The sequence below is a fragment of the Nocardia sp. SYP-A9097 genome, from assembly GCF_009649815.1.
Lineage (GTDB): Bacteria > Actinomycetota > Actinomycetes > Mycobacteriales > Mycobacteriaceae > Nocardia.
This window is the reverse complement of record NZ_WJIC01000001.1, coordinates 747,906-805,576: the sequence shown is the minus strand read 5'-3', so window position 1 is coordinate 805,576 and position 57,671 is coordinate 747,906. Positions and strand designations below refer to the sequence as shown.

The following is a 57,671-nucleotide window of genomic DNA, read 5'->3' as shown; positions in this document are numbered from 1 at the left end:
GCGGGTTCGACGGCGACCGGATCAGCCCGCGGGTGCCGCGGGCGCCGGGAACAGCGGCGGCAGCGTGGGAACCACGACCGGCGGCAGACCCGGAATAATGGTGATGGTGTTCGGGCCCGGCTCGGGCGGAGCCTCGGTGGTGGTGGTCGTCTCGTGGCGCTGCGGCGCCGGACCCGCCAGGGACTCGTTGGTCGCGTCGGTGGTGCTCGGCGCGACCGTGGTGGTCTCGATCGACGGGCGCGTGGTGGTGACCGGCGCGGAGGTGGTCACCGCATCCGAACTCTGCGAATCGTGTTCCAGCACTTGCGGACCCCAGCCCAGCGAGACGCCGATGGCCGCGACCACAACGAGCGCGCCCACCGCCACCCCGGCCATGCTGATCTCCCGGCGACGGCTGAACTTCTCCACCGCACCGGCGCTCGACAGCAGCGGCGGATTCGAGTCATGTTGCGCCGGAATCGAATTCTCGAAGGCCGTGGTGAACGACGCGGGCGCGGGCCGCTGCCGCACCGGACGCGCCAGAATCGCCGCGCCGCGGGTGGCGATGGTGCCCGGATTCGCGGGCACCAGCACCGGAACACCCAGCCAGCGCCGCAAAACCCGTGCCACCAGCGGAATCTGGGCGCAGCCGCCGATCAGCGCGACCGCCTGCACCGGCTGCTCCGAGCGCAGGATCACATCGCGCGCCATTCGCGCCGACGACTCCACGGCCAGCATGATCAGCGCTTCGAAGTTCTCCTGGGACAACAGCACCAGGCCCTCGGTGGAGGGCAGCGCCACCGCGCTGCTCTCCGAGAGCTCCTCCTTCGCGGTGCGGCACAGCGCATCCAGCGCGGCCAGTCCGGCCGCGTCCGGTGGATGCGCGATCCGGCCGGAGGCGATCTGCTGTTCCCGAATCAGCGAATCCAGGTAGTCGCCACTGATATCGCTGGTGCGCTCGGTGAAACTGATCTGCCGCGAAGCGGTGTCGACCACCGTCACCGAAAGCCCCGAAGCGCCCAGGTCATACAGCGCGACGGTGCCGAAACCCTGCAGCTCACCGGAGAATTCGAGGAACTCCAGCGCCGCGATCACATCCGGGACGAGTTCGTAATTGGTGAACTGGCGGCGCGCCAGCTCGGCGCGAATCGCCCGCGCGTGCTGCTCATCGCGGTAGGCGATGGCGGTCGCGGTGATCTGCGGATCCGCCGACAGCACAGCGCCGATGGCATCGGCGGCCAACTCCTCGACCCGGCGCTCACCGACCGGAACGGCCTGCACATCGAAGGCCCCGGCCGCATGCGGCTGCACCGTGCCACGCTCGGCGGAATTTCCGGCATACGGGCGTGCCACGCGAACCGCGCCCGCCCCCACGGAAACTCCCAGTACCGAACTCATTCGCTGCCCATTCATTGCCACACTGACCGCATTACGATGAGGTCACCGTACCTGTCGCCGCCACCTTACGACGCGGCGAGCCATCCGTACACCCGCAGAGCTCAGTTGTCTTCCGGCGTTTGGAAGTTGAGGTACGCGCGGGACGGGGTCGGGCCGCGCTGACCCTGATACTTCGAACCCGCCGCGGCACTGCCGTACGGGTTCTCGGCCGGACTGCTCAACCGGAACAGGCACAGCTGCCCGATCTTCATGCCCGGCCACAGGGTGATCGGCAGGTTCGCCACATTCGAGAGTTCCAGGGTGATGTGCCCGCTGAAACCCGGATCGATGAAACCCGCGGTGGAGTGCGTGAGCAGGCCCAGGCGGCCCAGGCTCGACTTACCCTCCAGCCGGCCGGCGAGATCGTCCGGCAGGCTGCACACCTCGAGGGTGGAGCCCAGCACGAACTCGCCCGGATGCAGCACGAACGGCTCATTCGCGGTGGGTTCCACCAGCGTGGTCAGCTCGTCCTGCCGTTGCGCGGGATCGATATGGGTGTAGCGGGTGTTGTTGAACACCCGGAACATGCTGTCCAGCCGCACATCGATACTCGACGGCTGCACCAGCTTGTCGTCGAACGGGTCCAGCCCGAGACGCCCTTCGGCGATCTCCTTACGGATGTCGCGATCGGAAAGCAGCACGGCAAGAGACTAGTTGCCGCTGTCCCGGACCTCGTCTGTCGGGGTCGCGGGGGACTCGACCACTTCGTGTTCGGGTGCGGACCAGCCCGCATGCGCCTCGGCCCGCATGCGCTCGACCATATGTGGATAGTGCAGCTCGAACGCGGGACGCTCGGAGCGCACGCGCGGTAGTTCGTAGAAGTTGTGCCGCGGCGGCGGGCAGGTGGTGGCCCACTCCAGGGAATTGCCGTAACCCCATGGGTCGTCGACGGTGACCACCTCGCCGAAGCGGTAGCTCTTGAAGACATTCCAGACGAACGTGATCATCGACAGCCCGAGTACGAAGGAGCCGATGGTCGAGACGGTGTTCAGCGTGGTGAAGCCATCACTCGGCAGGTAATCCGCGTACCGGCGCGGCATACCGTCATTGCCCAGCCAGTGCTGCACCAGGAAGGTGGTGTGGAAGCCGATGAAGGTCGACCAGAAGTGCAGCTTGCCCAGCCGCTCGTCCAGCAGTCGTCCGGTCATCTTCGGGAACCAGAAGTAGATGCCCGCGAAGGTGGCGAAGACGATGGTGCCGAAGAGCACGTAATGGAAGTGCGCCACAACGAAATACGAGTCCGAGACGTGGAAATCCAGTGGCGGACTTGCCAATACGACACCGGACAGACCACCGAACAGGAATGTCACCAGGAAGCCGATCGACCACAGCATGGGCGTCTCGAAGGTCAACTGCCCGCGCCACATGGTGCCGATCCAGTTGAAGAACTTCACGCCCGTCGGCACCGCGATCAAGAACGTCATGAGCGAAAAGAACGGCAGCAGAACCGATCCCGTCGCATACATGTGATGCGCCCACACCGCTACCGACAGCGCTCCGATGGAGAGTGTCGCGTACACCAGCGTCGTGTACCCGAACAGTGGTTTGCGGCTGAATACCGGGAAGATCTCCGTCACGATCCCGAAGAACGGTAGCGCGATGATGTACACCTCGGGATGCCCGAAGAACCAGAACAGATGCTGGAACATGATGGCGCCGCCGTTGGCGGAATCGTATATGTGCGCACCCAGATGCCTGTCTATCGCCAGCGCCAGCAGCGCCGCGGTGAGGATCGGAAACGCAAGCAGCACAAGCACACTCGTCACCAGGATGTTCCAGGTGAAGATGGGCATACGGAACATGGTCATGCCCGGGCAGCGCAGGCACACCACCGTGGTGATCATATTGACCGCGCCGAGGATGGTGCCGACGCCGGCGATCGCCAGACCCATGATCCACAGATCCGCGCCCTCGCCCGGGGAGAAGCGGCCGGTACTCAACGGCACATAGGCGGTCCAGCCGAATTCGGCGGCTCCGCCCGGGGTGACGAAGCCCGCGGTCGCGATGATCGCGCCGAACAGGTACAGCCAGTAGCTCAGCGCGTTGAGGCGGGGGAACGCCACATCCGGCGCACCGATCTGCAACGGCAGCACCACATTGGCGAAGCCGAACACGATCGGCGTCGCATAGAACAGCAGCATGATGGTGCCGTGCATGGTGAACAGCTGGTTGTACTGCTCCGATGACAGGAACTGCAGCCCCGGACGCGCCAGCTCCGCCCGCATCAGCAGCGCCATCACGCCGCCGACCAGGAAGAACGACATGGCCGTGAACATGTACATGATCCCGAGCACCTTGGGATCGGTGGTCGTGATCGCCTTCCACAGAAAGGACCCCTTGGGTTCCCTCCGCTGGACGGAAGGCCGCACGGCCTCGAGTTGCGGGACATCCCGCGCCGGTACCGCGGTCATACGTCACCCCCGAGCAGGAAGACACCGCCCGCCCGCGCACCCGCAGCCGTTCAGCGCATCCCAAAGTTCCTGTGGTGGAAGGTCTTTCAACCCTGCGAGACAGTCTACGACCGCCCCCGGGCAAAACCCCCCGGTTCCCGCAAATGCCTCCCCGATCTACGGCGCGCCGCCCCAAACACGACAAACCACTCCCAGAATTCACCCCCAACCCAACCGGAAAACCGCCTCGAACACGCACGGAGCTGGGCGAACGACGAAAGAGTTGCATCCCGCCGGGCCCGGTCTGATAGAGTCGCGAACGCATCAAGACGCACGCCGATGTAGTTCAATGGCAGAACTCCTGCTTCCCAAGCAGGTAGCGCGGGTTCGATTCCCGTCATCGGCTCAGAATGGAAACCCGCTCCTCGGAGCGGGTTTTTTCATGTCCGGCGGAGAGAGCCGATCGTCACCGAATGCATTCGGAGACTATGCGTTTGGTGGCTTTGCCGGCCTTGCGGAGGTCGTCGGTGGTGAGGCCGATGCCTGCCGGGTTGTTGTAGCCGTGGTCGATGAGCTTTTGGATGCCGCTTTGGGAGAGGCCCTCGTCGACGTAGATTCCTGCGATGCAGTCCGCGGTCTTGGTGTCGAGTCCGCCCTTGTCCTGCAAGGACTTCGAGATTAGGGGGGCGGTCAGGGTGCCGGTGGTGGAGACGGCGCTGGTGGTGGAGATGGCGGCTGAGGTGGGGGCCGTGGTGGTGGTGAGTGCGGGGGCGGTGGTGCTGGTGACGGCGGCCGGGGTGGAGGTCACCGAGACGAGGTTGGCGGGGGCGCCGGTCTTGTCCTCGGTGCTGCACGCGGCGAGCAGGGGCAACGCCAGCAGCGCCACCGCGATTGCGGATTTCCTCATGGCATTCCTAGATCTCTCGGGCGGCGGGGGGTTCGCCGTCACCCGAGAGTGCGCGCCGGTCCTTACGATCGGCTAGGGAAATACCAAAAACGCAGGCGCGGAACTACTTCAGGCACTGACTCACGATCTTATTGGTGGCCGAGCGCGCCTTCTCGATATCCGGTCCGGTCAAACCCATCGACTCCGGATCGACGGCGGTGGCCGCCTTCGCGTCGTTCTTGATCATGAGGCGCAGGCCGTCCTGCGAAATCCCTTCGTCCACAAAGAGCTTCGCGGCGCAGTTCGCCAGCTTCTCGTCCTTGAGGCCACCGTCCTGCAGCGACTTGGCGATCTCGGCCTGCGTGACCGCGGGCTTGTCGTCACCGCCACCACCACAGCCGGCCAGTAGCGGCACGGCGACGAGCGCGGCGGCGATCAGGGAAATCCGCACGGGTTCCTCACTTCTCATGAATGAATGGGTTGGGCCGGTGGAACGATCTCACAGATCCATGGCGGCGCGCAGCGCTGTGTCGATTCGCTCCGCCGTCTCGGTATCGACGACATCGACGCGCTCGGCCAGCCAATCCCGGTAGATACGACCGAGATTGCCCGCATGCACCCACCCGTGCCCCGGAATCGGCACCGCGAGAATGTCACGCGGATCCTCATCCATCACCTCGGCGGCGATCAACCAGGGGCGCGGCGACTCATTGATGCCGTCACTGCTGATCAGCAGGATATTGCGAACGCGAGCGGAGCCGTGCGGGTGATAAACCCAGAGTTCACCCCTGCGCACGCAGCTCCTTCTCGGCGGCGGCCAACTCCGCCTCGTCATCCACGGCCCGCTGCATCGGCTCGAAGCCGGGACCGCATCCGGTGCGCACCGCCTCACGCCGCGCCGCCCGCGATATCCAGGCCGAGGGCGACATACCCGCGCGGGCCGCGGCCTGCTCGGCATAGGCCCAGGACGCCTCATCGAGCGAGAGAGTCACCTTACGGGTTGCCATACCGTTTATCGTACCGCCGACAACCCGGGCGGGATGGCTGCTCGAGGGCCGAAAACCTCAATTGGCCGACGGCCAACAACTGTTAGGGTCGAAACACACCAAGCAGTCTGCCGGGAGTCGAGAGGACCAAGTTGAACCACCACCGCGCGGGCAGCGGCGAACCGCTCGTCCTCGTACACGGCGTCGGCAGCCACTGGCAGGTGTGGGAACCCATTATCGACACCCTCGCCGAATCGTTCGACGTGATCGCGGTGGACCTGCCCGGCTTCGGCGACAGCGAACCGCTCCCGAACACCACCGTCACCACGCTCGCCGATGCCCTGGTCGACTTCCTCGCCGCCGAAGGTATCGAAAACCCGCATCTGGGAGGCAATTCCATGGGCGGCGGCATCATTCTCGACCTCGCCGCGCGCGGCCTGGCCCGCTCGGTCACCGCCTACTCCCCCATCGGATTCTGGGACACCCCCGGCCGCGTCTGGTGCCAGCAGGCGCTCGGCCGCGCCGAACAACTCAGCAGGGTGCTGCATCCGGCCATCCCCGCCTTGCTGGGCAATGCGGCGGGTCGCACCACCTTCCTGAGCCTGGTACTCGGCAAGCCCTGGGACGTGGATCCGCGCATCGCCGTCGACATCGTCGAGGGCGTGCTCGGCGCGGACGGCTTCGATGCCGCGCTCGCCTCGTTCACCGGTTTCCGGCTCCCCGACCGCACCCGGCTGGAGCACATCCCGATCACCATCGCCTGGGGCAGTCGTGACATTCTGCTCACGTACGCGACCCAGGCCCGGCGCGCCCGCGAGGTACTGCCGGGCGCACGGCACGTCACGCTGCACGGCAGCGGGCACACACCGTTCTACGACGACCCGGCCGGCTGCTCCCGGCTCCTGCTGGACCAGCTGGGATGACAACCATCCGCTGTTAGGAGAAGCCTTGAGCAACAACGTCTCCCTGAGTTTCGCGGGCGATCGCGCCTACGTCGCGCTGGACCGGCCGGACAAGCACAACGGCCTCACCATCGACATGCTTCGCGAACTGGCACACACCGCCCGGAAGATAGCGCGGCGCAAGGACATTCGTGCGGTCATCCTCTCCGGCAACGGGCCCAGCTTCAGCTCCGGCCTGGATGTCGCCCAGGCCATGAGCAATCCCCTGGATGTCGCACGCGCCTTCATTCCACTGCCGTGGAGCGGCACCAATGTGTTCCAGGAAGCGTGCTGGGCCTGGCGCCGACTGCCGCAGCCGGTCATCGCCGTGGTGCACGGGCGCTGCTACGGCGGTGGCCTGCAGATCGCATTGGCCGCCGACTTCCGGTTCGTCACACCGGATTCCGAATTCTCGGTGATGGAGGCCAAACACGGTCTCATCCCGGATATGACCGGCGCGGCCACCCTGTCCCGGCTGATCGGCATCGACAAGGCGCTGCTGCTCACCATGACCGCCGATCCGGTGGACGCGGCCTACGCCGCACGCATCGGCCTGGTCACCGAGGTGAGCGCCGACCCGCTGGCCGCCGCCGAGAAACTCGCCGACCGCATCGCCACCCGCTCACCCCATGCGGTGGCGAGCGCCAAACAACTCTTCGACCGCACCTGGCAGGCCTCGATGCGCCGCACCCTCGCCGTGGAGCGCGCCACCCAGCTCCCGCTGATCATTCGACAGGCCCTCGGCAAGGGGGCGAAATCCGAGTAGTGGGGCGCGGCGCGGCGGAAGTTGCCGGAGCCGCTACGGTAGCTATTCAGCGACTCGCCCGGCAAAGGCATTTGCGCTGATCAGCGACTGATCGATGATAGAAATACAGATGATGTAAGCCAATTCACGGCAAACAATGACGACCAGCTGTCCCGCAAGCCCCAGTTCCGCTGTTAGCATTTTCACACTTTGCCAGCGAGTCGAACGCATTGTGCGGCCCGTCACATACCGTGTGGTCGCGCATGATCGGCGAGAACCGGAGGACCACGCATTGAACAAGTCCGCTCCCCTGCTGCTGTCCGTCGTAGCAGGTGCCACGGCCTTGCTCCTTACCGTGACCGGCCCGGCAGCAGCCAACCCCAACGCGATCAATCCGATTCCGGTGCTCAACGGCACCAATGGGCTGCCCCAGCTTCCCGGCCGCACCCAAGCGGTCTTTCAGGTCACCGGTATGCAGAGCCCCAACAACACACAGTCCTACAACGTGCTCGGCACCGACCTCGGCATCATGTGGGACAACGGCAACGGCGAAATGCTCACCACCTTCGGTGACACCGCCGGACTCGGATTCCCCAACCTCCTGGTCGGCAGCACCTGGGCCTGGCGCTCCAATATCCTGGTCCGCTCACATACCCAGAACCCCGCCAACGGCATCTACTTCGACAGTGTCGTGCGCGATATCTTCGGCCAGGCGCGCGACCTCATCCCCAGCCCCAAGATCCCGTTCCTGGAGATCAGCCGCATCCCCACCGCCGCCATCTCGGTCGGCGGCACCCAGTTCATGAGCCTCATGTCGGTCAAGAGCTGGGACGATGTCGGGCAGTGGACCACCAACTACTCCGGGCTCGCCGTCTCCGGTGACAATGGCGAGAACTGGGTCGAACTGCCCGCCACCCGTCGCGCCGACGACGGCGGCAATGGGAACTTCCAGATGAACGCCTTCGTCAAGAACGGCGGCTTCGTCTACGAGTACGGCACCGCGTCGGGTCGCAACAATCCGGCGTATGTGGCGCGCGTACCCGAGGGCGCGATCGGCGACCTCGGAGCCTACGAATACTGGTGCGGCGACAAGTGGAAGCGCGGCGACGTCGACGGGGCCACCCCGGTCATCGGCGGCGGCGTCTCCGAAATGTCGGTGCAGTGGAACGACTACCTCGGGCAATACATCATGCTCACCACGGACCCGTGGAACTCGGTCGTCATGTATCGCTCGCCCAGCCCCGAAGGCCCGTGGAGCGGACCCGAGGTGCTGATCGATACGCGCGAACTCCCCACCGCCTACGCGCCGGCGATCTTCCCGTACCAAACCGGTCGTGACCTCTACTTCCTCACCACCGTGCACAGCCAGTACAACGTGATCCTCATGCACACCACCCTGTAGGGAGGGTCCAGCTCGAAAACTCGGCCGCGAACACGCAAGCGTGTTCGCGGCCGTTGTGTATGGGGAGGTAGCCGCACTCGGCCCGCGCACAGTGATGTTTCGCGGGCATTGTGTGTGGGAGGTAGCCACACTCGGCCTGTGCACAACGGTGGTTCGCGGGCGATTCGGGTATCCGGGCAGCTTCTAGACTCGGACGCATGGACGCGGAGGCTTGGGACGAGCATTACGCCCACACGGAATTGGTGTGGGGCGCACCGCCGAACGACACCGTGGTCGAGCAGGTGTTCGGGCTGGAGCGGCGGCTGCCGCTGACCGGGGCCGGGGTCGGCGAGCCGCGACCGGAGTTGCCGCGGGTGCTCGACCTCGGCTGCGGTGAGGGGCGCAACGCGCTGTGGCTGGCCACGCACGGGTGGCAGGTGGATGCCGTGGACTACTCACAGGTGGGGATCGACAAGGGGCGCACGGTGGCCTCACGACTGTCACGCTCGGTGCGCGGGCGGATCCACTGGCATACGGCCGATGTGACCGCCCTCGACGCCGCCGGGCTCACCGGACCATACGAATTGGTTCTCATGGCCTACGTCCACCTGCCCGCCGCCGCGCGCCGCGCGTTGCTGCTGCGGGCCGCCGAGATGCTCTCCCCCGGCGGCACCCTGCTGGTGCTCGGCCACGACAGCCTCAATCTCACCGAAGGCTATGGCGGGGAACAGGATCCGGAGCTGCTGTTCACCGCGAACGATATCGTCGCGGACCTCGGCCCGGCGGGCGAGGAACTGACCATTCGGGTCGCGGACCGGATCCAGCGGCCGACCGAGGAACGCGACGCCATCGATGCGCTGGTGGTCGCTACCAAGCCGATTCCGTTGGAGGAGGGGCCCGCTCTCGAAGCGGCCGAATCGCTGGACGGTTAGACGCCGCTCGGGTTGTGGATCCCGGCCAAAAGCACGCCGGGATGACGAGGGGGCAAGCTCAGTTCGGGATATTGCCGGGCCAGTTCAGTTCGGGGCACTGTCCGGCCAGGTCAGTTCGGTGCCCAGCGAAGTAACCATGGGGTGATGGTGGCGGCGATTTCCTCGAAGCCCGTACGGTAGGAATGCGCCTGCCCCGCAATCACTTTTACTTCGGTCGCGTCGGCGGGGTCGGGGATGCCGAAGGGATCGCGGGCACCGTTGACGACCACCACGGGGATATCGCCGACCGCGAGCAGTTCGTCGCGGCGGGACTTCTCCGGCTTGCCGGGTGGGTGCAGCGGGAATGACAGTGCGACAACACCTCTGGCCTTCGCTTGCGGCGCGGTGCGGCAGGCGACGCGGGCTCCATTGCTGCGGCCGCCCTGGATCAGGGGGACGCCGCGGAACTTCTTGCGCAGTGCCGCAATGATTTCCAGCCAGGCGGCATCTTGAATCTCGGCCTTGCCCGGCGCCCGGCGGCCCGCCACCCGATAGGGCTGGGTCACCAGCACGACGGCACCACCCAGTTCCAATGCCGAATCGCGTACGGCGAGCAGATCTTTCGCGTCGACGCCCCCACCGGATCCGTGCGTCAGCACCAGCAGGAAGGCGGGCGGCCTCCGTTTCGGCCGCGCGATCTCGACCTCGGCCGGCCCGGCACTCGTTTCGATGCGCACACCACACGCTAACCACCCGGCCGCCCCGGACCCGCGCGGCACACCGGCCCGGATCGCGGCCGTAACCGTCTCAGACCACAGGTCGCGATCGTTCGGAGTTACCCGTCCATCGCACCGTTCCGCGCGCTGTCGGACTCACCGTCCGGGACAGCGAAACCGTGAGGTAGCTGCGGTTACGGGGTCGCCTCCGACCCGGCGGGTAAGCGGACGCCGAGCGGCGCGGGTGCTTCTCATCACATTGGGCTCGCCTACCTTGGCGAGCCCCTTACCGGTGGGTAACATGGCGATTAAGTTACCCGTCAGTAGCGCAGTTTTACGGTGTCTACCCGGTGGACCAACGGGCGGGAACGGCAATCAACCGAACCGCACCCATCTCAATGGAGAGTGAGTACGACCATGGGTCACTACAAGAGCAACGTTCGCGACCTCGAGTTCAACCTCTTCGAGGTGCTCGGCCTCGGTTCGCTGCTGGACGGCGGCGCCTACGGCGACCTCGACACCGAGACCGCCAAGGAAATGCTGAACGAGGTCCGCCGCCTCGCCGAGGGCCCGCTGGCAGACTCCTTCGTCGACGGTGACCGCAACCCGCCGACCTTCGATCCCGAGACCCACACGGTCACTCTCCCCGAATCCTTCAAGAAGTCCTACCGTGCCCTCGAGGACGGCGGCTGGGCCAAGGTCGGCGTGCGCGAGGAGCTGGGTGGCCTCGGCGCCCCCTCCGTCCTGAACTGGGCGCTCAGCGAAATGGTCCTCGGCGCCAACCCGCCGGCCCAGATGTACGCCGCCGGTGCGGGTTTCGCGCAGGTCTTCTACAACAACGGCACCGATGAGCAGAAGAAGTGGGCTCAGATCATCGCCGACCGCAACTGGGGCGCCACCATGGTCCTCACCGAGCCGGACGCCGGTTCGGATGTCGGCGCGGGCCGCACCAAGGCCGTCAAGCAGGAAGACGGCACCTGGCACATCGAGGGCGTCAAGCGCTTCATCACCTCGGGCGACTCCGACGACCTGTTCGAGAACATCATGCACCTGGTGCTGGCTCGCCCCGAGGGCGCCGGACCGGGCACCAAGGGCCTGTCCCTGTTCTACGTACCGAAGTTCCACTTCGACTTCGAGACCGAGACCCTGGGCGACCGCAACGGCGTCTTCGTGACCAACGTCGAGCACAAGATGGGCATCAAGGTTTCGGCCACCTGTGAGGTCACCTTCGGCGGCCACGGCGTTCCCGCCAAGGGCTGGCTCGTCGGCGAGGTCCACAACGGTATCGCGCAGATGTTCGACGTCATCGAGAACGCTCGAATGATGGTGGGCACCAAGGCCATCGCCACCCTGTCGACCGGTTACCTGAACGCACTGGAGTACGCCAAGATCCGCGTGCAGGGTGCCGACCTGACCCAGATGACCGACAAGGCCGCGCCCCGCGTCACCATCACCCACCACCCGGACGTGCGCCGCTCGCTGGCCATGCAGAAGGCGTACGCCGAGGGCCTGCGCGCCATCTACCTGTACACCGCCGCGCACCAGAACGAGGATGTGGCACAGCTGGTTTCGGGTGCGGACAAGGATGTCGCCTTCCGCGTCAACGATCTGCTGCTGCCGATCGTCAAGGGTGTCGGCTCCGAGCGCGCCTACCAGTACCTGACCGATTCGCTGCAGACCTTCGGCGGCTCCGGCTTCCTGCAGGACTACCCGATCGAGCAGTACATCCGCGACGCCAAGATCGACTCGCTGTACGAGGGCACCACCGCCATCCAGGCGCAGGACTTCTTCTTCCGCAAGATCGCCCGCGACCGCGGTGTCGCCCTGGCCCATGTGGCCGGGCAGGTGCAGCAGTTCATCGAGCGCGAGGGTGGCAACGGCCGCCTCAAGGCCGAGCGCAAGCTGCTCGCCACCGCCCTCGAGGATGTGCAGGGTATGGCCGCCACCCTGACCGGGCACCTGATGGCCGCCCAGCAGGACCCGAAGGAGCTGTACAAGGTCGGCCTGGGTTCGGTCCGCTTCCTGATGGCCGTCGGCGACCTGTTCATCGGCTGGCAACTGCTGCACCACGCCGAGATCGCCATCAAGGCCCTGGACAACGGCTCCACCGAGGCGTTCTACACCGGCAAGATCGCGACCGCGCAGTTCTTCGCGCGCAACGTGCTGCCGGAGCTGACCGCCACCCGCGCCATCCTGTCGAACCTGGACAACGACATCATGGAGCTGGACGAGGCCGCGTTCTGAGCTGAGCGCGCCGCTCGATAGTGAAACATAGTGTGCCCCCGGGAAATATCCCGGGGGCACACTGCTGTGTAGGGGATAGGGTGGCGGCCCTCTGTGCGCGGGATGGCGAGGGGCTGACCGCCGGGATAACGAGCGGTGACCGCCAAGGTGACAAGAGAGAGTTATCCACAGCCATCCCAAGGGTTATCCACCGATTGTGGATAACCCTGTCCGCGAACGGATCTCGGTGTGGATAGGCGAACGGGCGGCCGATCACCGATCGGCCGCCCGCTGTTCGAACTCAGTTCACTCGCACTTCACGATCGGGATGGGGTCGTATTTGACCGTGCGGGTGTGGCGGTAGGTTTCCTTGCCGGACTTGGCATCTCGGATGATGCGGGTATCCGAGGTGGTGAAACCCGGTGCGCCGTCGGAGGCGATGCAGTTCTTGCCCTTGGGGAGGGTGACGGTATTCGGCTCCGTCGGTTTGGTGCGCTCACCCGCGATGGATTCGACCTCGACGGTTTTGGTACTCCACAGGCGCACCGTCACCTCGGAATCGCCTGCGGCGGTTTCGATATAGACGCCGTACGGGGTGTTGTTGCGGAACTTCAGGTCGATCGCGCCGTCGAAGACCGTGGCCTCGCGGGCGGCGGGGTAGCGCGAGATGTAGTAGCTGTGCTCGGTATGGTCCACATCCTCCATACCGGCGAAGTAGGCGGCGTTGTAGAGCGTGGTCGCGAACTGGCTGATACCGCCGCCGACCGCGGTGCTGGGACGACCGTGATCGATGATGCCGGACTCGACATAGCCCTGTTCGACCCCGCGGGTACCGGTGAAGTCGTTGAGCGAGAAGGTATCTCCCGGACGGATCACCGCACCGTCCACCTTGCGCGCGACCGTGCGGATATTCACGCCCGAAGGACCACTGAAACCACTGGTGGTGAACGAGCCGATCGACTGCACCACACCGAACTTCTCGGCGTCGGCGGTGGTCAGCTTGGGTTGCACCTGTTCGTACACAACGGCTTTGGATCTGTCCCCGGGTGAAACCAGCAGGGCGGGAAGACCTTCGAACGTCTTGTCCCAGTTGATGGTGTCGCCCACCACCGCGGGCACCACCGTCGCGCGGCCGCCCGACAGGTTGAAGCCGGCATCCTTGGGCTCCACGACCGTGGGCTTCAACTGCGGTTCCAGCGCCGCGATCAGCGCCTCCCGGTTGTACGAGAGTTCCAGTGCGCCTTGTTCGTTCGGATGGAACGAGAGCGCACCGGCGAGCGGTACCGGATCGAGCGTGGCATTGCCGCCCTTACCGGTGAAGGTGACGGGAGCACGCACCGCGGGCTGCGCGATCTCACGCAGCGCCTTGTCCACCGCGGCGGCGCTCACCGTGGCCTGCGTCTCGGCGGCGGGCAGATCCAACACCGAACCGTCGGCCCAGTGTTCGGAGAGCGCGGCCCGCGCGGCGGGTACATCGAGTACGCGGCCCGGCACCGGCCGCACCGGCACGGGTCTGCCCTGGTCGAAGACCACCCCGCCCTCGACGGGCTGCCGGTCGTGCGTGCGCAGGGCATCGAGTTGTCTGGTCATGGCGGCGTCGTCGACGAAGACGGCGGGTTCTACCTCCCGGGTGCCGAAGACCGACCACACCCGGGTGAACGGGTTCACCGGCTGACCGCCGATGCGATCCCAGGTGCCGTCCCAATCCACCGACAGGCCCGCGTCGCGCGGCACCAGATCGGCTCGCACATCACCGATCTCGACCGTGAGGGGTTGTGCGGCACGCTGATTCAATTCGAGCTCGAGCCGGGTCTGGGCCTGGGAACGCTGCAATCCGCTGATATCGATGCCCGCTACCTGCACCCCGCGCGGTACCTGTCCGGCCGACAGCGACCAATCCACCACGAAAGCCAGACCGCTCGCGGCCAGCAGCACACCCGCCGCGATCCCGGCCCGGCGGGCTGCGGCCGAGTTCAGGAACTGTCTTCCTGGGGCCGGTGGTTCCACCGGGTCCTGCCGCGCACGCGCATGCCGCCCGGGACTTCCGCTGGTCACGAACCATCCTCCCAAATGGTTGACTGCCGACCCGCACCTGCGAGTCCATCGCCCACCATAGTGGGCAGCGCCGATACACGGGGTCTTCCAGGCGCACAGCAACTCTTGCGCAATGTGCGGTTCGGACATAAAGACGGCTCCGTGCGGTTGCCGGGTCGGGGGTCTGGCAACAGCACGGAGCCACCCCGTCTATCGATACCCGCTCGACGGCGTTACACGCCACGCCCGCGAGCCCGGAAAAATCTTCCGGGGGGCACAACTGGGACAATTGGGACGATCGCGCGGGAACAGTCACACAGAACCCGGGGCCGCCCGTGGTTCGGGACGACTCGAGGAGATGCCATGCAGCTCGGAATGATCGGTCTAGGCCGGATGGGCGCCAATATCGTGCGCCGCATCGTCAGGAACGGGCATACCGCCGTCGGCTTCGAACGACACAGCCCGCATATCGACGAACTCGGCGCCGAGCTCGGCGACAGCTTCTCCGGCACCACCGATCTGCCCAAGTTCATCACCATGCTGGAGACCCCGCGCGTGGTGTGGGTGATGATTCCGGCGGGCGCGACCGGCGCGGTCATCGACCAGCTGGCCGAACTGCTCGAACCCGGCGATATCGTCATCGACGGCGGTAACAGCCGCTACCACGAGGACATCAAGCGGTCGAAAGCCCTGCAGCCCAAGGGTATCCACTACCTGGATATCGGAACCTCCGGCGGCGTATTCGGTCTGGAGCGCGGCTTCTGCCTGATGATCGGTGGTGAGGCCGCGCAGGTCTCGCATATCGAACCCCTGCTCGAGTCCATCGCACCCGGCGTCGAAGCCGCACCCCGCACGCCCGGCCGCACCGGGACACCCTCCACCGCCGAACAGGGCTACCTGCACTGCGGCCCGGCGGGGGCGGGACATTTCGTGAAGATGGTGCACAACGGCATCGAGTACGGCGCCATGGCAGCGTATTCCGAGGGGATGAACATCCTGCACAAGGCGAATGTCGGCAAGAAGCAGGACACCGAGCATTCGGCCGAGATCACACCGCTGGAGAATCCGGAGTTCTACCGATACGACATCGACATCCCCGAGGTCACCGAGGTGTGGCGGCGCGGTTCGGTGGTGGCGTCCTGGCTGCTCGACCTCACCGCCGCGGCGCTCTACGCCGACCCGAATCTGGATTCCTTCGGCGGCAATGTCTCCGACTCCGGCGAGGGCCGCTGGACCGTCGACGCCGCCATCGACGAGGGCGTCCCGACACCCGTCCTGGCGGCCGCCCTGTTCCAGCGTTTCGCCTCGCGCGGCGAATCCCGCTACGCCGACAAGGCGCTCTCGGCCATGCGCCAGGCCTTCGGCGGCCACCATGAGCTACCGAAGTAGCGGCGCGGCGGCGGGGTGTGTGAGTGGGCTCGGCGGGTGCGGACAGCTACCGTCGGATACATGCGCCTAGTCCCCGGGATCGTCCTGGCAATGTCCGCCGTTGTGCTGACCGCGTGTTCGGGCAGCAGCGGCACGAATGAATCGGCACCGAGCAGCAGCGAACCGGTACCGAGCAGCACCGTTCCGCCGACAACGACTCCGGTGCAACAGGATTGCGCGGCCGGGTACCTGTCGCAGTTCACCCAGCGGCAGAAGCTGGCGCAATTGCTCACCGTCGGTGTGACGGGTGAAGCCGATGCCGAGAATGTGGTGAAGACCGAGCAGATCGGCGGCATCTTCGTCGGCAGCTGGACCGATAAGGCGATGCTGGCCCAGCATCAGATCGACAAGGTGCAGTCGGCCTCGCGCACTCCGCTCATGGTCACCATCGACGAAGAGGGCGGCCGGGTTTCGCGAGCCAAGGACCTCATCGGTCCCGCACCGTCGGCGCGCGCGACCGTGAGCCAGATGAGCGCGGACGAGTTCTACACCTTCAGCCTGGACCGAGCGCAGCAGCTGAAGTCCTACGGCGTCACAGTGGATTTCGCACCGGACGTGGATGTGAGCAGCCAGCCCGATGATTCGGTGATCGGCGACCGTTCCTTCTCCGATGATCCGAATGTGGTGGTGCAGTACGCCGATGCCTACATTCGCGCGGCGCACAATGCCGGTATCGGCACCGTCATGAAGCATTTCCCGGGCCACGGCTCCGGTTCGGGCGATTCGCACACCGGTGCGGTGAGGACTCCGCCGCTGGAACAATTGCAGACCTCGGATCTGGTGCCGTATCGCAGGCTCATCGACTCGGGTTCAGCGGTCATGGTCGGGCATCTGGATGTGCCGGGATTGACCGAACCGGGTAAGCCCGCCAGCATCAGCAAAGAGGCGATGGCCCTGCTGCGCAATGGCACGGGCTATGACGCGGCTCCGTTCGACGGCGTGATCTTCACCGATGATCTGGGCGGTATGGCGGCCATTACCGCGCGCATGAGTATCGAGGACGCGGTGGAAGCCGCCCTGGTCGCGGGGGCCGACAATGCCCTGTGGATCACCACCGACGCGGTGCCGCAGGTGCTGGATCGACTGGAGCAGGCGGTGCGGGCCGACCGCCTACCGGGCAGCCAAGTGGATGCATCGGTACTTAGGATGGCAAAGTACAAGGGCACCGCTCCACACTGCTGACGCCCGATGGCGAATCACCGGCAATTCGCACTAGCGGAACTTACCTTGGAGTAAGATAGGGGCTTCGATATGTCCTAGGAGTATGGATGGCAGGCGGAACGAAACGACTTCCCCGCGCGGTACGCGAGCAACAGATGCTCGACGCGGCGGTGGAAGTGTTCTCACGCAAGGGTTATCACGACACCTCCATGGACGCCATCGCCGCCGAGGCGAAGATCTCCAAACCCATGCTCTACCTGTACTACGGCTCCAAGGACGAATTGTTCCGCGCCTGCATCCACCGCGAGAGCATGCGCTTCATCGAAGCCGTCGCGGTGGCAGGCAACCCCAAGCTCACCCCGCACGAGCAGTTGCGGGCGGGCCTGGAGGCATTCCTCTCCTATGTCGATCAGAACCGGCTGTCCTGGCAGGTGCTGTACCGGCAGGCACTCGGCCAGCAACCCTTCGCCTCGGAGATCTCCAACAGCCGGGACCGGGTCATCGAGCTCACCGCGAAGCTGCTCGAATCCAGCGCCAAGTACGCCGAACCCGGCACCAACTTCGAGGTGGTGTCGGTGGCGGTGATCGGCGCGGGCGAGGCCATCGCCGATCGGGTCGCCAGCGGTACCGTCGATATGGCCGAAGCGGTGAACCTGCTGGACGATCTCGCCTGGCGCGGTCTGTCCGGCAAGAAGAAGGAGACCGAACCGGCCTGACCGCCGGATCGTGTACCCCGCATGCCGAGCGCACTGCCCGGCTTGCCAGTCGCCCCGCGACCTGCCACAGTTCGGTCGAATTGTGTTGTGGGACGGCCGGTTGCGCGGCCGGGGAATGGGGACGCCTTGTTCGGAATGCTGAAACCGTGCGCGCACAGCGCCGCGAAATACGGCATGGCGGCGACCAGCTGGCAAACCCAGCTGTGCGGGCTATGCCTCGGCCTGCGCGACGGCCACGGCCAACTCGCCCGCGCCGCAACCAATACCGATGCTCTCGTGCTCGGCATCCTCACCGAGGCGCAGCAGCCGCACACCGCCGTCCGCACCGAGGCCGGTCCCTGCCCGCTGCGCGGCATGCGCAAGGCGAGCGTCGCGGCCGCCGACTCACCCGGCGTTCGGTTGGCCGCCACCGCCTCACTCCTGTTGGGCGCGGCCAGGATTCGCGATCACATCGACGACGGCGACACCCGCCGTGCCGGCCGGCTCCCGATGACGAGGGTCGCCAACCGCTGGCATACCGGAGCCCGCGCGGCGGCCGCGCCGATCGGCCTGGATATCGAACCACTCATCGCCGCAATCGAATCCCAGCCGCGGCGGGAGCGCGCGGCCGTCTCCGGTTCGCTCGAATCGCTGGACGAACTGACCTGGCCGACACAGCTGTGCGCCTCGGAATTGTTCGCGCACACCGCGGTTCTCGCCGGACGACCGGAAAACACCGACGCGCTACGGGAAGCGGGCTGGCACTTCGGGCGCATCGCCCACCTGGCAGACGCCCTCGAGGACATCGACGAAGACCGCGAAGCAGGCCGCTTCAACCCCCTGACCGCCACCGGCACCGGCACCGCCGACGCGCATGCCCTACTGCGCGAATCGAATTCGCTCTTGAAGGCGGCGCTGACCCGAGTCGGGCTCGAACGCAACGCGTCCATTCGCTGGATGCTGCTCGATCCGCTCAACGCCGTGGTCCGCAAGCTGGGCAAGGCCGCCGGAACAATCCACACCTGCACCACACACGCGTGCGGCACTCGACCCAGCGCCGAATCCGCTGAACCGGCAGCATGGCATGCCTGGCAATCCCCTCGTCATCCCGGCATGTTTTTGGCCGGGATCCACACTGCCGCTGTAGATCCCGGCCAGAAGCGCGCCGGGATGACGGGTGGCGGCCCGCACACAGCGATCGGCCCGCAGGCGGTATTCGGAGTCGAGCCGCCGCAAACTCCCACCCGGCGCCCCGGCTTCTGGGAGGGCATCGGGATCGGCGTGACCCAGTACTGCACCGGGTACGCCTGCTGCTCCGATCACACCCGCCCGTGCAGTGGCGAGCGCAAGGAGTCCTGGCTCAAACGGGATTGCTGCGACTGTGGCGACTGCTGCGACTGCACGAATTGCTGTAGCTGCGACTGTGGCGATTGTGACTGCGGCTGCTGCGATTGCAGCTGCTGAGCTCGGAACCATAAGAGCCGCACACCGATTCGTGTCCGGATGTCGAAACCCCTGCGTGGCGACATACGGTGTCGAATCGGTGCGCGGCTCTCGCCCCGCCCCATGGGGCCGATCGCTGTCGGCGGCCCGACCTTACCTGTGGCAGGTGGGCGCTGTGGTGGTTCGGAAACCACCGGAGCGAGGCGACCCCGGGTCTTCGGTTGAACTGTCTCCAACTTGCCACACCGATTGCGGCGGTATGGCTTCGATGCGCCACCGGCACGGGTGTACCGGTGGCCGTCGAATCAGCGGAGGGTGGCGGTGAGGTGCGGGTAGCCCTGCTTGGGGTTCTTCAGGGCCAGATCCCAGCCGCCCGCGACCTTGTCGGTGTAGACGTTGACCGTCGAAGGCAGGAAGATCGGCTTACCGAATTTCACCGCGTAGGTGGTCTTTTCGGGGATGCGACCCTCGATATTGCCGAGAATATTTGCGGCGGACCACATTCCGTGCGCGATCGGCCTCGGGAACCCGAAAGCCTTGGCGCCCAACGCCGAAGTGTGGATCGGATTGTGGTCACCGGATGCCGCGGCATACCGGTTGATCATCTTCTGATCGACCCGCAGCGTGCGGAACGGCGGCGGTGGCACCTCGTCCGGCTTGGGCTCGGGCTTGGGTCCACCGGACAGCGAGGTGCGCTGCTGGTGCAGGAAGGTGGTGATCTGACGCCACACCAGTTCCCGGCCGACACTCACCTCGGTGATCGCGTCCACGAGCAGGCCCTTGGGATGCTCGCGCAGGTTCTCGATGTGGGTCTCGAAATCGAGCGGTTCGGATACCGAGATCTCGCGGGTGCGCTCGATGACGTTCTCCGCGTGCACCGCACCGACCGCCACGAACGGAAAGTCGCGTGCCACAACGAGTTGCATGGCGAGCGGGAAGCTGAGCACGAACGGGTAGGTCAGCGGCAGTGCGTCACCGAACCGCACTCCGGTGGCGTGGCAGTACGCGGCCAGGTGGTCCGGGTCGACCTTGAAGCCTTCGAGCCGCACGGTGCGGTCCGGCAGCTTCGACGGTCGATTGGAGAGTCCCAGAATCGGCACCGCGCCGAGCGCGGCCTTGACGAACAGGCTGGTGTTCTTCGGCACCTCGCCGAGCGTGATGGTCCGGCTCATCATGCTCCGATCAGGCTCTGGCCGCAGACGCGAACGATATTGCCGCTCACCGCGTTCGACGCCGGCGAGGCGAAGTAGGCGATGGTCTCGGCGACGTCGACGGTCTGACCGCCCTGCAGCAGCGAGCTCATCAGGCGACCGGCCTCGCGGGTGGTGAGCGGAATCGCGGCGGTCATGGCGGTTTCGATGAAGCCCGGCGCGACCGCGTTGATGGTGATGCCCTTTTCGGCCAGCTTCGGGGCCTCGGCGTTCACCATGCCGATGACACCGGCCTTGGACGCGCCGTAGTTGGTCTGGCCACGGTTGCCCGCGATACCGGCGATTGAGGACACGTCGACGACGCGGCCACCGGTCTTGAGCGCACCCGCAGCGACGAGACCCTCGGTAATACGGTGCGGCGCAGCGAGATTCACATTGATGACCGAGTTCCAGCGGCCCTCGTCCATATTCGCGAGCAGCTTGTCGCGGGTGATACCGGCGTTGTGCACGATGATGTCGATGCCGCCGAAACGCTTGGTGGCGAACTCGGCCAGCTTCACCGCGGCATCGGCCGCGGTGACATCCAGGGCGAGTGCGGTCGCGCCGACCTTGTTGGCGGTCTGCGACAGCGCTTCACCGGCGGCCGGGATATCGGCGACGATCACGGTGGCGCCGTCCCGGGCGAACACCTCGGCGATGGTCGCGCCGATGCCGCGGGCCGCACCGGTGACCACGGCGACCTTGCCCGCGAGGGGCTTGTCCCAGCTGGCCGGGGCGGTGGAGTCGTCCTTGCCGACGCGGAACACCTGGCCGTCGACGAAGGCCGACTTGCCCGAAAGGATGAAGCGCAGAGTCGATTCCAGGCCGGTGGCGGTGGCGGCGGCCTCGGGGTGCAGGTACACCAGGTTGCCGGTGGCGCCGCGCAGCAGCTCCTTGGCGACCGAACGACTGAAGCCTTCGAGGGCGCGCTGGGCGATCTGCTCGTCGACGCTCGCGGTCAGCTCCGGGGTGGTGCCGATGACCAGCACGCGGCCGGACGCGGCGAGGCTGCGCATGGCGGGCTGGAAGAAGTCGAACAGCTGCTGCAGTTCCTCGATGGTTCGAATGCCGGTGGCATCGAAGACGAGCGCGCCGAGCTTGGTGCCCGGGGTGACCGCATCGGCGAAGGTATAGTCCGACAGCAGGTTCCGGGCGGCGTCGGCGACGCGGCCCTTGCCGCCCAGCAGTACCGGGCCCGCGAGCGGCGGCTGACCGGCGACGTAGCGGCGCAGGTTCTCCGGCTGCGGCAGGCCGAGCTTGCTCGCCAGGAACGCGCCCGGCGCGGAGTGAATGAAAGATCCGTACAGGTTGGGAGCGCCCTTGCTCTTGCTGGCTGCCACAGTTCCTACCTTCTCTTGTCCAGGCCCCGAGGGCGGTATTGCACGCCTTCGCGGGGTACGGTGTCGACAAATGAACTTACTCCAGAGTAAGTTTAATGTAAACCGACCAGCGCAGGTCCCGCGGGACCGTGCGAGTACGGAAATCCACCCGACGAGACACTGGAGACTCGAGTGACCACCAAAGCCCGTTCGGCGAAGCCCGCGGCCAAGACCGCCAAGCAGGCCAAGCCTGTCGCAATCCTCGGCGGCAACCGGATTCCGTTCGCCCGGTCCGACGGCAAGTACGCGCACGCCTCCAACCAGGACATGTTCACCGCCGCACTGAACGGGCTGGTCAGCCGCTTCGGGCTGCAGGGCGAACGCCTCGGAATGGTCGTCGGCGGCGCCGTCCTCAAGCGCGTCGGCGAGCACGGCATGATCCGCGAGAGCGTGCTCGGCTCCACCCTGTCTCCGTACACCCCGGCGCACGATCTGCAGCTCGCCTGCGGCACCGGTTTGCAGGCCATTCAGACCGTGGCCGACGGAATCGCGTTGGGCCGCTTCGAAGCCGGCATCGGCGGCGGTACGGACACCACCTCGGACGCGCCCATCGGGGTCAGCGAGTCGATGCGCGAGTGGATGCTCGACGCCAACCGCGCCAGGAACAACAAGGACTACGCCAAGCTGGTCGGCCGCCTGCGCCCGTCCATGGTCGGCATCGAGATCCCGCGCAATGCCGAACCGCGCACCGGACTTTCGATGGGCGAGCACGCCGCCGTCACCGCCAAGGAATTCGGTGTCGCGCGTGCGGCGCAGGACGAGCTGGCCTACCTGTCGCACAAGAACATGGCCGCCGCTTACGACCGTGGCTTCTTCGATGACCTGATCACCCCGTTCCTCGGGCTGACCCGCGACGACAACCTGCGTCCCGGCTCGACCATCGAGAAGCTGTCGACGCTGAAGCCGGTCTTCGGTGTGAAGCTGGGCGATGCCACCATGACCGCGGGCAACTCGACTCCGCTCACCGATGGTGCCTCGACCGTGCTGCTGTCCAGCGATGAGTGGGCCGCTTCGCGCAACCTCTCGCCGCTGGCCTACCTGGTCGACTCCGAGGTCGCCGCCGTCGATTACATCCACGGGCCGGACGGTCTGCTGATGGCCCCGACCTACGCCGTGCCGCGCATGCTGGCCCGAAATGGCCTGACACTGCAGGACTTCGACTACTACGAGATCCACGAGGCCTTCGCCTCCGTCGTGCTCGCCACCCTGCAGTGCTGGGAGTCGGACCAGTACTGCAAGGAGCGCCTCGGCCTGGACGGCGCGCTGGGGTCCATCGACCGCAGCAAGCTGAACGTCAACGGCTCCTCGCTGGCCGCGGGCCACCCGTTCGCCGCCACCGGCGGTCGCATCATCGCCTCCACCGCGAAGATGCTGGCGGAGAACGGCGGCGGTCGCGCCCTCGTCTCCATCTGTGCCGCGGGCGGCCAGGGCGTCGTCGCCATCGTGGAGCGCTAGAACGCCTTTCGCGCCGCTATCGCGGCGTGGGAGAGACAAGTAAGGGGCCCGGTTCTGACGAACCGGGCCCCTTCTTCGCGCATCGAGAGAATCCGCAGCGGTTGTCAGGTGAGTAGGCGGTGGGTTCTCGTAGCCAGGTCGGAGATTCGGGTGATGGGGTAGCCGGTTACCGCGCTGTGCAGGGTGTTTTCGAGGGGGTCCGTCCAGCGGGCGGGGATATTCGCGGCTCCGGTGAAGATGCCCGCAATGGATCCGGCGGTGGCCGCGTTGGAGTTCACGTCCCAGCCGGCGCGGGCGGTCAGTTGCACTGTTTCGGTGAAATCGCCTTCGCCCCACAGTAATCCGGCGGCGATCAGGCAGGCATTGCCGATGACGTGCAGGCGGTTGTAGTGCGCGTAGCGGGTGTGGATGCCGGTTACGGCGTACTGCCACGCGAGACCATGGGTGTGGTCGTCGACTAGTTCCGAGAGTGCCACTGCCAGGCGGGAATTCGCCGGAATCACGGTCTCGGCGCGGGCCAGGGCCTCCTGCGGATTCGCGGCGGTGAAGGCCGCCGCCACGAGGGCCGCCGCCCAGCGCGCCGCCCATAATCCATTGCCGGTGTGCGAGATCGACGCGTCGCGAGCGGCCAGTTCGGCGGCGCGGGCCGGATCGCCCGGATTGGTGTAGCCGTAGATATCGGCGCGGACCAGCGCACCCCGCCACTCGCGGTAGGGATTTCGGTAGGTGGCGGTATCCGGCGGCAGGAAACCGTCGATGAGATTGCGATAGGCGACCCGCTCGGCGGTGGAGGTGCGCAGGAAGGGCAGGCGTTCCAGCCAGAGCGCGGAGACATCGTCGGCGATGAAATCCGTGCCGCTCTGTTCCAGTAGGTGCAGGCCGAGCAGGATGTAGTCCAGGTTTTCGTCACGCGGGCAACCGATTACGCCGCTGTCACGCGGTCTGGCGACCACGCAGCCCGCACATCGGCCGAGCCAGCCGCCGTGAACGCGGTCGTACAATTCGGCCCGGGAGTAATCGGAGGGCGTGCGGGCGGCAGGCGAATCACGTTCCACGCCAATGATATTCGGATCGCCACCGGTATCGATCCATTCGAAGTGCGGCCACCCCGGTAATCGGGTGGCCGATTCGATGCGATCCAACAGTCGCCAGCAGTCGGCGTCCATCGGCCGGTCCGCCAGCGACAATTCGTTCACATCTTCGGCGAAATCCGCTACCGCATAGCCGGATTCACCGCGTTGACACCATTCGTAGTAGAGCAGGGCGCGTGGATCGGCCTCGTGATGGCCGAAGACGGCCGCTTCGATCGAGGACACGATTCACAGCACCGCGTTGGTGGCGTCGAGAACTTCGGACAGCAGGGGTAGCGATTCGTCGCGCTGGGGTGCGCGCGCCCACCACCTGCCCTCGAGGGTGTGCCGCCCGAATCCGGTGGGCAGGATGACATTACTTCTGTGCGGGCCGATGTCCACGCTGTTGCGCTCCAAGCGTTCGAGGTATTCGTCGGAGGGATACCCGTCGAACACCGCCAGGAATGTACGCCGCGGCGGGCGCTCGCGCACCAGCACCGGGCCGGGCACACCGCGCACGGTCAGTTCACCGAGTATCAACGCGCCCAACGGTTCCGGGGTGTTCAGGGCCGTGATGGTGTCCACCAGGGGTAGCACCACGAAGCCGGGGGTGGTCACGTGCACGTGCGGCAAACCGAACAGGGAGCGGTACACGCTCGCCCATTCCTGTGGGGTAGTCAGCTCGTCCAACCGCACAATCCACCCCTCGTCCGGGCTCTGCTCCAACGACGGCGATGTCGAAGAGTCGGCGTAGGACTCGATGCCGACACGTCGGTGGAAAACCGACACCTGTCAGTGAAAACCGGAGCCGCGTATCCCACCACTGATTTGGGTGAATCGTTCGCAAACTGTGGACAACCCGCGATGGACAGACATCGTCAAGACGGCTGACACCCGCCCGCGCGGGGTAATCTCGACGCGAAGACATGCGTTCCCACCAGGAGGTTCGTCATGCCGTGCGATTTGATGCTCATCGCGTACGACGGGTCCGAGAATGCGCGCCGCGCCGTCGAATACGCGGGACGGTTCCTGTCCGCGAACAGAGCCGTGGTCCTCACCGCCTGGGAACCCATGGCGCGCCAGGCCGCCCGGCTCTCCGGGCTGTCCGGTGTCATGCAACCGGAGTGGATGCCGGACGACGAGATCGAGGACATCGCGTACGTCGACGCCAGAACCATCAACTCCGAGGGGGTGCGACTGGCCAAACTCGCCGGGCTCAATGCCGAGGCGCGGACCGTCGAATGCACCACCACCATCTGGAACGCGATAGTCGAAATCGCCGACGATCTGAACGTGGACATCATTGTCGCGGGCACCCGCGGCGCCACCGGAATTCGGGCGCTGATGCACTCCAGCGTCGCCGACGCGGTCCTCAAACACTGCCATCGACCGGTGCTGATGGTGCCGCCCGGACGCGAGCCCGAGCCGAAACACTGACGTCGCGGATGTGATCGGTGCGACAGAGATATCGGTCGCTCCACCGATTTCGAAGCCGGAGTCGCGGACTATGGTCGGGAGACCATGGACGGATTTCTCCTCGCGTCACCCAATGGCGTGGTGCGCACCACCGGCACCCGCATCGCCTTCGATGCGGCCGCCGCCGCGGCATCGGCGTTGCGAGCCGGGGACACCGAGTTGATCGTCGGGGCGCTGCCGTTCGATCCGCGCCGACCGGCCGCACTCTGCGCACCCGAACAGGCGCTGCACACCGCCGGACCATGGCGGCCCGCGGCGCTGCCGGAGCTGCCCGAAGTGCGGGTGGTATCCGAAATGCCAAGTGCCGCAGAGCATATGGCGCGCGTCGCGAAACTGGTCGAACAACTCTCCGATCCGGAGCAACCGCTGCGCAAAGTGGTGGCGGCGCGCTCGCTGCTCGCCGAAGCCGCGGCACCCCTGGAACCGGAGGTGGTGGCCGCACACCTGGTCACCCGGCATCCGCGCGCCAATGTGTACGCCGTCGACCTCACGCCCGCCGGGCGGCCCGGGGAGACACTGCTCGGCGCGACACCCGAGGTGCTGGTGACGCGGCACGGGCGCACCGTCACTCTGCGCCCCCTGGCGGGAACGCTGCCGCGGCTCGCCGATCCCGGAGCCGATGCGGCACAGGCGCGAGAACTGTTGTCCAGCAGCAAGAATCTCGAAGAACACGCGTACGTCGTGGAGTGGATTCGCGACCAACTCGCACCCGTCTGCGGCACACTCACCATCCCCGACGGCCCCGAACTGCTGTCCACACCCGAGGTTTGGCACCTGGCCACGCCCATCACCGCCGAACTCCGCGACTCGTCGATCACCGCCCTGGACCTGGCCGTCCTGCTGCACCCGACCCCCGCCATCTGCGGCACGCCCACCGCACTTGCCCTGGACACCATCTGCGATCTGGAAGGCGACCGCGGCTTCTACAGCGGCGCGGTCGGCTGGTGCGACGCCAACGGTGACGGCGAATGGGTGGTCGCCATCCGCTGCGCCGAACTCTCCGCCGACGGCCGCTCACTACGCGCCTTCGGTGGCGGCGGAATCGTCGCGGCGTCGGATCCACACACCGAACTCGTCGAAACCACCGCCAAACTGCGCACTTTCCTCGGCGGACTGCAGTGCGCCGTCCCCGATTGACGGCTGATCCAGGGTGCGCACTGCCCGGAAAGCGGGCGGCAAGCGGGCCGGGCGGTACGGACCTGGCTGCCCAGCCCTACCCAACCTGCTAGGTTTGCTCGAGTTGTACGCATGCGTCGATGTATGGGAGTCCGCGATGAAGTTTGCCGTTCCTGGTGTAGCGAGCGCTGCCGGCGGGGCCCTGATCGGGCTGGCGGCGGTCCTGGTCATCACGATGGCGGCCTCGCAGGACAAGCGCCCCGAGATCGACCGCAGTGGCGACGCCGGATCGTCGCTACTCAACAACGTTGAGTACGGCGCGCGCTGACCGGCTGACCTCCGATACCAATGCCGCGACCGGCTCGATCGGAGACCGGTCGCCGAATACCGCACCGCTGGGCCGCCGCTGGCTGCTCGGCAGTATCCTCACCGCATTCCTGCTGACCTTCTCGCAGGCACCCGGACGCACCGTCGCGGACACCAAATACGATCTGGCACAGAATCCGCTCGGCTTCCTCGAGCGCGCCGGACACCTGTGGAACAGCCGGGCCCCGATGGGGCAGGTGCAGAACCAGGCCTACGGATACTTCTTTCCGCACGGCGCGTTCTTCTCGCTCGGACATATTCTCGGCCTGCCCGCCTGGGTCACCCAGCGCATCTGGTGGGCGCTATTGCTGCTCGCCGGATTCTGGGGAATCATCCGGCTCTGCGAAACCCTCGGTATAGGTAGTCGCGGCTCACGGATCATCGCGGCTGTCGCCTTCGCCCTCTCCCCCCGCGTACTCACCACACTCGGCTCGATCTCGTCCGAGACGCTGCCGATGATGCTCGCGCCCTGGGTACTCCTGGCTCCGGCCGCGCTCGGAGTGGCGCTGCGCCGCAAGCAATCCACCGACGAAGACCCCGATCCCAAACGTGTGGACGAAAGCACCCCTCGTCATCCCGGCGCGCTTTCGGCCAGGATCTCGCCTGGTCGGAACCTGCGCGGGGCAGCCACACCCGCGGGTAGCGCAATGGCGTTGGCGCTCATGGGATCCGTGAACGCGGTCGCCACGGCCGCGGCCTTCCTGCCCGCGGCGCTGTGGTGGATGTCGTATCGGCCGAACCAGGCTTGGTGGCGGTTCACGCGGACCTGGATTCCCATGCTGGTGCTGGCCACGTTCTGGTGGGTGGTGCCACTGCTGTTGCTGGGCAAGGTGAGTCCGCCGTTCCTGGACTTCATCGAGTCGTCCGGTGTGACCACACAGTGGGCCTCGCTGGGTGAGGTGTTGCGCGGTACCGACAGTTGGACGCCGTTCGTCTCGCCCGAGCGGATCGCGGGCGCGGTGCTGGTCACCCAGCCGGCCGCCGTGCTGGCGACCGGACTGCTGGCCGCCGCGGGTATCGCCGGACTCGCCATGCGATCCATGCCGGGCCGGGGACGCCTCGTACTGATCCTGTGCGTCGGATTGGTCGGTATCTGCGCCGGTTACGCGGGTGAACTCGGCGGACCCTTCGCCGAACAGGTGCGGACCTTTCTGGACTCCGGGGGCGCGCCGCTGCGCAATGTGCACAAACTGGAGCCGCTCATCCGGTTGCCGCTCGTCCTCGGGCTCGCGCATCTGCTGAGCCGGGTACCGCTGCCCGCCTCCGTACCGATGCCGGTGTGGCGCAGGGCTTTCGCGCATCCCGAGCGGAACAAGATGGTCGCGGTGGGTGCGCTGATCCTGACCGCGCTGGCACTGTCCACCTCACTGGCGTGGACGGGCAAGCTCGCACCGCGCGGCGACTACGACAGGGTGCCCGGATACTGGCAGCAGACCGCGGATTGGCTGGCGCGCAACGCATCCGACACCCGGGCCCTGGTGGTGCCGGGCGCACCGTTCGGCAGCCAGACCTGGGGCCTCACCCGCGATGAACCGCTCCAGGCATTGGCGAGTACGCCTTGGGCGGTACGGGATTCGGTGCCGCTGAACCCGCCCGGAGCCATTCGCGCCATGGATTCGGTGCAGCGGCTCATTGCCGACGGGCGGCCCTCCGCCGGACTCGCGGCCACCCTCATCGACCAGGGCATCGGAATCCTGGTGCTGCGCAATGACCTCGACCCGGAGACCTCCCGCTCCACCCGGCCCATGCTCGCGCACCGGGCGATCGAAGGCTCACCGGGGCTGACCAAGGTCGCGCAATTCGGCGACCCGATCGAGACCGGACACATGGAAGGGCTTGTCGCGGACGAGGATCTGCGACCCGAGTACCCGGCCATCGAGATCTACCGGGTGCGGGACGGGCAACCGGGCACGCCCACCTCGACCGGCAGCCCGAAATCCGATGCGACCGGAACACCGGTCGAATTGCGTAGTGGGACAGGTGCGCCGGGATCGTTCCCCGGCTCGTACACCCTGCCGCTGGACAGCGTGCCCGTCGTCCAAGGCGGCCCCGAGGTGCTGGAACGCGTGCGGCGCAATCCTGCAACACCCAGTGGTCCGGCGCTGCTGGCCGCCGACGCGGCACAAGCCGGATTGCCGGTGGATGCCGTCACCATCACCGACACGCCCATGGACCGGGAGTCCGATTTCGGTCGCGTCGACAACCACAATTCGGCCCTGCGCGGCCCAGGGGACGCACGCCGGACACACAATCTGGTGCCGGACTATCCGGTGCCCGGTGCACAACTGGTGGAGGGCGCGTGGTCGGGGGCCACCGTCACCGTCTCCAGCTCGGCGGCCGACGCCACCCAGCTCGGCGGGGCCGCGCCCGGCAGCTCCACCGCTGCGGTCGTCGACGGTGATCCCGCGACGGCGTGGATCAGCAATGGCACCGAACACGCACTGGGGCAATGGCTTCGACTGGATCTGGACAAGCCGGTGACCTCGGCCGTACTGCGCCTGACCACCAGCGCCGCCGCCATCGGCAGCCCAGTGAAGTGGGTGGAGGTGAAAACCTCCAAGGGTACGGTCTCGGCGCGCATCACCGAACCCGGTGTGCCGGTATCGATCGCACTGCTGCCCGGCAAGACCGACTGGATCCAGATCACCGCCGCCAGCACCGAAAATGGTAGCGCGGGTGGGCAATTCGGGATCAGCGAACTAGGCATCGAGGATTACGCCGATCGTGACCATCCGGTGGCCGTGGATATCCGGCATCGGACGGTACTGCCACCCACCCCGGCAGGCACACAGGTGCGAGGCTGGCAGCTGGGACAGGAATTCCCTGGCCGCAGTACGTGTTTCGACTCCCCGGACCGGATGCGCTGCAGTAAGGCCCTGGCCCTGTCCGCCGAGGAGCCCGGGATCTTCGAACGCACCCTGCAGGTGCCCGAACCACTCACGGTGACACCGGATCTCATGGTCCGCACCCGGCCCGGACCCGCCCTGGAAGCCCTGCTCACCGATCACGACCGGCCCGCCGCGCGCGGCCAGGCCGATGTCGCCGACCCGCGCGGCTCGGCGCTCGCCGCCACCGACGGTGACCCGCGCACCGCCTGGACGGCCCCGGAGACCACGGTCCGCTTGCAGACCGGCGGGAAACCCACCCTCACCCTCGAACTGCCGGAACCGACCCTGGTCACCGGGCTGGAGATCACGCCCTCGCGGGGCGATCTGCCCGCGCACCCCACCTCGGTCTCGGTGAATCTCGGTGACGGCCCGCAGGTTCGCGAGGTGGACCCGGCCTCCGGTGTCCCCACCCGAATCGACCTGCACCCGTATGTCACCGACCGCATCGAACTCAGCATCCAGACCTGGGATGCCGTACTCGACCGCACCGCATTGGGTTTCGCCCAGGAACAGCCCCCCGGGATCGCGGAGGTCTCGGTCCTGGGACCCGACTATCCGGCACCCGCCGCGCCGGACCGCCTCATCACCATCGACTGCGCGAACGGCCCCACCCTCGCCGCGGCGGGCCGTACCCTGCACACCACGGTCACCGGCACCGCCGCCGAATTGCGTTCCGGCGCACCGATTCCGGCGCGAGTCTGCACGGCCGACGAATACGCGCAGGCACGTAAAGACAGCCCCGAACCGGGCAGCACCGCCGATAGCGCGACCGATAGCAGCGCCCCCGCCGACGACGCGGTGGCCTTCGATCTCCCCACCGGCAGCACCGACGTGACCGTCGCACCGACCGGCCTGTTCAGCGTCGACGAACTGCGCCTGAACCGCACCGCAGCCGTACCTTCGGCTGAATCATCCACCGACCTCGCACCATCGGATTCGGCTGGCGGACAGGCGAACTCGGTATCGGGTGATGCGCCCGGCGCGAATCTCGCGGGTGCGCGCGCACCCGCGGGTACCCGGTTGCTGGTGCTGCCATTGAGCACCAATGTGGGCTGGAGAGCTGTCACCGCCGACGGGCATGAACTGAAGCCGGTCGTGATCGACGGCTGGCAGCAGGCGTGGCTGCTCCCACCTGGCACGAAGGGCCCGATCACGGTCGAGTTCGCGGCCGATCGCTGGTATCGATACGCGATCTTCGGTGGCCTGCTGCTGTTGATTCCGCTTGCGGTACTTGCCTTCCGGAGCATGCGATCGCCACTGCGAGATGACGGTCCCGCGCCGCGCACCTGGCGCGGTCGAACCGCCGGTGCGATCGGGCTGGCGGTTGCCGCGGGCTTGATCGCCGGGCCTGCCGGAATCGTACTCACCGCACTGGGTCTCATCGCCGCCCGTTTGCGGCCACCCAATTGGCCGATGCTGCTGGTCGCGATTGCCGGTGCGGGGACGGCGATCTCGGCGGCGGCGCTGTCCACCGGCCCGTGGCGCTCACCCGAGGGATACATGGGCGCGTCACTCTGGGTGCAGTTCCCCGCACTGGTCGGGATTGTGGCCCTTGGTCTTTCGGCGCTGCCGAACCGTCGCCGCTGACTCAGCCGAAGCGGCGGCGGGTCCACACCCGCACCGGCTCCTCGATGAGCGCGAAACTGGCGGCGGCCAACGGCAGCGTGAATGCCACGGTCAACAGGTAGACCAGCACGAAATGCCCGCGGAACGGAATGATGCCGAACACCGGGAAGACGATCGACAGTACGGCCAGATGCCAGATGAAGATGCCGAACGACCAGCGGCCCAGGGTCGCGGCGGTGCGGCTCTCCAACCAGCGGTAGCGGATCTCGGGACGCAGTACCAGCGGTGCGAGCAGGCTGAAGCCGATGATTCCGCCCAGCGCCATCTTGCTCGCGTACTGCCAGGGCTGACCGTGCGTGAGGCCCTCCGGCCCGGCCAATCGCGTCGTCGCCAGCAGTAGTGCGCCGAGCGCGACCGGCCACATCAGGCGGCGATCCCCCGCCAGCCGCCGCCAGCGCGGTGCGTCCTGATCGGAGAGTTCGGCCAGCAGCATCCCCATGGCGAACCACGGGAGATAACCGGGCAGCCAGTTGTCGGAGTGAATGGCGTCCGGGGTCGGGACGGGCAGGAAATTCCAGCCCAGACACAGCAGCGCGAACCCCAGTACGGTGGGCACCCGCCACTTCGCGCGCGGGCCGCGCAATCGGACGAGCGCGAACGCCAGCAATGGAAGTACAAGATAGAAGGCCACTTCCACCGACAGACTCCACATTTGCGTGAGTCCGTCGGTGAGCGTCAGCGGGACGTAGACCTGCGCCAATCCGAGATTCGCCACCCACACCCGCGATCCCGCGGTGTGCGCGGCGCTCGGCAGCAGGATCAGCACCGTGCAGACCACCACCCAGTACGCGGGCAGGATGCGGGCGGCGCGATGCAGTAGATAACGCCCGGCCGCCGGCGCGGTCCCGAGTCCGCGCGCGGCCGCGGCATGCGGTCGCCACAGCAGGAACCCCGAGAGCGCGAAGAAGATGGCGACCGCCATATCGAAGCGTTCCAGCACCCGGCCGATGATCGGCTGCCCGGTGGCGCCGGTCTGGAAGGCCACGTGCGTGACGATGACGCCGAGCGCGGCCATGGCCCGCATACCCTCGAGAGCTGGGATGAAGACGCCGGGCCGGCGAATGGATCGTTGATCGACCGCTGCGTCGGGCGAGTCCGAACGGACCGGTTCGGTCGGTTCGGAGGGCGGGCGCAGGGTGGCGGTCATCGGGGATCAGTTTGCCTTGTTACTCCCGAGTGTGAGCACCCTGTGTTTGACTTACGGGCGTTTCGTGATGTTTTCCTGCCTCGGCAGGATGCTTCGGGCCCGTCGGCTGTTAGTGTCGGGGCTCACGAGTGCTGTGCGGCGACCGCAGTACTCATCGGAACGACCTGTTCGACGACGAGGAGAACCTGCATGGCACTGAGTGCCGGTACCCGAAGGACCGTGGCCTGCCTGCTCGTGGGGCTGGGTGCATTGCTGCTCGTCGCCGCGATCATGATCCCCACCTATACGGTGAGCCGTCTCGCGAAGACCCCGCTGGACCTGGAGATCACGACCGTCGCGACCAATGTCCAAGGGGCCCCCAGTGAAGTCCTCGACTCGAAGTCGCTGACCGCGCCCACCGGTGCGGCCAAGGTGGACACCAATGTCCCGCTGTTCTCACAGCGCTACCTCACCGTCGAAGATCCGGCGGACGCCTCGGAAATGACCATTCAAGCCGGTCAGACCCTGCGGCGCACCGATAAGCAGGGCGATACCGGCCTGCTCACCGCCACCGTCGACCGCGTCACCATCTCCCGCACCGACGGCATGCCCGTCGATTCGGTCGAGGGCGGCCCCAATGGCGCCATCGCCGCGACCGTCGACAAGAAGGGTGAGGCCGTCCTGGATCCGGTGCAGCACACCGGCCTCCAGTACCGCTTCCCCATCGGCACCGACAAGAAGACGTACCCGTACTTCGATCTCAACGCGCGCAAGACCTTCGACATCAACTTCGTCGACGAGACCGAGATCAACGACATGAAGGTCTACCACTTCCAGCAGACCGTCCCCGTCACCGATCTCTCCACCGTCGTCAACTCGCCCACCAACAAGCTGGCGCTGCCGGCCGACAAGTGGGGCGTCGAAGGCGGCGAAACCCCGGTCACCATGACCCGCTTCTACACCAACACCCGTGACCTGTGGGTGGAGCCCAAGACCGGCACCGTCATCAAGGGCGGCGAGAAGATCCACCAGTTCTACGCCCGCAGCGCCGACAAGCCCGAGGTGACCGTCCTCAACGCGACCCTGATGTTCGACGAGCCGACCATCGAATCGCAGATCTCGGTCGCCAAGGAGAACATCGACAAGCTGTCGCTGTACGGCCGCACCCTGCCGATCGCCTTCGGCATCATCGGCGTCATCGCCCTCATCGCGGGCATTGTCTTCGGCGTCCTCGGCGGCGGTAACGGCAATGGCGGCACCCCCGTCCGCCGCGCCGCCCCGGCCCCGGCTCCGGCCGGCGGCCCCCGCCCGGACCCCTTCGCCGACGCACCCACCCAGCAGATCGACATCAGCAAGACCCAACAGATCGACATGGACAAAAAGCCCTGACCCGGCTTCGTCCCCGCGGCCCCGCACCTTCCGAAGGTGCGGGGCCGCTCCCGTTTTCGTGCCTGGTGAGCCCCGCCCGCGATGGCTTCGCTCCGCGAGTGTGCACGCACGGCGGGAAATACCGCATATCGCCGCCACAGCTGCACACTTGCGGGCGCGATTGGGTGTAGCCGAGCGGGGAGATTCGGGCGAAGTGCGCATACCGGTGATGGGTCGGGCTCCGCGAGCGTGTACCTGTGGTCGGAATTCCGGCGAATCACCGCCATGGGTGCACACTCGCCAGTCGAGACTGCGGAGGACGATGAACGTGCGACTGCGGCGGGTGGAACGACATATCCACCGACGGGAGTGCGCGATCGGCGGAGTGGTGGGGTGCGGCGGGGAGCGGGGGCGGGGTGGGTGGGAGCATTGCGGGCGTGTCCGTTGTACGTCGTCTACCCGTGGTGGCGGATCTGACGTTGGTTACGGCGGGGGCCATGACCGCCAATGTGGCGGGGTATCTGCTGCAGTTGCTGGCCAGTCGGTGGCTGGGGGTTGCCGGGTACAGCCCGTTCGCGAGTTTGCTGGCAGTGCAGCTGCTTTGTGCGGTGCCCGCGCTGGCATTGCAGAACGTGGTGGCTCGGGAAGTCGTGCGGGGGGCGGGGGTTGGCGCTGCTCAGGGGCTCGCGCTGCGGTGTGCCGGACTCGTCGCGGTGGTGGTAGTACCGCTGGTTCCAGTGGTGAGCGCGGTGCTTTCGGTGAGTTTCGTGGCCTCGGCGGCGGCCCTGTGCGCCGCGCCGGTGCTGGTGCTGCTCTCCGGGGAGCAGGGGATTCTGCAGGGGCGCAGCCGGTTCCGGGAACTGGCGATCGTGCTCGGCGGGGCCGGGATTCTGCGGGTGACGCCCGCGGTAGTGGTGCTCGCCGCCGGCGGTGGGACGGCCGCGGCGCTCTGGGCGGCGGCGGTCGGTATCGCGGTCGCGACACTTGGTGCCCGGCGAATGGTGGACGGCGTGGCCGGAGCCGACGCATCGGATGCGGCGGTCCGGGCGGGCCGGGGTGAATCCTGGTCGCGGACTTCATCGGAGATCACCGGGCGGGCACGCGAATACGCGGCCGGGGCCGGGGTGCTGCCGGTGTTCCGGGCGGCGCAGGTGCAGGCGGCGTTGATGGCATTGTCGTCGGCGGACTTGATCGTGTCGCGGATTGTGCTGGACGAGAACGATGCCGGGCGGTACGCGCTGGGGGCCATCGCGGCGAAGATCGCGTTCTGGCTGCCGCAGGCGGTGGGGGTGGTGCTGTATCCGCGAATGGCGCAGCCGCAGCACTCCGCGCGAGCGGTGCGGTCCGCGCTGGCCGTATTGACCGGGGTCGGGGCGGTGGCGGTGGCGGGAGCGGCCGTCGCGGCACCCCTCGCGCCATTGCTGGCCGGGCAGGATTACGCACCGGTGCAGGGACTCCTGTGGTTGTTCGCGCTGAACGGCGCACTGCTCGCCGTCTTGCAGGGCGCGTTGCTGTCCGCGATCGCCGCCGATCGGACCGCCCCCGCCGCCATCACCTGGCTGGGGCTGGCCATCGGAGTCGGGTTGATGCTCGGCTGCGCGCATTCGGTGTCGAGCCTGATCGCCATTGCCACGGCGACCTCCGCGCTCACGACGCTCGTCATTACGGTGCTGGCATTGCGCACCGCGCGCACGACCGGCGAAAGCGATTCCAGCGTCCCCGGTTTCGGGCCGAACGGCGCATAGGGTGCCGGTGTGAACGCGGACGGACGCAGGCAATGGACCCGGCTGATACCCGCCGCATACAGCCTCGTCCTGGCATTGGTCGTACTGGGCCCGCTCGTCGGCCCCGGATACCTACTGCTGCGTGACGCGGTGAGCACCCCCCGCTCCTACCTCACCGACTCCGCCCTCGGCCTCGGCGATGCCGCCCCCCGCGCCGTCCCCCAGGACGCACTCATCGCCACCCTGTCACCGCTGATCGACGGCGGCCTCCTGGTGAAAGCGATTCTGCTGGCCGCGCTCTGGCTCGCGGGCTGCGGCGCGGCCACCCTCGCCCGCCACCTCCTCCACGTCACCACCGGCCCCCAACTCGTCGCCGCCACCGTCGCCATCTGGAACCCCTACGTCGCCGAACGCCTCCTCCAAGGCCACTGGAGCCTCCTCACCGGCTACGCCGCACTCCCGTGGATCGCACTGCTCGCCACCCGCCTACGCACCGCGCACACACTCGCTCTCGATTCGGCGATGGCCTCGAACATCCCTGGTGCGGAACGCGACCCGGCAAAAGCAAGTCCCCATGCGACACCCATTGCCGAGCAGACGGTGGCCACCCCGCAATCCGCCGTGGATAGCGTCGGGTCTCCTGCCGAATCCAGTCGATCCGCCGTTTGGACGGGGGTCAGCCACGCGATACCCTCCCGTACCTGGCCGATCTGGGGGGCGCTCGGCGGCTGGTTGGCCGCGGCGGGGCTGACGCCGACCGGCTCGCTGCTCGCGGGATGCGTGGCATTCCTGCTGGTGGGCAAGCGGAATCTGCTTGGCGCACTGGGCCTCTGGATCGCCGCCTCCGCACCGTGGCTGGCCGCGACCGTACTCGCGGGCTCAGGCGCCGAACCCTCGGACCCGGCCGGTGTCGCTGCCTTCGCGGCCCGCGCCGAACCCTGGCTCGGAACCCTCGGCAGCCTGGCGGGATTGGGCGGCATCTGGAACAGCACGGCCGTCCCCGATTCGCGCACAACGTTTTTCGCGCTGGTCGGGACGGTTCTACTGCTCGCCGTGGCCGGCACGGGCGTGCGCTCGGTCCTCGGCCGCGCCAAACCCCGGATGGCCACTGGTGCAGCCGATATCACCGCTTCCCGAGCGGAAGCCGACGTCGGCGGCGCGGAGATCGGCTCCCGCACAGGCGAATTCACCTCGGATGATTCGGGTGCAATACCTGCAAGTGCGAGACCTTCGCACCGAGCGTCCGAAGCGGCCGATGTGGAAAATGGCGGCGCACTCTCCCACACCGAGACAAACTCCAGCCCAACAGAATCGGATAGCGCTGCGGCAGCGCATACGCGGCGGCTATTCGCGGGGCTGGCGGAGGCAGCGCATACTCGGCGGGTACTCGCAGGGCTGGCCGTGGCGGCGATTGCGCTGCCCGCGCTCGGCGCTACCGGGTGGGGGCATTCCGCTGGGGAATTCCTGGTGACGAAGGTGCCAGGTGCGGGGTTGCTGCGGGATACGCAGAAGTTCGTGGCGTTGGCGATGCCCGCGTTCACGCTGTGCGCGGCCGCCGGGTGCCGGGTGGTGGCCGGATGGATCGCGACGCGACGCGACGCGGCGGATGCGGGGGTTGCGGGAAGTACCTTCGCGGATCAGGGCGAGTTCGGCGGCTTGGCGGCGATCGGTGGCAGTGGTGTGGCGACTGGGCGCGAACCATCCGCCGGACAGAGCTCGCGCCGTGGGCCGGTCGGGGTGGTGGCGGCGGTTTTCGTTGTGCTGGTGTTGATTTCGCTGCCGGATATGGCCTGGGGTGTGGGTGGGGCTCTGCGGCCGGTGAAGTATCCGGGCGGATGGGAGCGGGTGGCCGCGCTGGTGCAGGGGCCGGGGGATGTGGCGGTTTTACCCGGGGGGATGTTTCGGAAGTTTCGGTGGGCCGGGGGCGCACCGGTTTTGGATCCGGCACCGCGGATGTTGCCGCGAGATGTGCTGCAGACGGGGGAGCTTCCGGTGCAGGGGGCGACGGTCTCCGGGGAGGGGGCGCGGGCGCTGGAGGTGGAGCGGTTGTTGTCGCGGGGTGGGTCGGCGCAGGGGCTGGCTCGGCTGGGGGTGGGGTGGGTGCTGGTCGAGGCCGGTACGCCGGGGCCGATGGGTGAGTCGAAAACTGCTCTGGGGCAGTTGAATTCGGTGTATGCCGATCGGGATCTGCAGCTGTATCGGGTGCCCGGGAGCATTACCGCGCATGATGCTTCGGCGGGGGCTCGGCGGGTGGCGGGTGCGGCTCATCTGCTGTGGGCCGTATTGCTCTGCGGTGGAATAGTTTCCGTGATCAGCCTGGCCGGAATCCCCGCGCGGAACCGGCGGCGATCGGTTCAGCTCACGAAACCGTAGCGCCCGCAACGAGTCCCGAGACGCGTTCACCGCGCGATACCGCGGACAGTACGTCGAATACTCCGTTTCCGGTTTGCTCCCAGGAGAATTCGCGTGCCCGAGCCCGCGCCTTCTCACCGAGCACGGTCCGGGATTCGGCATCGCCGAGCAGTTCACCGACCGCCTCGGTCAACTGCGCGACATCGTCGACCAGTACCCCGGTCACCCCGTCCACGACGGAGTCGGTGAGCCCGCGGGAGCTGCGGTAGCCGACGGTCGGCACCCCGTGCTGCGCCGCCTCGATAACCGCCAGCCCCCAGCCTTCCTTACGGGACGGCAGTACATGCACCCAGGCACGGGCCAGCAGTTCGTGTTTGCGGTCCTCGTCCACATGCCCGTGGAAGGTGACCGCGTCCGCGATCCCGAGTTCGGCGGCGTGGGTGCGCAGGTTGGCGTCCCACCAGCCGCCGCCGATCACGTCGAGGTGCAATCCGGGAATGTGCCCGCGCAGACCGGCAACCGCGGCCATGGCGTCCTCGATCTGCTTGTGCGGGACCAGCCGCGACAGCACCACGATGCTGGGATGCGCGGTCCGCGTCTGCTGATCACCGGTCGGCACCCGCGCGGGCACCGGTTCAGCCCCATTGCGCACCACCGCGATTCGCGCCGCCTCGACCCCGAGCGCGGTCAATTCCTCCGCCGAGGGCAGCGACACCGTCAAATACTGGTTCTCCCGGTGCACACGCGGTGAGAGCCGGGATTCGATCCACCAGCCGATCCGCCCGATCAGCCGCCCGGCCACCGGCCACTGCTCCCGATGCCCGTGATGCACCAGCACCACGGTGGGCGCGGCGGCGGCCGTGCGCGCGAAGAAGGGGATTCCGTTCTGGGTGTCGATCACGGCATCCGGCCGCACGCCCCGCAGCGGTCCGACTCCGAACCGGCCGAGCGCGATGGCGGCGAGTGCCCGCGGATACACCGTGTACCGTCCGCCGCCGCGACTGATCTGGATCCCGTTCGAGTGTTCGCGGCGTGCCGCGCCCGCATACCGTGCGGTGCGCAGCGTGACCTTCACACCGCGCGCCGCCAGTTGGGCGCCCACCTGTTCCAAGTACCGCTCACTGCCTCCGCCCTGCGGATGCCCGGTGTCGCGCCAGCACAACAGCAGCACTTCACGCACGGACGATCTCCAGGGTCACTAAGGCGGACGGCGAACAATGGGGTCCACCCTATCGCCCGGCCCGCGTCTTCGCGGCAACAGTGGTCAGCCGACCTGCGGCCCCCACCCCGACCGTGCACTCACGGCGGTGATTTGTCGCGATTTCCGCCCCGGGTGCACGCTCAGCGGGGGAACGGCTGTGCGAGACTGGCCGCCGTGCTTCGAGCCCAGCAGAAGAGTGTCGGGAGACGTCCGCGATTCGCGCGGCGGGCCACCTTACGGCGGTCGTTGCGACTGCTGGGGAGTTTCCGGTTCGAGCAGACCGATCCGGGATTGTTCTATGGCGGGGTGGCCGCGGATACCGCGGATATGGTGGGGGATTTCTATCGCGATCTGACCGGGCAGTCGCTGCGAGGAGCCGTGGTGCTCGACGTCGGGGGTGGGCCGGGCTATTTCGCGGACGAGTTCGGGCGGGTGGGGGCGCGATATCTGCCGGTCGAGCCCGATCCCTCGGAAATGCACGCGGCGGGATTGCGGGTGGCGGGCGCGGTGCGCGGATCGGGGATGGCGCTGCCGTTCCGGGACGATGCGGTCGAGGTGTGTATCTCCTCGAATGTCGCCGAGCATGTGCCGAAGCCGTGGGTAATGGCCGAAGAGATGCTGCGGGTCGTCAAACCCGGTGGGCTGATGGTGTTTTCGTACACCGTGTGGTTCGGGCCGTTCGGCGGGCACGAGACGGGGCCGTGGCATTACCTGGGCGGGGAGTACGCGGCGCGCCGGTATCGCCGAAAGTTGGGGCGGGAGCCCAAGAATCGCTTCGGGCGGTCACTGTTCGCGGTGAGTGCGGCCGAGGGCATGCGCTGGGCGCACGCGACACCCGATGATGTCGAGGTGCTGGCGGTGTTCCCGCGGTATCACCCGCGCTGGGCCTGGTGGGTGGTTCATGTTCCGCTGGTGCGCGAACTGCTCACGAGCAATCTGGTCGTGGTCGCCACCAAGCGAGCCGGGGCGAGCGATCGGACCGGCGCCACGAGAACCGCTGTGGGCGAACATGATTCGGCCACGACTGGAACGGCTGCCGATTCAGCGTTCGAGTCGGCCGCGACGCCAGAGTCTTCGTAGGCCGCCGCATTCGGGTTCGCCCCAGGGTGACTCCTGGGTTGCGAGCCCGACGGTCTCCATGGCGGTGAGCCCGACCTGAATGGCGAGGGCATTCACCGCGGCAACCGCTTCGGCGGCTTGTAATGCGGCAGTTGCCTGTTCGGTGGTGAGGGTCCGCCCCGGCAGGAATGACACCACCCAGCCGCCGACGCCAACGCTTTTCGCCTGATGGGGCGTGAGATCGCTTGTCATCAGCGACCGATCGACCACTTGCACCGCCATGACCCGGACTCCCCTGTGCGATAACGCTTCACGTATAGAGCGAGCTAGCCAAGATAGCTATTAGCATGCTCGCCGCGACGATGGAATGCAATAGTGCGTTTCGCGAAAAGCGAACCGACAGGTTGGAATTCGAAACCGCGGAGTGCCGCGCGATAGCTCAGAAGTCGCCCATCACCAATCGCAGTACCGGCTGCCCCAATCGTGCGGCGCCACGCGAACTTTCGACGACCTCCACCCGCCAGCCCGGCGGCAGCGCCTTCTGCAACTGGCTCGCGGCCCGCTGCATCGGCGTACCGGCCGGCGCCGCGATCCCGGTCAACTCCGTAAGCACGAAAGCGTCGATGTCCACCTTGGTCATGCCGTTCGCCTACCTTTCGCGTGCGGATCGAGTAGCCGGCCGAGGGCTGGAGATTTCGAAAGGAGGCGCGGCAACCGAAATACCAATAGCTAATTTATAGCAATCGACCAGATAGATCGTGGAGTGGAGCCGAACAGAGCATAGGACACCAATAGGCAAAGCGAATTGCGAACCGCGATCGCGGGAACGAATTCGCCCGCCGAAAGAGAAACCGAGAAGTTGACTTTCAGTTTTATCCCACTGAGCGGGACAGCAGTCCGGGCGACACTACAGACAGCTCTCGGGCCAAAACTGTAACGTGTTCTCATGGATTACCAGAGTCTGTTCATCGGCGGTCGCTGGACCGCTCCCGCCGGTTCCGAAACCATCCAGGTCGTCTCCCCCGCCACCCTCGAAACCGTCGGCAGCGTGCCCAATCCCACCCGCGCCGATGTCGACGCCGCGGTCGCCGCCGCCCGGCGCAGCTTCGATCACGGACCCTGGCGCAACACTCCGCCCGAGAAGCGGGCCGAACTCCTGGCCCGCGCGGTCAACCTGCTCGACCAGAAGGCGGGCGACTTCGCCGCGGCCCTCTCCGCCGAGATGGGCGCGCCGACCATGGCCGCCAACACCCTCAACTACATCCCCGCCCGGGCCACCCTCGACTTCTACGCCGGCCTCGGAAAATCCTTCCCCTGGACCGAGACTCGCACCGGCCTGTTCGGCACCACCCGCGTCTCGCGCGAACCGGTCGGTGTGGTCGCCGCGGTCATCGCCTGGAATGTGCCCATCTTCCTGGCTGTCAACAAGCTCGCCCCCGCCCTGCTGGCGGGCTGCTCGGTGGTGCTCAAGCCCGCCCCGCTGACCCCGCTCTCGGCGAACCTGCTCGCCGATCTGTTCACCGAGGCCGGGTTGCCCGAGGGTGTGCTGTCGGTGCTGCCCGCCGATGCCGAGGTCTCCGAATACCTGATCTCGCATCCCGATGTGGACAAGGTGACCTTCACCGGCAGCTCCGCGGTGGGCCGCAAGATCGCGTCCATCGCGGGGAGTCAGCTCAAGCGCTGCTCCCTGGAATTGGGTGGCAAATCCGCAGCGATCCTGTTGCCGGACATGGATATTGCCGATATGCCCAAGCTCGTCTTCGCAGGTTTGATGAACAGCGGCCAGGCGTGTGTGGCCCAGAGCCGCATCCTGGCCCCGCGTAGCCGCTATGACGAAATCCTGGGCGCACTCACCGAATCCGTGGGCGCCTTCCCGCTCGGCCTGCCCGATGACCCGAATGCCCAACTGGGCCCGCTGATCTCGAAGACGCAGCGCGAACGCGTCGAGGGCTACATCGCCAAGGGCAAGGACGAGGGTGCCCGCCTGCTGCTCGGCGGCGACCGCCCCGCCGACCTCCCCGGCTGGTACGTCCAGCCCACCGTCTTCGCAGATGTCGCAAACACCATGACCATCGCCCGCGAAGAGATCTTCGGCCCGGTCCTGTCGGTCCTGCCCTACGACACCGAGGAGGAGGCCATCGCCATCGCGAACGACTCCGACTACGGCCTGGCCGGCTCGGTCTTCACCACCGATATCGAACACGGTGCGGCCATCGCCGCTCAGATCCGCACGGGCACCTACGCCATCAACTGGTACGCCTTCGACCCGTGCGCCCCGTTCGGCGGCTACAAGACCTCCGGCATCGGCCGCGAGAACGGCCCCGAGGGCCTGGAAGCGTACTGCGAACTCAAGTCGCTGCTCATGCCTTTCGGCTCGTAACGCATCACGAAAACGGCCCGCCCACACCGGTTAAGTGCAGGCGGGCCGTTTCGGAATCTGCGCGCTCAGTCCGCCTCTCCGCGCCTTTTGCCGATCACCAACCCGCCCCGCGGGTTACGTTGCGGACCGGCGATCGGGTACCGGCTGAGTTCGCCCGTACCCGACGAGTTACCCGAACCTCACGAGATCAGTTGTCGCGTCGGCAGAACCCAACCTATCCGAGGCGCTCTTTCAGGGCCTCGAATTCGTCGCGCACGCCCGAGGGCAGCTTGTCGCCGATGAACTGGAACCACTCCTCGATGAGCGGGATTTCGCGCTTCCACTCTTCGGGGTTGACCGCCAGGGCCTCGTCGACGTCGGCGGGGACCACGTCCAGGCCCGCGAGGTCGAGGTTGGTGGCGACCGGCACATTGCCGATCGGGGTGGCGGTGGCTTCGGCGGTGCCTTCGATGCGGCCGATGATCCACTCCAGCACGCGGGAGTTCTCACCGAATCCGGGCCACAGGAAGCGGCCGTCCTCGCCGCGACGGAACCAGTTGACGTAGAAGATCTTCGGCAGCTTGTCGGCGTCGGCGTTCTTGCCGAGGTTCACCCAGTGGCCCAGGTAGTCGCCGACGTGGTAGCCCATGAACGGGAGCATGGCCATCGGGTCGCGGCGGACGGTGCCGACCTTGCCCTCGGCGGCGGCGGTCTGCTCCGAGGAGAGCGTCGCGCCCATGAAGACGCCGTGCTGCCAGTCGAAGGACTCGGTCACCAGCGGGACGGTGGTCTTGCGGCGACCGCCGAACAGGATGGCCGAGATCGGCACGCCCTGCGGGTCGTCCCATTCGGGGGCCAGGGTGGGGCACTGCGACATCGGGGTGCAGTACCGCGAGTTCGGGTGCGCGGCGAGGGTTTCCGACTCGCGCTCGTGCCAGTCGTTGCCCTTCCAGTCGATCAGGTGATCGGGCCGGCCCTCCAGGCCCTCCCACCACACATCGCCGTCATCGGTGAGCGCCACGTTGGTGTAGACCGTGTTGCCCGCGTCGATGGTGGCCATGGCGTTGGGGTTGGAGGAGTGGTTGGTGCCCGGCGCGACGCCGAAGAAACCGAACTCCGGGTTGACGGCGTAGAGCTGCCCGTCCTTGCCGAACCGCATCCAGGCAATGTCGTCGCCGAGGGTTTCGGCGCGCCAGCCCGGGATGGTCGGCTGGATCATGGCGAGGTTGGTCTTGCCGCAGGCCGACGGGAAGGCGGCGGCCACGTAGTAGGCCTTGTTCTCCGGCGAGATGAGCTTGAGGATCAGCATGTGCTCGGCCAGCCAGCCCTCGTCGTGCGCCATCGCGGAGGCGATACGCAGCGAGTAGCACTTCTTGCCCAGCAGCGCGTTGCCGCCGTAACCCGAACCGTAGGACCAGATTTCGCGGTCCTCGGGGAAGTGGGTGATGTACTTGGTGTCGTTGCACGGCCACGGCACATCGGCCTGGCCCTCGCCGAGCGGCGCGCCCACGGAGTGCAGCGCCTTCACGAACGGGCGATCGGTGCCGAGCTTCTCCAGCGCGGCGGTGCCGGCGCGGGTCATCACGCGCATGGACACCACGACGTACTCGGAGTCGGTGAGTTCGACGCCCAGCTTGGGGTCTTCCGCGCCGAGCGGGCCCATGCAGAACGGCACCACGTACATGGTGCGGCCCTTCATCGAGCCGCGGTACAGCTCGGACATGGTGGCGCGCATCTCGGACGGATCGACCCAGTTGTTGGTGGGTCCGGCGTCGATTTCATTGCGCGAACAGATGTAGGTGCGAGATTCGACGCGCGCGACGTCGGAGGGATCGGAGAGGGCGAGGTACGAGTTCGGCTTCTTGGCCTCGTTCAGCTTCTTGAACGTGCCGGCCGCGACGAGCTGCTCGGAGAGCCGCATCGCCTCTTCCTCGGAGCCGTCCACCCAGACCACGCGGTCTGGCTGGGTGAGTTCTGCGACCTCCTGTACCCAGGCAAGCAGTTCCTTGTGCTCGGTGGGCGCGGTGCCATCGTGAAGACCAGGAATGGTCGCTGAGGTCATGAAACAACTCTCCTGAATTGGGTGGCCCGGGGTGCTCGCGACACCGAGTGCCACCATTGCGGCAAGGCACCCACCGTCGCCTTGCAGGTAGCTCGCCCCGGCTGGACGGCGTACAAGGACCAAGCGGACGCCCAGGTTCCTGCCATAGAGGTTAACGCCATATATCCCGGGGTATGGAATCGGGTTGTCCAGTCGGTACCGGGTCGAAACCTCCGACCAGCGATTATGCGAAATCGAGTGCGTTCAGGTCACGTTCACATGCCGTCAACAAAGCGGGTCTCCGTTGCGCCGCGTGCCGCAATTGCGCCTCCAATTCACCGACCCGACGGTCTGTTTCGACCATGCGGGCGGTGCTTGCCCGCAGCACCTGTTCGGTGAGTCGCTCCTCCGCCTCGACCACCGCCGTCGCCACCCGCTGCTCCAGCTGCGCCTTCACGTTGACCAGCGCGTCTGCCACCCACTGCCGTAAATGAGCGCGCTCAGCCAGTTGTTTGCGGGCCCGCACCACCCAGCCCGCGACGGCCACGCCGAGCAACAGACCGACCGGAACAATGGCGTATTCGGCCGCCGCCCACCACGCCAGCGGAATCACCAGCAGCCGGCCCAGCCCGAAGCCCGCCGATGCCCCGAGCGCGATTGTCAGATGATCTTCGACACCCCGGCAGCGTGGTTCCGGATCCGGGCCGACCCGCGGCCGCCGATCACCCCGGATCGGCGCGGGCAGCGCGCCCGACGGCTCGACCGCCGGTTCCGCAGGGCGAACGGTCTTCTCGATCAACTCCTCCAATTCCAGGAGCCGGGCTTGAATGGAGCGATCCGTTTCATGTGTGATCTTTTCCACCGAAACCTGTAAGCCCTGTGGATAACCGGCGTGTGCGGTGCGCGGCAACCGCTCGATCTCGGTGCGCGCGGCCGCATTCAACGCCCGAATCCGCACTCCGGCGTCGTGCAGTAAATCCACCCGCGCCAAATGTGTCCGATTCCGCAGCATCGACATGGCCGTCCCGCGCCCGCCGTCATTCACCGCCAGCAGCGTCGCCCGCTCCGCCCGCAACACCGCCACATCCCCGCCGGTGCGCAGCCTGTCCAACTCCTGTTGGATCCGCGCCCGTGTCTCACCGAGCACCCGCTCCCGGACCATCGCCGTCTGATCGCGCACCGCTCCCGCCCCGACGGCCGCTACCAGCCGCGCGTGCAACAACCCGATCCCCGACCGATCCCCCAGCGCCGCATTCCCGTTCGCCCGCGCCACCACCGCCATCCGCGCCGATACCGGCAGGATCTCGACCCGCTCCCCCGCTATATATCCGTCCGGCACGTGCCCCGACAGCAGCTCGGCATTCCGATCCCGTATCTCCCGCCATTCCCGATGCGCGTGAAAACCGGCCAGCGCGAACACGATCCGAGTCCCCTCGGCCCGCAATGCCCGCACCACCGCCAGTATCTCCCGCCCGATCGGCGTGCCCGATTCGAGCACTACGCAGGCCACCGCCGCCGGTCGCCGCGGCCCCGCACCCACCTCATCGCCGGTCAGAAACTCCACTCGCGGTGCGCACCTGGCCAATTCGGCCCGTAGCAGCGCGACCTGCACATCATCGTCACCGACCAGCGCGACCGCTCCGGTCTTCGGCTCCGTACTACCGCGCATTGCCAGCAGCAGCGCCATGCCATGCGGATTCCACCGCGTCACAATCGCTTCCGCCGCAGCGGATAGTCCAGTCGGCCGCACCTCGGGGACCTGAACCGGCGGAACGGGTTCAGGTGGTGGCAGCGTTCTTTCGACTGGCGGCAAATCCAATGCGAAGGGAGACGGTGCCGATCCGGGTAGGGGTTCAGGTTCGCGGTCCAACACCGAATATTCGTTGCCCCGGGCGGATCGGGTTGGGATGAATAGCGGATCGGCGGTCCGCGGGGCTACAGCGCGCCCGCATCCGACTCGCGGGCGATCGCCGCGACGGCTTGTTCGTAGCGTTCGTGCAGGGCCCGGTAGATCGGGTCCATTCCGCTGGCGGAGTGCAGGATTTGCAGGAGCGGCTGGGGCGCGAGGTCCGGGGCACGGCGCAGGGCCGCGAGGGCGCAGGAGACGCCGTACAGGTCCCAGCGATCCAGGAGGGATCGGCGAGCCGAGTCATCTTCGGCGATAACGGGGTCGGCGAAGATGTCCGGGGTGAGGGTGAAGGCCGGGTCGGTGCTGCCGTGGTGGCGACGCAGGGTTTTCAGGTCGGCTTCGGTGAAGGTGCCCGCGCGGGTGCGGGCGGCGAGGGACGCCACGGCGGGGAGGGTGAGCAGGCCGAGCGTTTCGGTGTGGCGGTCGGCGGCCTGCGCGGCATCGGACCAGCGGTGACCGATGGCGTCGGCCTTGTTCAGGATCACCAGGGTCCGATCCGGAGCGAGCGGGGCGAGCGCGCGGCGGTCGGCCGGGGTGAGGGTGCCGGGGAGGATATATAGGAACAGGTCCGCGTCCAGGATCGGATCGGCTTGCTCGGGTGCGTCGATCGGCGAGGTCTCCTCAGCGGTCATGAGGGACAACGCGTTTCGCACGGTGGACTTACCGGCGCGGGCACGGCCGGTGATCTGGATGCGCGGTGATCGCCCTGCCGGCACGTGGGCAGCGTAATCGGCGCACCGTGCGCTCGGGGCCGGTTCGGGCCGCGAATAGGTCCGACCGGCGAGATCACAAAAGCGGCTGAAGTGCGGGTCTATCTGTGCGACAGGATAATTCGGCGGAACCGCTCTTCCCAGACACCGTGATCTCCCCTAGGGTTTCGATCCGGTCGGCTGTTCAGCCGATAGCGGCAGCGACGGTTCCCTCGGGTCCGACAGCCGGACTCACACACGGAGGTTGCGATGACCGTTACCGCTGATGCCTTGACCACGGCCGATTCGCCTGCGGGACAGCCCGATCCGATGGTGCGGCAGGTGCTCGCGGATACCGTCGACGCTTCCACCACGGCCTCGACCACCGCGCCCGTCGCCCCGACCACGGCGCTCGCTGTTCGTAATGCCGGATCGCTCGCGGTCAATGATCGCGGTGCGCAGTGGCGTGCCCCGGCCTCGGCCCGGCCGCTGCCGCCCGGCAAGGATCCCTTCTTCCGCGCACCCCACGGTTTCGCCCAGCAGGCTCCCGGCACCGTACTGCGTAGTCGCCCAGTGGAATTGGCGCTGCTCGGGATCGTCCCGCAGCAGGTGGCGGCGTGGCAGCTGCTGTATCGCAGCACCGATCTGGATGGGAAGCCGGAGGTGGCGGTCACCACGGTGCTGCTGCCGAAGGGCGCGACGCCGGATCCGGAGCGGCCGCTGCTGGCGTTCGGTTCGGCGATCGACGCGGTCACCGATCGCTGCGCGCCGTCCTACGCATTGCGGCTCGGCGCGGTGTCGCCGGGCTCGATCACCCAGTTGGAGTGGCTGCTGGTGGCGAACGCGCTGCGCCGCGGCTGGGCGGTGACGATCGCGGATCATGTAGGGCAGCAAGGGAATTTCGGTGCGGCACGGGAGCCCGGCTATCGCTCGCTCGACGGGGTACGCGCGGCGCTCGGCTTCGCCCCGCTGGGTTTGCGGCCGGATACCAAGGTCGCGGTGTGGGGTTACTCCGGTGGCGGTATGGCCAGTTCGTGGACCATCGAGATGGCTCCGGAGTACGCGCCGGAGTTGAATATCGTCGGTGCCGCGCTCGGCGCGCCCGTGGGTGATCCCCGCGAGGTGTTCATGAATTTGAACGGCGGCATGTACGCCGGTTTCCCGGCGATCGTCGTCTCGGCGCTGCAGCGCGTGTATCCGGCGCTCGCGGATGTGGTCCGCAAGGATTTCACCGAGGAGGGCCGCCGCATTCTCGATCGCGTGCAGAGTCTGGGCCCGATCGCGGCACTGCCGCTGCTGATCGGCCGTCGGATGGAACACCTGCTACACCGCCCGCTGCATGAGGTGCTGCCGGAGCTGGAGGGCATGTTCGACGACATCCGCCTCGGCAATACCGCGCCCACGTGCCCGGTACTGGTCGTGCATCCGGTGAATGACCAGGTCATCGACGTGGCGGGGATCGACGGTCAGGTGGAGCGGTACCGGGAGGCGGGCGCGTCGGTCTGGTACGTCCGCGATCGGCTGAGCGAACACTTCTCCCTACTACCCTTGGCGACCCCACTCAGCCTGGATTGGCTGGCCGATCGGATCGCCGGGAAAACTCTCACAGAACCCACAACCAAGACCGTCTGGTCGGTGGCGCTCTCGCCCGCGCATTGGCGCGGCATGGTGGAAATGGCAACTACCGCAATGCGAGTCACGCTCGGACTGTCCCTGACATCCGAGTCGGGGCAGGTCGCTGCCGAGGAGTCGGGCCTGGCAGCCTGAGTGATGGCATACGCCCGAACACGTAGTCGATTGCTGCGCTAACCATCCGATACTGGACAATGGACGCCGTGAACGACGCCGCGAACCACACTGCCGAGTCAGTCCCCGGACCGCGGTCCGCCGACCACGCCGGTGACGGTGATCACGCCGTCGAGGGCGTGCCACGCGCCGTGGGCGGTAACCGCCTCTACCCCCGGGTCACCAGCTTCCGCTCGCGCCGGGGCGCGCTGACGCCGCCGCAGCAGGAATCCTGGACCCGGATGTGGCCGCGCATCGGCGCGGACGTCTCCGATCGCCGGCTGGACGCCGACGCCTGGTTCGGCCGGACCGCGCCGCTGATCATCGAGATCGGTTGCGGCACCGGCACGGCCACCGCGGCCATGGCGCAGGCCGAGCCGGAGTTCAATCTGATCGGCGTCGAGGTCTACAAGCCGGGCCTGGCCCAGCTGGTACAGCGGGTCGAGCGGGAGAACATCGAGAACATTCGACTCCTGCGCGGTGACGCGGTCGATGTACTCGAAAACATGATTGCTCCGGAATCGCTGACGGGTGTCCGGGTCTTCTTTCCGGACCCGTGGCCGAAGGCGCGGCACCATAAGCGCCGGCTGCTGCAGCCCGCGACCCTGACCCTTATCGCGAGTCGCCTGAAGCCCGGCGGCGTGTTGCATGTGGCGACCGATCACGCCGATTATGCCGAGCACATTGCCGAGGTCGGTAAGGGAGAATCGCAGCTCATCGGCATGAATGAGGCCACGGGAGGGGACTCTTCGCGGTACCTTGAAACCGCACCGATCGGTTTTGAACGTCCGATTACCAAGTTCGAAGGAAAAGGACTCCGCGCGGGTAGCGCCATCACGGAGTTCATCTGGGGGAAGATCGAGTCATGAGCGTCAGTGAGATGGCCCCGGAGGTCGCGGATGTTGCCGAAATAATGCACGGCACTACCTCTTCCGAACTAGCGGGCACCACCGGCCTTTCCGGCAGTAGTACCGACTTCCGTCGCGTCCTACTCGTCTGGGACGCACCGAATCTCGATATGGGGCTCGGTGCCATTCTCGGCGGCCGGCCCACCGCCGCGTACCGGCCGCGTTTCGACGCGCTCGGCCGCTGGCTGCTCGCGCGCACGGCGGAGCTGTCGGTCGGCAGCCGCCAGCGGGTGGAGCCCGAAGCCACCGTCTTCACCAATATCGCCCCCGGCACCGCCGATGTGGTGCGGCCTTGGGTGGAGGCGCTGCGCAATGTCGGCTACGCGGTCTTCGCGAAACCGAAAATCGACGAAGATTCCGACGTCGACAGCGATATGCTCGCCCATATCGAGTTACGCCGCCGCGGCGCGGGGCTGGCCGGAATCATGGTCGCTTCCGCCGATGGCCAGGCCTTCCGTGCACCGCTCGAGGAGATCGCCGCCAGCGGAGTGCCCGTTCAGGTGCTCGGATTCCGCGAGCACGCGAGCTGGGCGGTCACGTCGGATATTCTCGAGTTCATCGACCTAGAGGACATCCCGGGCGTGTTCCGTGAACCGCTGCCCAGGGTGAGCCTCGACTCGCTGCCCGACGAGGGAGCATGGCTGCAGCCGTTCCGGCCGCTGACGGCATTGCTCACCTCCCGCCCCGCTCAAGGAGTCGCTTAGTGTTCACCCGCTGGGGCGACCTGGTCTACAAGCTGCGCTATACCGTTCTAGGTGCGGTGGTCGCTGCCCTGCTCTCGCTCGGCGCCTTCGGGCTCGGAGTCGAGGACCACCTCAGCTCCAGCGGCTGGTTCGACCCCAATTCACAATCGACACAGGCAGCGGTACTGAAGGATTCGGTGTACAGCCGCGATCACAACAGTGACGTGGTGCTGCTGTATACCGCGCCCGACGGGAAGACCGTCGACGATCCGGCGTGGAACCAGAAGGTCATCGACAGCCTCAACGCGCTGCCGAAGAAGTATCCGCAGATCGCCAAGGTCAATGTCTCGCCGTGGAAGACCGATACGGGTCAACAGCTCGCCCAGGCGGTCAGTCCCGATCGAAAGCGCGCGTTCGCCTCCGTTGCCCTCAACGGCAATAACGACAACGAGATGCTGCAGGCTTACGGCGCGGTTCAGAACGCCTTCTCGATTCCGGATGTCAGGGTCGAGGTCGGTGGCCTGCAACCGATCGCCTACACCTTGAACAATACGATCGCCAGCGATGTGAAGCGCATGGAGATGCTCGCGCTCCCCGCGGTCGCGGTCCTGCTGTTCTTCATTTTCGGCGGAATCGTCGCCGCCGCACTGCCATTGATCATCGGTGGTCTGACGATCATCGCCGCCAACGGCATGATCATGGCGCTGACCAAATACACCGAGGTGAACTCGTTCGTCTCGGCCGTGGTGTCGATGATCGGTCTGGGCCTGGCCATCGACTACGGCCTGTTCATCGTGAGCCGGTTCCGCGAGGAATTGGCCGAGGGTTACGACACGCGTGCGGCCGTGCGACGTTCGGTGATGACCGCCGGGCGCACGGTGACCTCCTCGGCGACCATGATCATCGCGGCCAGCGCGGGCATGCTGCTGTTCCCGCAGGGCTTCCTGAAGTCGGTCGCCTACGGCACCATCGCCGCGGTACTGCTGGCCATGATCACCTCGCTCACCGTGCTGCCCGCGCTGCTGAGCATTCTGGGTCCGCGCGTGGACAGCTTGAGCCTCAAGTGGATTCGCAAGACCAAGACCGCCGAAGAGATCGAGAACGGCTTCTGGGGCAAGCTCACCGCGTGGGTGATGAAGCATCCGCTCAAGGTCGCGATTCCGCTGACCATCGGATTGCTGCTGCTCATCATCCCGGTGAAGAACCTGCAATTCGGTGGAATCTCGGAAACCTATCTGCCGCCGACCAATTCGGTACGACTGGCGCAGCAGCACTTCGACGAGACCTTCCCATTGCGCAAGTCGGATCCGGTGCAGTTGGTCATCACGACCGACAATTCCAAGGACATCGGGCCGATTCTCCAGCAGGCGAACAAGGCTCCGGGACTGGTGAAGAACGCGCAGTTCGGCATTCCGGCCAAACCGCCGAACGGATCCAACGTCTGGGTATCCGAGGCGACCGTCGAGGACAGCGCACATCCCGAGTCGACCGTCGACTATCTGCGGTCGATGGATCTGCCCGACGGTGTCGAGGTCGCGGTCACCGGCCAGCCCGTCATGATGATGGACAGTCTCTCCTCGCTGCTGGATCGCATGCCGTGGATGATCGGCATCGTCCTGCTGGTCACCACGATCCTGATGTTCCTCACCTTCGGCTCACTGGTGTTGCCATTGAAGGCCGCGCTGATGAGCGCGCTCGGCCTCGGATCCACGCTGGGCATCCTGACCTGGATCTTCATCGACGGTCATGGTGCGTCGCTGCTGAATTTCACGCCGCAGCCGATTACCGCGCCGGTGCTGGTGCTGATCATCGCGATCATCTACGGCCTCTCGGTGGACTACGAGGTATTCCTCTTGTCCCGCATGGTCGAAGCCCGCGCCCAGGGCGCGAGCACCACCGAGGCGGTCCGTCAGGGCACCGCGCAAACCGGGCGCATCATCACCGCCGCCGCTCTGATTCTGCTCGTCGTGACCGGTGCGTTCGCCTTCTCCGATCTGGTGATGATGCAGTACATCGCCTACGGCATGGTGGCGGCGCTGTTCATCGACGCGACCGTGCTGCGCATGCTGCTGGTGCCCGCCACCATGAAGCTGCTCGGCGACGACTGCTGGTGGGCTCCGGCCTGGATGAAGCGGATTCAGCAGAAGATCGGGCTCGGCGAACCCATGCTCGCCGATGAGCGGCCCGGTGGCGGTGAAGTGGTCGACCTGGTGAAGACCACACCGATTACCGATCCGGTCACCATGCAGATGCCCGCGCTGACCGATACGGGGGCGCTGCGGCTACGCAAGCCACGGCCGGCCCGCAAGATCGATATCAATAGTGAGGCGCCCACCCAGCGCATCGCCAAGTCCAGCGGCCCTATTCTCGGCACCCCGGACTCGGCCGCGCCCTCGGGCAGCGGAAAGCCTTTCGGCCCACCGCAATCCGCCCCCGTCATACCGCCCGCGGACAACCCGCCCGCACCGGATTTCAACGCTCCGCTCACGAACCTCGGCGCGCCCGGCGGCACTGTGCCCGCGGTATCGAGTGGTTCGACCGGTGCGGGGTTCCGTTCGGCGGCGGAGGACACTCCGACAACGGATTTCGGGGTGACCGCCGGTTCCGGCGTGACGCCTCGGACGATCGACTCGGGCGCTATGCCCGGTACGATGCCCACCAATGGCGGCTTCGATACACCGGCTCCGGCCGCAGAGGCTCCGGCGGCCGCACCGAGCGTGATTCCGTCGGTGTCGGCTCCTGTACCTGCTCCGACTCCAGCTGCTCCCGCTCCTGCAGCTCCCGCTGCTCCGGTTCAGGCTGCGGCGCAACAGGATTCGCCGCGCGAGACACCGCATGCGGTTGGCGCGGAGCGGGTATTGCCGCCGCCGTCCGGGTCGCAGAAACTGCCGCCGCATCCCGCCACTCGCGCACAGCTGTATCAGCCGCACGAGGCGCAGGAGCTGCTGGAATCCGATGCGGCACAGCCGCATCCGACGCATCACTCGGCGGAGGATGAGCCGCAGGGCGGTGGGCGCAGCAGCATCGAACAGTGGATGTCGGATCTGCGTTCGGCTCGCCGGCGCACCGGCCAGACGGACGATGACGACGAAGGTAAGCACCGCGGTGGCGACGGCCGCACCGTGAGTGTGAACGAACTGATCCGCCGCCAGAACCGCGACTGAGTCGATATACCGAAAACGCCCGGCCGAGTTCATGACTCGGCCGGGCGTTCACGTCTCTCAGGTGCGCTGCGCGGGATCCCCGGCCTCGGCGAACGCGCGGGCGTAGCGGGTACCGACCAGCAGCAGGAGTACGCCGACCACCAGGAAGGCGGCCGCCCGGAGCAGGCCGTCGAGGGTGGCCAGGTCGAACAGGAAGAGCTTGGCCAGGGCGGCCGCGGTGACCAGCAGGCCACCGGCGAGCGCGACCTTCGCCGACTGTGGGGCGCGGGAAAGGCGACGCAGGCCGAAGAACAGTGCCGCGGTCGCGGCGGCCATCCATACGACGGTGGCAATGCCGTGGCCCGCGAGGAATCCATCCGGGCGGCCGGTCGCTACGCCGAGCGAAACCGTCAGCGCCGTAACCGCGTACAGGCTCGCGATTCCGCCCACCACCGCGACGGCCGTCGCATCGCTTTCGCGGGCAACAAGACCCAGTCGACGCGCGGACCAGAACGCGGCGGCGAGCGCCGCGAGCGCCGCCGCGGCGGACAGCGCGGTCGAAATACCCAGGCGCTCTTGGGCATACCACTGGTCGGACAGGGTCGCCGGACCGGCGATATCCACCAGGGCCACCATGCCGAACACTCCGAAGGCGGCGCCGATACCCGCGGCCACCCGGGACCGCTGCTGTCCACCCGCACCCAGGAAGGTGAGTGCGATCAGGAACAGCGCGACCGGCAGCGTCTGCGTATCGGTCACCCCGAAGCAGGTCTCCAGCAGTGCGAACGCCCCGGCCACGGCGGCGACTAATGCCAGATGACCCGGAATCCGTACCCGCTCAGCCAGTTTCGGTATCCATCGCACAACCGCGACAAGGAGCAGTACGGCGGCGAATCCGGCCGAGATCAGCACGGCGGTGCGCCGCTCGAACATGGCGGGCGCGGCCAGCAGCGGCATGGTCGCCGCCGCGAAGGTCAGGCTCGCGGCGACATCCCCGGACCGTCGCCGCACCACGAGCACCGTGCCCACCAGCCCGACCACGGCGACCGCGATACCCGCCGCCAGCACCTCATACCGATGCCCACGCGAGGCGTCCCCAAATCCCGCCACGGCCACCGCGATAATCGTGGCGAGCACCGCCGGAACCGTGCGCACAATATGCAGGTAAGGCCAGTCCCTCTCCAATTGCACTGGTACAGCGGCAATCTGCAACACGATCAGGAAGGCCAAGAGCGCCAATTCGGTGGTCACCACAGGCGACAGCAGTGCCGCCCCCAGCACCACCATGACCGCCAGCGCCTGCGACCGCCACTGCATGGCCAGCCCCACCCCGCCCGCCGCGATTCCCAGCGCAACCCCGTATCCCACAACAGGATTCAGCCACCCGTACATGGTTGTCACCGCGACGACATCCAGGTATCCCCCAGCGATACCCGTAGCTGCCAGCGCGACCGCCCCCACCTGTCCCCCCGCCTTCCCGTGCACTCGCATCCCGAAGGCCACCAGCACCCCCGAAAACACGGCCCCCGCAACAACTCTCGGCACCGGACCGAAGAACCCCGCCTGCGCCGCCAATACCAGCAGCATCACCACCCCGATCAGCGTCACCCCCACCCCGGCCACCGCCAGCACCCGGCTGACCACCCCTTCCCGCTGCCACCACGGCGCCCGCCGCTCCCGCACCGGCACTCCCCTCCGCTGCTGCTGCGGAAGCGGCGGCATCACCCCACACCCACCCGGCGAACTCCCCATCCACCCCGCCCGCCCACTCCCATACCCACCCTGCGCATATCCCGGCATCCCCTGCGGATATACGGGCATCGCCACCGGCGGCACCGACCCGGCGCTCTGGCTCCACCCCGTAGAACTGGCCGGCGATACACCGGTGCCGGGCGGAATGGTCGGAACTCCCTCTGCCACACCACCTTCCGCCACAGCCACCATTACAGGTGGAATGGGCGGAATCGGGCCTGGCCCCGCAGCTTCACCCGTACCACTCGGCACGGAGGAACCCTGCGACTCGGACTCGCGGGATAGCTCGGCCCCCGGAGGCTGCGCCCGCCCGGGTGCGGGCATGGGAACGCCCGCTGCCGGTGCGGCAGCGGGCGGAGTGAACGGTGTGGCGGGTCGCGCGATGCGCGGATCGATGACCAATTGGCTACGCAGGACCTCGAGGTCGCGGCCGAGGATTCCCATGTGCTCGCTGAGGGAGGTGAACTCGGTCGACAACCGTGCGATCAAACGAGGATCGATGGCTGTATTCATGCCGACAATGCTCGCGACCAGCCGGTCCGACGGGATGAGTAGAAACACTCGGGTGGTGGGCGGTTCCTACCTGTTCTCAGGACGATCGTCCGTTTTGATATCTGATAACCTCGAAAAAGATATCGTTTGGAGGTGACCATGTCCCGGACTGTTCTCGATGTCGATGACGAGCTGCTGGCTCAGGCAGCGAAAATCCTGGGCACCTCGAAGAAGGTGGCTACCGTCAATGCCGCGCTGGCCGATGTGGTGCGCCGGCGGCAGCGCGAGGAATTCGCGGAGTGGGTGAAGGCCGGCGGGCTCACCGACGCCACCGAGCCCGATGAGCACTGAGTCATACCTGATCGACAAGTCCGCGCTCGCACGTTGGGGAAAGCCCACTGTCGCACCGATTCTCGATGAATTGTCGGCGCGTGGCCTGCTGGCGATCTGCGGGGTGGTGAAGTACGAGGTGCTTTTCAGTGTCCGCCGAACTTCCGAACTCGAGCGTGTCCGGCAGCTGCTGCGCGGCTTCGATTGGCTGCCCATGCCGGACGAGGTATGGGATCGAGTGAACGAGGTACAGATTCAGCTGATCCGGGCAGGGAATCATCGAGCCGTTTCGCTGCCGGACCTGACCGTCGCGGCGGTCGCCGAGCGGCACAGGCGCACCGTGCTGCACTACGACGGTGACTTCGACATGATCGCGAAGGTCACCGGGCAGTCCGTTCGGTGGGTGGTCGCGGCTGGTCAGGCGGATTGAGTCGCGGATTCGCGGGCGATGGTGGCGCGGATTTCGGTGGTGATGCGGGTGGGAGATTCGAGCATGGGGACGTGGCCCAGGCCCGGGAGCGGGCGGACTTCCAAGGTTGGGGTGGAGGTCAGGGTGGGGTAGAGGTGGGGTGGGAGGACTCGGTCGAATTCGGGGAGTAGGAGAGTGGCGGGGACTGCCAGGGATGCGAGGGTGGTGAAACCTGTTGGGAGGGCGGGATCTTCGGCCAGGTCGTCGAGGATGGTGCAGTGAGCGGGGGCGGCGGCCATGGCTCGGGCCAGCTGTGGTGGGACTTTTGTGGGGGTGTGCGCCAGCAGAGGGAGCAGGAGGCTGCGGATCATGGCGGGCAGAGCCGGTGGGGTGTCGGAGCCGAAGCCGATGAGGGGGCT

At 67.0% G+C, this 57,671-nt stretch carries 48 protein-coding genes and 1 tRNA gene (1 of these 49 only partly in view); 26 read left to right on the top strand and 23 right to left on the bottom strand.

Translation table 11 applies throughout. The annotated features are described in order from the left end of the window. Window positions 1–21: 21 nt before the first annotated feature. The 3 genes from GFY24_RS03610 to ctaD form a co-directional block, all read right to left on the bottom strand. The gene (locus GFY24_RS03610; protein ID WP_153803428.1) at window positions 22–1,377 is read right to left on the bottom strand and encodes an Hsp70 family protein; all 1,356 of its coding nucleotides are present in this window, start codon (window positions 1,375–1,377) and stop codon (window positions 22–24) included. Window positions 1,378–1,478: 101 nt separating this feature from the next. Then, a complete protein-coding gene (gene dcd, locus GFY24_RS03605) occupies window positions 1,479–2,057 on the bottom strand; it encodes a dCTP deaminase (protein ID WP_309230401.1) in 579 nt (192 codons plus the stop codon). 9 nt (window positions 2,058–2,066) lie between these two features. Then, window positions 2,067–3,827, bottom strand: coding sequence for a cytochrome c oxidase subunit I (gene ctaD / locus GFY24_RS03600; RefSeq protein ID WP_153803427.1), 1,761 nt, complete (start codon window positions 3,825–3,827; stop codon window positions 2,067–2,069). Window positions 3,828–4,141: 314 nt separating this feature from the next. Here ctaD and GFY24_RS03595 point away from each other — a divergent pair. Next, window positions 4,142–4,212, top strand: a tRNA-Gly gene (locus tag GFY24_RS03595). A 60-nt stretch (window positions 4,213–4,272) separates the two neighbouring features. On the opposite strand, the gene GFY24_RS03590 is transcribed toward GFY24_RS03595, so the two are convergent. The 4 genes from GFY24_RS03590 to GFY24_RS03575 form a co-directional block, all read right to left on the bottom strand. Next, window positions 4,273–4,713 carry a hypothetical protein gene (locus tag GFY24_RS03590; protein WP_153803426.1) on the bottom strand — a complete coding sequence of 147 codons (441 nt, stop codon included), beginning with the start codon at window positions 4,711–4,713 and terminating at the stop codon, window positions 4,273–4,275. Between the two features lie 103 nt (window positions 4,714–4,816). Beyond that, window positions 4,817–5,143 (bottom strand): hypothetical protein, encoded by a 327-nt coding sequence (locus tag GFY24_RS03585; protein ID WP_309230400.1) that lies wholly within the window; start codon window positions 5,141–5,143, stop codon window positions 4,817–4,819. 48 nt (window positions 5,144–5,191) lie between these two features. Further along, window positions 5,192–5,488 (bottom strand): hypothetical protein, encoded by a 297-nt coding sequence (locus GFY24_RS03580; protein WP_309230399.1) that lies wholly within the window; start codon window positions 5,486–5,488, stop codon window positions 5,192–5,194. After that, the gene (locus GFY24_RS03575) at window positions 5,475–5,699 is read right to left on the bottom strand and encodes a hypothetical protein (RefSeq protein ID WP_153803424.1); all 225 of its coding nucleotides are present in this window, start codon (window positions 5,697–5,699) and stop codon (window positions 5,475–5,477) included. Before GFY24_RS03575 ends, GFY24_RS03580 begins: the two co-directional genes overlap by 14 nt. A 131-nt stretch (window positions 5,700–5,830) precedes the next feature. Here GFY24_RS03575 and GFY24_RS03570 point away from each other — a divergent pair, with 131 nt between their 5' ends. Then, a complete protein-coding gene (locus GFY24_RS03570) occupies window positions 5,831–6,601 on the top strand; it encodes an alpha/beta fold hydrolase (RefSeq protein WP_153803423.1) in 771 nt (256 codons plus the stop codon). Window positions 6,602–6,626: 25 nt separating this feature from the next. Next, a complete protein-coding gene (locus GFY24_RS03565) occupies window positions 6,627–7,385 on the top strand; it encodes a crotonase/enoyl-CoA hydratase family protein (protein WP_153803422.1) in 759 nt (252 codons plus the stop codon). A 42-nt stretch (window positions 7,386–7,427) separates the two neighbouring features. Here GFY24_RS03565 and GFY24_RS40965 read toward each other — a convergent pair whose 3' ends face one another. Further along, window positions 7,428–7,565 (bottom strand): hypothetical protein, encoded by a 138-nt coding sequence (locus GFY24_RS40965; RefSeq protein WP_194852735.1) that lies wholly within the window; start codon window positions 7,563–7,565, stop codon window positions 7,428–7,430. Window positions 7,566–7,656: 91 nt separating this feature from the next. Here GFY24_RS40965 and GFY24_RS03560 point away from each other — a divergent pair, with 91 nt between their 5' ends. Continuing rightward, window positions 7,657–8,766, top strand: coding sequence for a DUF4185 domain-containing protein (locus tag GFY24_RS03560; RefSeq protein ID WP_228565911.1), 1,110 nt, complete (start codon window positions 7,657–7,659; stop codon window positions 8,764–8,766). A gap of 197 nt (window positions 8,767–8,963) precedes the next feature. Beyond that, window positions 8,964–9,677, top strand: coding sequence for a bifunctional 2-polyprenyl-6-hydroxyphenol methylase/3-demethylubiquinol 3-O-methyltransferase UbiG (locus GFY24_RS03555; RefSeq protein WP_153803420.1), 714 nt, complete (start codon window positions 8,964–8,966; stop codon window positions 9,675–9,677). Window positions 9,678–9,787: 110 nt separating this feature from the next. Here the strand turns inward: GFY24_RS03555 and GFY24_RS03550 are convergent, their stop codons facing one another. Beyond that, a complete protein-coding gene (locus GFY24_RS03550) occupies window positions 9,788–10,393 on the bottom strand; it encodes an alpha/beta family hydrolase (RefSeq protein ID WP_309230398.1) in 606 nt (201 codons plus the stop codon). Between the two features lie 396 nt (window positions 10,394–10,789). Between GFY24_RS03550 and GFY24_RS03545 the strand changes: the two genes are divergently transcribed. Further along, on the top strand, window positions 10,790–12,616 hold the full coding sequence (locus GFY24_RS03545; RefSeq protein ID WP_153803575.1) for an acyl-CoA dehydrogenase: 1,827 nt from the start codon (window positions 10,790–10,792) through the stop codon (window positions 12,614–12,616). Between the two features lie 285 nt (window positions 12,617–12,901). Here GFY24_RS03545 and GFY24_RS03540 read toward each other — a convergent pair whose 3' ends face one another. Beyond that, window positions 12,902–14,650 carry a VanW family protein gene (locus GFY24_RS03540; RefSeq protein WP_309230397.1) on the bottom strand — a complete coding sequence of 583 codons (1,749 nt, stop codon included), beginning with the start codon at window positions 14,648–14,650 and terminating at the stop codon, window positions 12,902–12,904. 342 nt (window positions 14,651–14,992) lie between these two features. On the opposite strand from GFY24_RS03540, the gene gnd reads away from it, so the two are divergent. From gnd to GFY24_RS03520, 4 genes are all read left to right on the top strand, one after another. Beyond that, window positions 14,993–16,018, top strand: a complete 1,026-nt coding sequence (gene gnd / locus GFY24_RS03535; RefSeq protein WP_153803418.1) for a phosphogluconate dehydrogenase (NAD(+)-dependent, decarboxylating) — start codon at window positions 14,993–14,995, stop codon at window positions 16,016–16,018. Window positions 16,019–16,078: 60 nt separating this feature from the next. Beyond that, window positions 16,079–17,239, top strand: coding sequence for a glycoside hydrolase family 3 N-terminal domain-containing protein (locus GFY24_RS03530; protein ID WP_153803417.1), 1,161 nt, complete (start codon window positions 16,079–16,081; stop codon window positions 17,237–17,239). Window positions 17,240–17,325: 86 nt separating this feature from the next. Then, window positions 17,326–17,934 (top strand): TetR/AcrR family transcriptional regulator, encoded by a 609-nt coding sequence (locus GFY24_RS03525; protein ID WP_153803416.1) that lies wholly within the window; start codon window positions 17,326–17,328, stop codon window positions 17,932–17,934. Window positions 17,935–18,021: 87 nt separating this feature from the next. After that, window positions 18,022–19,377, top strand: coding sequence for a DUF5685 family protein (locus GFY24_RS03520; RefSeq protein ID WP_309230396.1), 1,356 nt, complete (start codon window positions 18,022–18,024; stop codon window positions 19,375–19,377). Between the two features lie 284 nt (window positions 19,378–19,661). Here the strand turns inward: GFY24_RS03520 and GFY24_RS03515 are convergent, their stop codons facing one another. Together GFY24_RS03515 and GFY24_RS03510 are read right to left on the bottom strand one after the other, a co-directional pair. Further along, window positions 19,662–20,528: a MaoC family dehydratase gene (locus GFY24_RS03515; RefSeq protein WP_153803573.1), complete on the bottom strand. Its 867-nt coding sequence runs from the start codon at window positions 20,526–20,528 to the stop codon at window positions 19,662–19,664. Beyond that, window positions 20,528–21,886: a 3-oxoacyl-ACP reductase gene (locus tag GFY24_RS03510; RefSeq protein ID WP_309230395.1), complete on the bottom strand. Its 1,359-nt coding sequence runs from the start codon at window positions 21,884–21,886 to the stop codon at window positions 20,528–20,530. Before GFY24_RS03510 ends, GFY24_RS03515 begins: the two co-directional genes overlap by 1 nt. Before the next feature lie 171 nt (window positions 21,887–22,057). On the opposite strand from GFY24_RS03510, the gene GFY24_RS03505 reads away from it, so the two are divergent. Next, the gene (locus tag GFY24_RS03505) at window positions 22,058–23,380 is read left to right on the top strand and encodes an acetyl-CoA C-acetyltransferase (RefSeq protein ID WP_309230394.1); all 1,323 of its coding nucleotides are present in this window, start codon (window positions 22,058–22,060) and stop codon (window positions 23,378–23,380) included. A gap of 104 nt (window positions 23,381–23,484) precedes the next feature. Here the strand turns inward: GFY24_RS03505 and GFY24_RS03500 are convergent, their stop codons facing one another. Then, entirely contained in the window at window positions 23,485–24,696 is a 1,212-nt protein-coding gene (locus GFY24_RS03500) for an ADP-ribosylglycohydrolase family protein (protein WP_309230393.1), read from the bottom strand. Window positions 24,697–24,699: 3 nt separating this feature from the next. Next, a complete protein-coding gene (locus tag GFY24_RS03495) occupies window positions 24,700–25,140 on the bottom strand; it encodes a hypothetical protein (RefSeq protein ID WP_153803414.1) in 441 nt (146 codons plus the stop codon). A gap of 261 nt (window positions 25,141–25,401) precedes the next feature. Between GFY24_RS03495 and GFY24_RS03490 the strand changes: the two genes are divergently transcribed. The 4 genes from GFY24_RS03490 to GFY24_RS03475 all read left to right on the top strand — a co-directional run bounded on the left by GFY24_RS03490 (window position 25,402) and on the right by GFY24_RS03475 (window position 31,883). Then, the gene (locus GFY24_RS03490; RefSeq protein WP_153803413.1) at window positions 25,402–25,887 is read left to right on the top strand and encodes a universal stress protein; all 486 of its coding nucleotides are present in this window, start codon (window positions 25,402–25,404) and stop codon (window positions 25,885–25,887) included. A gap of 84 nt (window positions 25,888–25,971) precedes the next feature. Beyond that, on the top strand, window positions 25,972–27,063 hold the full coding sequence (locus tag GFY24_RS03485) for an isochorismate synthase MenF (protein ID WP_153803412.1): 1,092 nt from the start codon (window positions 25,972–25,974) through the stop codon (window positions 27,061–27,063). Window positions 27,064–27,199: 136 nt separating this feature from the next. Then, complete coding sequence (locus GFY24_RS03480) at window positions 27,200–27,370, top strand: DUF2613 domain-containing protein (protein WP_153803411.1); 171 nt, start codon at window positions 27,200–27,202, stop codon at window positions 27,368–27,370. 37 nt (window positions 27,371–27,407) lie between these two features. After that, the gene (locus GFY24_RS03475) at window positions 27,408–31,883 is read left to right on the top strand and encodes an alpha-(1->3)-arabinofuranosyltransferase (RefSeq protein WP_309230424.1); all 4,476 of its coding nucleotides are present in this window, start codon (window positions 27,408–27,410) and stop codon (window positions 31,881–31,883) included. A gap of 1 nt (window position 31,884) precedes the next feature. Here the strand turns inward: GFY24_RS03475 and GFY24_RS03470 are convergent, their stop codons facing one another. Further along, complete coding sequence (locus GFY24_RS03470) at window positions 31,885–33,069, bottom strand: acyltransferase (protein WP_153803409.1); 1,185 nt, start codon at window positions 33,067–33,069, stop codon at window positions 31,885–31,887. A 189-nt stretch (window positions 33,070–33,258) separates the two neighbouring features. Between GFY24_RS03470 and GFY24_RS03465 the strand changes: the two genes are divergently transcribed. The 3 genes from GFY24_RS03465 to GFY24_RS41615 all read left to right on the top strand — a co-directional run bounded on the left by GFY24_RS03465 (window position 33,259) and on the right by GFY24_RS41615 (window position 38,513). Continuing rightward, window positions 33,259–34,437 carry a DUF3068 domain-containing protein gene (locus tag GFY24_RS03465; RefSeq protein ID WP_153803408.1) on the top strand — a complete coding sequence of 393 codons (1,179 nt, stop codon included), beginning with the start codon at window positions 33,259–33,261 and terminating at the stop codon, window positions 34,435–34,437. Between the two features lie 416 nt (window positions 34,438–34,853). Then, window positions 34,854–36,161 carry a polysaccharide biosynthesis protein gene (locus tag GFY24_RS03460; RefSeq protein ID WP_375335989.1) on the top strand — a complete coding sequence of 436 codons (1,308 nt, stop codon included), beginning with the start codon at window positions 34,854–34,856 and terminating at the stop codon, window positions 36,159–36,161. A gap of 9 nt (window positions 36,162–36,170) precedes the next feature. Next, window positions 36,171–38,513: a hypothetical protein gene (locus GFY24_RS41615; RefSeq protein ID WP_309230392.1), complete on the top strand. Its 2,343-nt coding sequence runs from the start codon at window positions 36,171–36,173 to the stop codon at window positions 38,511–38,513. On the opposite strand, the gene GFY24_RS03450 is transcribed toward GFY24_RS41615, so the two are convergent. Then, window positions 38,500–39,672: a glycosyltransferase family 4 protein gene (locus GFY24_RS03450; protein ID WP_309230391.1), complete on the bottom strand. Its 1,173-nt coding sequence runs from the start codon at window positions 39,670–39,672 to the stop codon at window positions 38,500–38,502. The genes GFY24_RS41615 and GFY24_RS03450 overlap by 14 nt on opposite strands. A gap of 195 nt (window positions 39,673–39,867) precedes the next feature. Between GFY24_RS03450 and GFY24_RS03445 the strand changes: the two genes are divergently transcribed. After that, on the top strand, window positions 39,868–40,773 hold the full coding sequence (locus GFY24_RS03445) for a class I SAM-dependent methyltransferase (protein ID WP_309230390.1): 906 nt from the start codon (window positions 39,868–39,870) through the stop codon (window positions 40,771–40,773). Here GFY24_RS03445 and GFY24_RS03440 read toward each other — a convergent pair. After that, the gene (locus GFY24_RS03440) at window positions 40,735–41,034 is read right to left on the bottom strand and encodes a hypothetical protein (RefSeq protein ID WP_153803407.1); all 300 of its coding nucleotides are present in this window, start codon (window positions 41,032–41,034) and stop codon (window positions 40,735–40,737) included. The genes GFY24_RS03445 and GFY24_RS03440 overlap by 39 nt on opposite strands. Window positions 41,035–41,191: 157 nt before the next feature. Then, complete coding sequence (locus GFY24_RS03435) at window positions 41,192–41,392, bottom strand: hypothetical protein (protein ID WP_153803406.1); 201 nt, start codon at window positions 41,390–41,392, stop codon at window positions 41,192–41,194. 306 nt (window positions 41,393–41,698) lie between these two features. Here GFY24_RS03435 and GFY24_RS03430 point away from each other — a divergent pair, with 306 nt between their 5' ends. Then, window positions 41,699–43,132, top strand: a complete 1,434-nt coding sequence (locus GFY24_RS03430) for an aldehyde dehydrogenase (RefSeq protein WP_153803405.1) — start codon at window positions 41,699–41,701, stop codon at window positions 43,130–43,132. A 214-nt stretch (window positions 43,133–43,346) separates the two neighbouring features. Here GFY24_RS03430 and GFY24_RS03425 read toward each other — a convergent pair whose 3' ends face one another. The 3 genes from GFY24_RS03425 to GFY24_RS03415 form a co-directional block, all read right to left on the bottom strand. Continuing rightward, entirely contained in the window at window positions 43,347–45,173 is a 1,827-nt protein-coding gene (locus GFY24_RS03425; protein ID WP_153803404.1) for a phosphoenolpyruvate carboxykinase (GTP), read from the bottom strand. Between the two features lie 223 nt (window positions 45,174–45,396). Continuing rightward, window positions 45,397–46,863: a hypothetical protein gene (locus tag GFY24_RS03420; RefSeq protein WP_309230389.1), complete on the bottom strand. Its 1,467-nt coding sequence runs from the start codon at window positions 46,861–46,863 to the stop codon at window positions 45,397–45,399. 224 nt (window positions 46,864–47,087) lie between these two features. Beyond that, a complete protein-coding gene (locus tag GFY24_RS03415) occupies window positions 47,088–47,777 on the bottom strand; it encodes a hypothetical protein (protein WP_153803403.1) in 690 nt (229 codons plus the stop codon). Window positions 47,778–48,020: 243 nt separating this feature from the next. Between GFY24_RS03415 and GFY24_RS03410 the strand changes: the two genes are divergently transcribed. From GFY24_RS03410 to GFY24_RS03395, 4 genes are read left to right on the top strand one after another with little or no spacing between them, the layout of a single operon-like run. Then, window positions 48,021–49,517: a lipase family protein gene (locus GFY24_RS03410; RefSeq protein WP_228565910.1), complete on the top strand. Its 1,497-nt coding sequence runs from the start codon at window positions 48,021–48,023 to the stop codon at window positions 49,515–49,517. Window positions 49,518–49,576: 59 nt separating this feature from the next. Beyond that, window positions 49,577–50,404: a tRNA (guanosine(46)-N7)-methyltransferase TrmB gene (gene trmB / locus GFY24_RS03405; RefSeq protein ID WP_153803402.1), complete on the top strand. Its 828-nt coding sequence runs from the start codon at window positions 49,577–49,579 to the stop codon at window positions 50,402–50,404. After that, a complete protein-coding gene (locus GFY24_RS03400; RefSeq protein WP_153803401.1) occupies window positions 50,401–51,147 on the top strand; it encodes an NYN domain-containing protein in 747 nt (248 codons plus the stop codon). The genes trmB and GFY24_RS03400 overlap by 4 nt, the downstream gene beginning before the upstream one ends. Beyond that, window positions 51,147–54,290 (top strand): MMPL family transporter, encoded by a 3,144-nt coding sequence (locus GFY24_RS03395; protein WP_309230388.1) that lies wholly within the window; start codon window positions 51,147–51,149, stop codon window positions 54,288–54,290. Before GFY24_RS03400 ends, GFY24_RS03395 begins: the two co-directional genes overlap by 1 nt. A gap of 57 nt (window positions 54,291–54,347) precedes the next feature. Here GFY24_RS03395 and GFY24_RS03390 read toward each other — a convergent pair whose 3' ends face one another. Further along, a complete protein-coding gene (locus GFY24_RS03390) occupies window positions 54,348–55,991 on the bottom strand; it encodes a DUF2339 domain-containing protein (RefSeq protein ID WP_228565909.1) in 1,644 nt (547 codons plus the stop codon). Window positions 55,992–56,672: 681 nt separating this feature from the next. Between GFY24_RS03390 and GFY24_RS03385 the strand changes: the two genes are divergently transcribed. Both GFY24_RS03385 and GFY24_RS03380 read left to right on the top strand, forming a co-directional pair. Beyond that, window positions 56,673–56,864 (top strand): type II toxin-antitoxin system VapB family antitoxin, encoded by a 192-nt coding sequence (locus GFY24_RS03385; RefSeq protein ID WP_153803399.1) that lies wholly within the window; start codon window positions 56,673–56,675, stop codon window positions 56,862–56,864. Next, window positions 56,854–57,273 carry a PIN domain nuclease gene (locus GFY24_RS03380; RefSeq protein ID WP_153803398.1) on the top strand — a complete coding sequence of 140 codons (420 nt, stop codon included), beginning with the start codon at window positions 56,854–56,856 and terminating at the stop codon, window positions 57,271–57,273. The genes GFY24_RS03385 and GFY24_RS03380 overlap by 11 nt, the downstream gene beginning before the upstream one ends. On the opposite strand, the gene GFY24_RS03375 is transcribed toward GFY24_RS03380, so the two are convergent. Further along, a protein-coding gene (locus tag GFY24_RS03375; RefSeq protein ID WP_153803397.1) for an alpha/beta fold hydrolase crosses the window boundary here: on the bottom strand, window positions 57,261–57,671 show its end. The gene runs 411 nt beyond the window's last position; only the last 411 of its 822 coding nucleotides appear in the window; its start codon lies beyond the right edge, outside the window — the gene reads right to left on this strand; its stop codon occupies window positions 57,261–57,263. The genes GFY24_RS03380 and GFY24_RS03375 overlap by 13 nt on opposite strands.

Excerpts from the sequence above, each read along its gene's own strand:
- GFY24_RS40965 (WP_194852735.1), bottom strand. The coding sequence starts at position 7,565 with ATGCTAACAGCGGAACTGGGGCTTGCGGGACAGCTGGTCGTCATTGTT.
- GFY24_RS03425 (WP_153803404.1), bottom strand. The coding sequence starts at position 45,173 with ATGACCTCAGCGACCATTCCTGGTCTTCACGATGGCACCGCGCCCACC.
- trmB (WP_153803402.1), top strand. The coding sequence starts at position 49,577 with ATGGACGCCGTGAACGACGCCGCGAACCACACTGCCGAGTCAGTCCCC.
- GFY24_RS03555 (WP_153803420.1), top strand. The coding sequence starts at position 8,964 with ATGGACGCGGAGGCTTGGGACGAGCATTACGCCCACACGGAATTGGTG.
- GFY24_RS03380 (WP_153803398.1), top strand. The coding sequence starts at position 56,854 with ATGAGCACTGAGTCATACCTGATCGACAAGTCCGCGCTCGCACGTTGG.
- GFY24_RS03430 (WP_153803405.1), top strand. The coding sequence starts at position 41,699 with ATGGATTACCAGAGTCTGTTCATCGGCGGTCGCTGGACCGCTCCCGCC.
- GFY24_RS03610 (WP_153803428.1), bottom strand. The coding sequence starts at position 1,377 with ATGAGTTCGGTACTGGGAGTTTCCGTGGGGGCGGGCGCGGTTCGCGTG.
- GFY24_RS03470 (WP_153803409.1), bottom strand. The coding sequence starts at position 33,069 with ATGACCGCCACCCTGCGCCCGCCCTCCGAACCGACCGAACCGGTCCGT.
- GFY24_RS03465 (WP_153803408.1), top strand. The coding sequence starts at position 33,259 with ATGGCACTGAGTGCCGGTACCCGAAGGACCGTGGCCTGCCTGCTCGTG.
- GFY24_RS03525 (WP_153803416.1), top strand. The coding sequence starts at position 17,326 with ATGGCAGGCGGAACGAAACGACTTCCCCGCGCGGTACGCGAGCAACAG.
- GFY24_RS03440 (WP_153803407.1), bottom strand. The coding sequence starts at position 41,034 with ATGGCGGTGCAAGTGGTCGATCGGTCGCTGATGACAAGCGATCTCACG.
- GFY24_RS03590 (WP_153803426.1), bottom strand. The coding sequence starts at position 4,713 with ATGAGGAAATCCGCAATCGCGGTGGCGCTGCTGGCGTTGCCCCTGCTC.
- GFY24_RS03515 (WP_153803573.1), bottom strand. The coding sequence starts at position 20,528 with ATGAGCCGGACCATCACGCTCGGCGAGGTGCCGAAGAACACCAGCCTG.
- GFY24_RS03545 (WP_153803575.1), top strand. The coding sequence starts at position 10,790 with ATGGGTCACTACAAGAGCAACGTTCGCGACCTCGAGTTCAACCTCTTC.
- GFY24_RS03390 (WP_228565909.1), bottom strand. The coding sequence starts at position 55,991 with ATGCCGCCGCTTCCGCAGCAGCAGCGGAGGGGAGTGCCGGTGCGGGAG.
- GFY24_RS03400 (WP_153803401.1), top strand. The coding sequence starts at position 50,401 with ATGAGCGTCAGTGAGATGGCCCCGGAGGTCGCGGATGTTGCCGAAATA.
- GFY24_RS03575 (WP_153803424.1), bottom strand. The coding sequence starts at position 5,699 with ATGGCAACCCGTAAGGTGACTCTCTCGCTCGATGAGGCGTCCTGGGCC.
- GFY24_RS03385 (WP_153803399.1), top strand. The coding sequence starts at position 56,673 with ATGTCCCGGACTGTTCTCGATGTCGATGACGAGCTGCTGGCTCAGGCA.
- gnd (WP_153803418.1), top strand. The coding sequence starts at position 14,993 with ATGCAGCTCGGAATGATCGGTCTAGGCCGGATGGGCGCCAATATCGTG.
- ctaD (WP_153803427.1), bottom strand. The coding sequence starts at position 3,827 with ATGACCGCGGTACCGGCGCGGGATGTCCCGCAACTCGAGGCCGTGCGG.
- GFY24_RS03435 (WP_153803406.1), bottom strand. The coding sequence starts at position 41,392 with ATGACCAAGGTGGACATCGACGCTTTCGTGCTTACGGAGTTGACCGGG.
- GFY24_RS03410 (WP_228565910.1), top strand. The coding sequence starts at position 48,021 with ATGACCGTTACCGCTGATGCCTTGACCACGGCCGATTCGCCTGCGGGA.
- GFY24_RS03490 (WP_153803413.1), top strand. The coding sequence starts at position 25,402 with ATGCCGTGCGATTTGATGCTCATCGCGTACGACGGGTCCGAGAATGCG.
- GFY24_RS03530 (WP_153803417.1), top strand. The coding sequence starts at position 16,079 with ATGCGCCTAGTCCCCGGGATCGTCCTGGCAATGTCCGCCGTTGTGCTG.
- GFY24_RS03480 (WP_153803411.1), top strand. The coding sequence starts at position 27,200 with ATGAAGTTTGCCGTTCCTGGTGTAGCGAGCGCTGCCGGCGGGGCCCTG.
- GFY24_RS03485 (WP_153803412.1), top strand. The coding sequence starts at position 25,972 with ATGGACGGATTTCTCCTCGCGTCACCCAATGGCGTGGTGCGCACCACC.